This is a genomic window from Alishewanella tabrizica, from assembly GCF_014652375.1.
In the GTDB taxonomy this organism is placed as follows: domain Bacteria; phylum Pseudomonadota; class Gammaproteobacteria; order Enterobacterales; family Alteromonadaceae; genus Alishewanella; species Alishewanella tabrizica.
In genome coordinates, this window is the sequence record NZ_BMYR01000009.1 from 1 (window position 1) to 57,671 (window position 57,671).

General features: G+C 44.7%; 57 protein-coding genes (1 of these 57 running past the window's edge). 37 read left to right on the top strand and 20 right to left on the bottom strand.

Going from position 1 to position 57,671, the window contains the following annotated elements; translation table 11 throughout:
- Positions 1 to 376: 376 nt before the first annotated feature.
- Positions 377 to 910: a gamma carbonic anhydrase family protein gene (locus IE070_RS11165; RefSeq protein WP_189483279.1), complete on the top strand. Its 534-nt coding sequence runs from the start codon at positions 377 to 379 to the stop codon at positions 908 to 910.
- Here the strand turns inward: IE070_RS11165 and IE070_RS11170 are convergent.
- Both IE070_RS11170 and aroE read right to left on the bottom strand, forming a co-directional pair.
- Positions 907 to 1,143 (bottom strand): DUF1488 family protein, encoded by a 237-nt coding sequence (locus IE070_RS11170; RefSeq protein ID WP_189483280.1) that lies wholly within the window; start codon positions 1,141 to 1,143, stop codon positions 907 to 909. The two genes, IE070_RS11165 and IE070_RS11170, sit on opposite strands and share 4 nt — an antisense overlap.
- Positions 1,140 to 1,955: a shikimate dehydrogenase gene (gene aroE, locus IE070_RS11175; RefSeq protein WP_189483281.1), complete on the bottom strand. Its 816-nt coding sequence runs from the start codon at positions 1,953 to 1,955 to the stop codon at positions 1,140 to 1,142. Before aroE ends, IE070_RS11170 begins: the two co-directional genes overlap by 4 nt.
- A 28-nt stretch (positions 1,956 to 1,983) precedes the next feature.
- Between aroE and IE070_RS11180 the strand changes: the two genes are divergently transcribed.
- The gene (locus tag IE070_RS11180) at positions 1,984 to 2,406 is read left to right on the top strand and encodes a group II truncated hemoglobin (RefSeq protein WP_229797045.1); all 423 of its coding nucleotides are present in this window, start codon (positions 1,984 to 1,986) and stop codon (positions 2,404 to 2,406) included.
- Here IE070_RS11180 and hemF read toward each other — a convergent pair.
- Positions 2,403 to 3,332, bottom strand: coding sequence for an oxygen-dependent coproporphyrinogen oxidase (hemF, locus tag IE070_RS11185; protein WP_189483283.1), 930 nt, complete (start codon positions 3,330 to 3,332; stop codon positions 2,403 to 2,405). The genes IE070_RS11180 and hemF overlap by 4 nt on opposite strands.
- A gap of 310 nt (positions 3,333 to 3,642) precedes the next feature.
- Here hemF and purE point away from each other — a divergent pair, with 310 nt between their 5' ends.
- Positions 3,643 to 4,134 (top strand): 5-(carboxyamino)imidazole ribonucleotide mutase, encoded by a 492-nt coding sequence (purE, locus tag IE070_RS11190; RefSeq protein ID WP_189483284.1) that lies wholly within the window; start codon positions 3,643 to 3,645, stop codon positions 4,132 to 4,134.
- Positions 4,131 to 5,261 (top strand): 5-(carboxyamino)imidazole ribonucleotide synthase, encoded by a 1,131-nt coding sequence (locus IE070_RS11195; protein ID WP_189483285.1) that lies wholly within the window; start codon positions 4,131 to 4,133, stop codon positions 5,259 to 5,261. Before purE ends, IE070_RS11195 begins: the two co-directional genes overlap by 4 nt.
- 69 nt (positions 5,262 to 5,330) lie before the next feature.
- Here the strand turns inward: IE070_RS11195 and IE070_RS11200 are convergent, their stop codons facing one another.
- The 4 genes from IE070_RS11200 to IE070_RS11215 form a co-directional block, all read right to left on the bottom strand.
- Positions 5,331 to 5,873, bottom strand: coding sequence for a DNA topoisomerase family protein (locus IE070_RS11200; RefSeq protein ID WP_189483286.1), 543 nt, complete (start codon positions 5,871 to 5,873; stop codon positions 5,331 to 5,333).
- Between the two features lie 173 nt (positions 5,874 to 6,046).
- Entirely contained in the window at positions 6,047 to 6,520 is a 474-nt protein-coding gene (locus IE070_RS11205; protein ID WP_189483287.1) for a DUF494 family protein, read from the bottom strand.
- A gap of 2 nt (positions 6,521 to 6,522) precedes the next feature.
- The gene (dprA, locus tag IE070_RS11210) at positions 6,523 to 7,605 is read right to left on the bottom strand and encodes a DNA-processing protein DprA (RefSeq protein WP_189483288.1); all 1,083 of its coding nucleotides are present in this window, start codon (positions 7,603 to 7,605) and stop codon (positions 6,523 to 6,525) included.
- Between the two features lie 27 nt (positions 7,606 to 7,632).
- The gene (locus IE070_RS11215) at positions 7,633 to 8,751 is read right to left on the bottom strand and encodes a LysM peptidoglycan-binding domain-containing protein (RefSeq protein WP_189483289.1); all 1,119 of its coding nucleotides are present in this window, start codon (positions 8,749 to 8,751) and stop codon (positions 7,633 to 7,635) included.
- Between the two features lie 124 nt (positions 8,752 to 8,875).
- On the opposite strand from IE070_RS11215, the gene def reads away from it, so the two are divergent.
- From def to trkA, 4 genes are read left to right on the top strand one after another with little or no spacing between them, the layout of a single operon-like run.
- Positions 8,876 to 9,391, top strand: a complete 516-nt coding sequence (gene def / locus IE070_RS11220; RefSeq protein WP_189483290.1) for a peptide deformylase — start codon at positions 8,876 to 8,878, stop codon at positions 9,389 to 9,391.
- A 12-nt stretch (positions 9,392 to 9,403) separates the two neighbouring features.
- Entirely contained in the window at positions 9,404 to 10,345 is a 942-nt protein-coding gene (fmt, locus tag IE070_RS11225; protein ID WP_189483291.1) for a methionyl-tRNA formyltransferase, read from the top strand.
- Complete coding sequence (gene rsmB / locus IE070_RS11230) at positions 10,342 to 11,643, top strand: 16S rRNA (cytosine(967)-C(5))-methyltransferase RsmB (protein WP_189483451.1); 1,302 nt, start codon at positions 10,342 to 10,344, stop codon at positions 11,641 to 11,643. The genes fmt and rsmB overlap by 4 nt, the downstream gene beginning before the upstream one ends.
- Before the next feature lie 8 nt (positions 11,644 to 11,651).
- On the top strand, positions 11,652 to 13,028 hold the full coding sequence (trkA, locus tag IE070_RS11235; protein ID WP_189483292.1) for a Trk system potassium transporter TrkA: 1,377 nt from the start codon (positions 11,652 to 11,654) through the stop codon (positions 13,026 to 13,028).
- 36 nt (positions 13,029 to 13,064) lie between these two features.
- Here the strand turns inward: trkA and IE070_RS11240 are convergent, their stop codons facing one another.
- The 3 genes from IE070_RS11240 to IE070_RS11250 are packed head-to-tail and all read right to left on the bottom strand — an operon-like array spanning position 13,065 to position 17,830.
- On the bottom strand, positions 13,065 to 14,516 hold the full coding sequence (locus IE070_RS11240; protein ID WP_189483293.1) for a TrkH family potassium uptake protein: 1,452 nt from the start codon (positions 14,514 to 14,516) through the stop codon (positions 13,065 to 13,067).
- 20 nt (positions 14,517 to 14,536) lie between these two features.
- The gene (pepQ, locus tag IE070_RS11245; RefSeq protein ID WP_189483294.1) at positions 14,537 to 15,862 is read right to left on the bottom strand and encodes a Xaa-Pro dipeptidase; all 1,326 of its coding nucleotides are present in this window, start codon (positions 15,860 to 15,862) and stop codon (positions 14,537 to 14,539) included.
- A gap of 42 nt (positions 15,863 to 15,904) precedes the next feature.
- On the bottom strand, positions 15,905 to 17,830 hold the full coding sequence (locus IE070_RS11250) for a transglycosylase SLT domain-containing protein (RefSeq protein WP_189483295.1): 1,926 nt from the start codon (positions 17,828 to 17,830) through the stop codon (positions 15,905 to 15,907).
- A gap of 256 nt (positions 17,831 to 18,086) precedes the next feature.
- Between IE070_RS11250 and fadB the strand changes: the two genes are divergently transcribed.
- The 8 genes from fadB to rlmF all read left to right on the top strand — a co-directional run bounded on the left by fadB (position 18,087) and on the right by rlmF (position 26,048).
- Positions 18,087 to 20,240: a fatty acid oxidation complex subunit alpha FadB gene (gene fadB, locus IE070_RS11255; protein ID WP_189483296.1), complete on the top strand. Its 2,154-nt coding sequence runs from the start codon at positions 18,087 to 18,089 to the stop codon at positions 20,238 to 20,240.
- 18 nt (positions 20,241 to 20,258) lie between these two features.
- Entirely contained in the window at positions 20,259 to 21,422 is a 1,164-nt protein-coding gene (gene fadA / locus IE070_RS11260) for an acetyl-CoA C-acyltransferase FadA (protein WP_189483297.1), read from the top strand.
- 209 nt (positions 21,423 to 21,631) lie between these two features.
- Complete coding sequence (gene tusA / locus IE070_RS11265) at positions 21,632 to 21,880, top strand: sulfurtransferase TusA (protein WP_189483298.1); 249 nt, start codon at positions 21,632 to 21,634, stop codon at positions 21,878 to 21,880.
- 175 nt (positions 21,881 to 22,055) lie between these two features.
- Complete coding sequence (locus IE070_RS11270; RefSeq protein ID WP_189483299.1) at positions 22,056 to 22,436, top strand: BlaI/MecI/CopY family transcriptional regulator; 381 nt, start codon at positions 22,056 to 22,058, stop codon at positions 22,434 to 22,436.
- On the top strand, positions 22,429 to 23,601 hold the full coding sequence (locus IE070_RS11275; RefSeq protein ID WP_189483300.1) for a TonB family protein: 1,173 nt from the start codon (positions 22,429 to 22,431) through the stop codon (positions 23,599 to 23,601). Before IE070_RS11270 ends, IE070_RS11275 begins: the two co-directional genes overlap by 8 nt.
- Positions 23,602 to 23,673: 72 nt before the next feature.
- A complete protein-coding gene (locus IE070_RS11280; protein ID WP_189483301.1) occupies positions 23,674 to 24,123 on the top strand; it encodes a hypothetical protein in 450 nt (149 codons plus the stop codon).
- 144 nt (positions 24,124 to 24,267) lie between these two features.
- Complete coding sequence (locus tag IE070_RS11285) at positions 24,268 to 25,065, top strand: response regulator (protein ID WP_189483452.1); 798 nt, start codon at positions 24,268 to 24,270, stop codon at positions 25,063 to 25,065.
- 71 nt (positions 25,066 to 25,136) lie between these two features.
- Positions 25,137 to 26,048 carry a 23S rRNA (adenine(1618)-N(6))-methyltransferase RlmF gene (gene rlmF, locus IE070_RS11290; RefSeq protein ID WP_189483302.1) on the top strand — a complete coding sequence of 304 codons (912 nt, stop codon included), beginning with the start codon at positions 25,137 to 25,139 and terminating at the stop codon, positions 26,046 to 26,048.
- A gap of 50 nt (positions 26,049 to 26,098) precedes the next feature.
- Here rlmF and glyS read toward each other — a convergent pair whose 3' ends face one another.
- The 6 genes from glyS to dnaA form a co-directional block, all read right to left on the bottom strand.
- Positions 26,099 to 28,156: a glycine--tRNA ligase subunit beta gene (glyS, locus tag IE070_RS11295; protein ID WP_189483303.1), complete on the bottom strand. Its 2,058-nt coding sequence runs from the start codon at positions 28,154 to 28,156 to the stop codon at positions 26,099 to 26,101.
- Positions 28,156 to 29,079, bottom strand: a complete 924-nt coding sequence (gene glyQ, locus IE070_RS11300) for a glycine--tRNA ligase subunit alpha (RefSeq protein WP_189483304.1) — start codon at positions 29,077 to 29,079, stop codon at positions 28,156 to 28,158. Before glyQ ends, glyS begins: the two co-directional genes overlap by 1 nt.
- Before the next feature lie 61 nt (positions 29,080 to 29,140).
- Complete coding sequence (gene gyrB / locus IE070_RS11305) at positions 29,141 to 31,558, bottom strand: DNA topoisomerase (ATP-hydrolyzing) subunit B (RefSeq protein ID WP_189483305.1); 2,418 nt, start codon at positions 31,556 to 31,558, stop codon at positions 29,141 to 29,143.
- A 2-nt stretch (positions 31,559 to 31,560) separates the two neighbouring features.
- A complete protein-coding gene (recF, locus tag IE070_RS11310) occupies positions 31,561 to 32,661 on the bottom strand; it encodes a DNA replication/repair protein RecF (protein ID WP_189483306.1) in 1,101 nt (366 codons plus the stop codon).
- A 24-nt stretch (positions 32,662 to 32,685) separates the two neighbouring features.
- A complete protein-coding gene (dnaN, locus tag IE070_RS11315) occupies positions 32,686 to 33,789 on the bottom strand; it encodes a DNA polymerase III subunit beta (protein ID WP_189483307.1) in 1,104 nt (367 codons plus the stop codon).
- A gap of 12 nt (positions 33,790 to 33,801) precedes the next feature.
- A complete protein-coding gene (gene dnaA / locus IE070_RS11320; protein ID WP_189483308.1) occupies positions 33,802 to 35,169 on the bottom strand; it encodes a chromosomal replication initiator protein DnaA in 1,368 nt (455 codons plus the stop codon).
- 440 nt (positions 35,170 to 35,609) lie between these two features.
- Here dnaA and rpmH point away from each other — a divergent pair, with 440 nt between their 5' ends.
- From rpmH to IE070_RS16725, 6 genes are all read left to right on the top strand, one after another.
- Positions 35,610 to 35,747: a 50S ribosomal protein L34 gene (gene rpmH, locus IE070_RS11325; protein WP_008222343.1), complete on the top strand. Its 138-nt coding sequence runs from the start codon at positions 35,610 to 35,612 to the stop codon at positions 35,745 to 35,747.
- A gap of 19 nt (positions 35,748 to 35,766) precedes the next feature.
- Positions 35,767 to 36,135 carry a ribonuclease P protein component gene (rnpA, locus tag IE070_RS11330; RefSeq protein ID WP_189483309.1) on the top strand — a complete coding sequence of 123 codons (369 nt, stop codon included), beginning with the start codon at positions 35,767 to 35,769 and terminating at the stop codon, positions 36,133 to 36,135.
- A complete protein-coding gene (gene yidD / locus IE070_RS11335; protein ID WP_189483310.1) occupies positions 36,090 to 36,353 on the top strand; it encodes a membrane protein insertion efficiency factor YidD in 264 nt (87 codons plus the stop codon). Before rnpA ends, yidD begins: the two co-directional genes overlap by 46 nt.
- Before the next feature lie 3 nt (positions 36,354 to 36,356).
- Positions 36,357 to 37,997, top strand: coding sequence for a membrane protein insertase YidC (gene yidC, locus IE070_RS11340; RefSeq protein ID WP_189483311.1), 1,641 nt, complete (start codon positions 36,357 to 36,359; stop codon positions 37,995 to 37,997).
- A gap of 96 nt (positions 37,998 to 38,093) precedes the next feature.
- The gene (mnmE, locus tag IE070_RS11345) at positions 38,094 to 39,458 is read left to right on the top strand and encodes a tRNA uridine-5-carboxymethylaminomethyl(34) synthesis GTPase MnmE (RefSeq protein ID WP_189483312.1); all 1,365 of its coding nucleotides are present in this window, start codon (positions 38,094 to 38,096) and stop codon (positions 39,456 to 39,458) included.
- Positions 39,459 to 39,538: 80 nt separating this feature from the next.
- Positions 39,539 to 40,075 (top strand): prepilin-type N-terminal cleavage/methylation domain-containing protein, encoded by a 537-nt coding sequence (locus IE070_RS16725; protein WP_308428941.1) that lies wholly within the window; start codon positions 39,539 to 39,541, stop codon positions 40,073 to 40,075.
- Between the two features lie 9 nt (positions 40,076 to 40,084).
- Here IE070_RS16725 and IE070_RS11355 read toward each other — a convergent pair whose 3' ends face one another.
- The 4 genes from IE070_RS11355 to IE070_RS11370 all read right to left on the bottom strand — a co-directional run bounded on the left by IE070_RS11355 (position 40,085) and on the right by IE070_RS11370 (position 44,559).
- Positions 40,085 to 41,260, bottom strand: a complete 1,176-nt coding sequence (locus IE070_RS11355) for a YbfB/YjiJ family MFS transporter (RefSeq protein ID WP_189483314.1) — start codon at positions 41,258 to 41,260, stop codon at positions 40,085 to 40,087.
- A gap of 93 nt (positions 41,261 to 41,353) precedes the next feature.
- Positions 41,354 to 41,845, bottom strand: a complete 492-nt coding sequence (locus tag IE070_RS11360; protein ID WP_189483315.1) for a YbhB/YbcL family Raf kinase inhibitor-like protein — start codon at positions 41,843 to 41,845, stop codon at positions 41,354 to 41,356.
- Positions 41,846 to 41,964: 119 nt separating this feature from the next.
- A complete protein-coding gene (gene trxC, locus IE070_RS11365) occupies positions 41,965 to 42,387 on the bottom strand; it encodes a thioredoxin TrxC (protein ID WP_189483316.1) in 423 nt (140 codons plus the stop codon).
- 372 nt (positions 42,388 to 42,759) lie between these two features.
- Positions 42,760 to 44,559, bottom strand: coding sequence for a DEAD/DEAH box helicase (locus IE070_RS11370; protein ID WP_189483317.1), 1,800 nt, complete (start codon positions 44,557 to 44,559; stop codon positions 42,760 to 42,762).
- A 162-nt stretch (positions 44,560 to 44,721) separates the two neighbouring features.
- Here IE070_RS11370 and mioC point away from each other — a divergent pair, with 162 nt between their 5' ends.
- The 15 genes from mioC to IE070_RS11445 form a co-directional block, all read left to right on the top strand.
- Positions 44,722 to 45,159: an FMN-binding protein MioC gene (mioC, locus tag IE070_RS11375; RefSeq protein ID WP_189483318.1), complete on the top strand. Its 438-nt coding sequence runs from the start codon at positions 44,722 to 44,724 to the stop codon at positions 45,157 to 45,159.
- Between the two features lie 475 nt (positions 45,160 to 45,634).
- Positions 45,635 to 47,524, top strand: coding sequence for a tRNA uridine-5-carboxymethylaminomethyl(34) synthesis enzyme MnmG (gene mnmG, locus IE070_RS11380; protein ID WP_189483319.1), 1,890 nt, complete (start codon positions 45,635 to 45,637; stop codon positions 47,522 to 47,524).
- A gap of 9 nt (positions 47,525 to 47,533) precedes the next feature.
- The gene (rsmG, locus tag IE070_RS11385; protein WP_189483320.1) at positions 47,534 to 48,160 is read left to right on the top strand and encodes a 16S rRNA (guanine(527)-N(7))-methyltransferase RsmG; all 627 of its coding nucleotides are present in this window, start codon (positions 47,534 to 47,536) and stop codon (positions 48,158 to 48,160) included.
- Positions 48,161 to 48,177: 17 nt separating this feature from the next.
- Positions 48,178 to 48,975 carry a ParA family protein gene (locus IE070_RS11390; RefSeq protein ID WP_189483321.1) on the top strand — a complete coding sequence of 266 codons (798 nt, stop codon included), beginning with the start codon at positions 48,178 to 48,180 and terminating at the stop codon, positions 48,973 to 48,975.
- 25 nt (positions 48,976 to 49,000) lie between these two features.
- Entirely contained in the window at positions 49,001 to 49,873 is an 873-nt protein-coding gene (locus IE070_RS11395; protein WP_189483322.1) for a ParB/RepB/Spo0J family partition protein, read from the top strand.
- Between the two features lie 136 nt (positions 49,874 to 50,009).
- Positions 50,010 to 50,384, top strand: a complete 375-nt coding sequence (locus IE070_RS11400; protein WP_189483323.1) for an ATP synthase subunit I — start codon at positions 50,010 to 50,012, stop codon at positions 50,382 to 50,384.
- Positions 50,385 to 50,399: 15 nt separating this feature from the next.
- Positions 50,400 to 51,266: a F0F1 ATP synthase subunit A gene (gene atpB / locus IE070_RS11405; RefSeq protein WP_189483324.1), complete on the top strand. Its 867-nt coding sequence runs from the start codon at positions 50,400 to 50,402 to the stop codon at positions 51,264 to 51,266.
- A gap of 70 nt (positions 51,267 to 51,336) precedes the next feature.
- Entirely contained in the window at positions 51,337 to 51,576 is a 240-nt protein-coding gene (atpE, locus tag IE070_RS11410) for a F0F1 ATP synthase subunit C (RefSeq protein WP_189430424.1), read from the top strand.
- 82 nt (positions 51,577 to 51,658) lie between these two features.
- A complete protein-coding gene (gene atpF, locus IE070_RS11415; RefSeq protein ID WP_373296977.1) occupies positions 51,659 to 52,099 on the top strand; it encodes a F0F1 ATP synthase subunit B in 441 nt (146 codons plus the stop codon).
- Positions 52,100 to 52,110: 11 nt separating this feature from the next.
- Positions 52,111 to 52,644, top strand: coding sequence for a F0F1 ATP synthase subunit delta (gene atpH, locus IE070_RS11420; RefSeq protein WP_189483326.1), 534 nt, complete (start codon positions 52,111 to 52,113; stop codon positions 52,642 to 52,644).
- Between the two features lie 13 nt (positions 52,645 to 52,657).
- On the top strand, positions 52,658 to 54,199 hold the full coding sequence (gene atpA, locus IE070_RS11425; RefSeq protein ID WP_189483327.1) for a F0F1 ATP synthase subunit alpha: 1,542 nt from the start codon (positions 52,658 to 52,660) through the stop codon (positions 54,197 to 54,199).
- A gap of 53 nt (positions 54,200 to 54,252) precedes the next feature.
- Complete coding sequence (gene atpG, locus IE070_RS11430; RefSeq protein WP_189483328.1) at positions 54,253 to 55,116, top strand: F0F1 ATP synthase subunit gamma; 864 nt, start codon at positions 54,253 to 54,255, stop codon at positions 55,114 to 55,116.
- A gap of 32 nt (positions 55,117 to 55,148) precedes the next feature.
- Positions 55,149 to 56,534: a F0F1 ATP synthase subunit beta gene (gene atpD / locus IE070_RS11435; protein WP_189429126.1), complete on the top strand. Its 1,386-nt coding sequence runs from the start codon at positions 55,149 to 55,151 to the stop codon at positions 56,532 to 56,534.
- A gap of 22 nt (positions 56,535 to 56,556) precedes the next feature.
- Positions 56,557 to 56,973, top strand: coding sequence for a F0F1 ATP synthase subunit epsilon (locus IE070_RS11440; RefSeq protein ID WP_189483329.1), 417 nt, complete (start codon positions 56,557 to 56,559; stop codon positions 56,971 to 56,973).
- A gap of 191 nt (positions 56,974 to 57,164) precedes the next feature.
- Positions 57,165 to 57,671, top strand: the start of a protein-coding gene (locus IE070_RS11445) for an alpha/beta hydrolase family protein (protein ID WP_189483330.1). Its footprint extends 1,437 nt past the window's final position; 507 of the gene's 1,944 nt are visible here — the first part of the coding sequence; it begins with the start codon at positions 57,165 to 57,167; the stop codon falls past the right edge of the window.

Sequence of the window (57,671 nt, forward strand, 5' to 3'; positions counted from 1 at the left end):
CACTTCCCAGATTTTAAGTCAAGCGTGAGGAAGATTCTTTTTTAAAACTCTTCGTCACGTTCGACTATTTTTAACTTCACTTCGCTTTTCGAGGCTTTCGTTAGCACCCTGAAGCGAGGCGGCCATTTTAGTGATTTTAAACTTGCTGTCAAGCGTCTTTTTAAAGATTTTTGCAATTCGCTTTATCACTCGGTTACTGCTATGTTTCTGGTGAAGCGCAGTGCCCCGTGGCATGGCGCGCATTATAGGGCGTTTTAAAATTGACGCAAGCCTCTTTTTAATAAAAACATGGCATTTTGTGTTGTTAGCAGAAAATTTCAACGAAGTGCAGCTTTTTACCACGTTTACTGCATAATATGTCGACACTGGAGGGTATATGACGTTACGAACTTACAAAGGAATAGCACCAAAGCTAGGCACAGGCGTTTACATTGACGCTTCCAGCGTACTAGTGGGTGATATCGAATTAGCTGCAGATGTGAGTATTTGGCCTTTAGTCGCTGCCCGGGGTGATGTTAACTATATACGCATAGGCGCGCGAACGAATGTACAAGATGGTTCAGTGCTTCATTTGTCACGCCCGAGCAAAGGCAAGCCAGCAGGATCACCACTTATTATAGGTGAAGACGTTACTGTAGGTCATAAAGTGATGCTGCACGGCTGCACCCTTGGCAACAGGATCTTGATTGGTATGGGCGCTATTGTGATGGATGATGTTGTTGTAGAAGATGATGTGATCATCGGTGCGGGGAGTTTGGTGCCACCAGGTAAGAGATTAGCCAGTGGCTATTTATATGTTGGTAGCCCCGCTAAACAAGCAAGGCCTTTAACAGATCATGAACTCGCTTTTCTAAAAGAGTCAGCGTTAAACTATGTCCAACTGAAAGATGAGTATCTGGCAGAAGTTTAAAGCCAGATCTCACCAAACTCATTATAACTATCCTTAGAGATAGCCAACTCCGCTTTATCTTCCCATGTAAAGGCCTCGGCTTTTACTTGGGATAATGCTTGCTCTGGATCGTCGGTGATAACGAGAGGTATAAAGCAAGCAACTTTTAGTCCTGCTACTAGGCAACTAAAACCGATGGCCGCCTTATCTCTTGCATAGTAAAAGTCATTGTTAAATATTAGCTGCTGATTCATCGGCGGAGCTGATCCTGTAATAGGGTAAGTACGGGTTCAATATTTGGCTGCTTGCCACGCCAAATAGTAAAAGCCGCTGCCGCTTGCGCAACTAACATACCCAAGCCATCTGCCTGCACAGGTACACCATGCTCTTTACACCAGCTTAAAAATGCCGTTGGTTTAGCCCCATATAGCATGTCATACGCTAACTGACAGTGTATTAAATGCTTACTGGCAAGTGCTGGTCGCTCGTTAGTTAAACCTGACGAAGTGGCATTGATCACCAAATGATACGGCTGTTCGGGAATAGCATCTAGGCTTGCAGCAATGACTGATGCCGGAAAAGCCTTAGCAATAGCTTGCGCCTTTGCCACTGTGCGGTTTGCGATAACGATTTTAGCAACTCCTGCCTGTAATAGTGGGCCCACAACCCCGCGACTTGCGCCACCCGCGCCCAGCAGTAATATAGAGGCATTAGTCAGTTTTGCTCCAAGGCGCTCAAGATCCTGCACCAAGCCAATACCATCGGTGTTATCGCCTACTAACTTACCTTCACTACTTATATATAGCGTATTAACCGCGCCAGCTTGTTGCGCTCGCTCAGACAAAACATCGGCCAGCGCAAAAGCTTGCTCTTTAAACGGCACGGTAACATTAGCGCCTTTGCCACCTTGACTAACAAAGGTTCGCCAGCTGTCGGCAAAACTATCTACTGGTGCTAGAATAGCCTCATAGCTTAACGACTCAGCGGTTTGCAGAGCAAAGTGCTGATGTATAAAAGGAGACTTTGAGTGTCCTATCGGATTACCAAATACAGCGTAACGGTCCACAAGAATGCCTTTTAAGAAGTTAATACAGATGATTTTTAATAAAAGTACCACAAATAGCAAGGCACATCCGACACCAGAACAAACGCCTTATCAATTAATGGGGGGCGAAACAGCGGTAAGAGCCCTGGCTAATCGCTTTTACGATATTATGGAAACTGCGCCCGAAGCGAAAGCGCTTTATGCTATTCATCCTCTGCCGCTAGATACTATTCGACAAAAATTCTTTGAGTTTTTATCCGGTTGGCTAGGTGGCCCAGCCTTATTTGAAGAAAAATATGGCCATCCTAGATTACGGGCCCGCCATATGCCTTTTACCGTGAACGCACAACTGCGTGATGAATGGATGTTTTGTATGAATCAAGCGCTGGATGAAGTTGTAACAGATAAGCTGCTACGGGAAGGTATTCGCCAGTCGATTGGGCAACTGGCGAGCCATATGATTAACTGTTAATCGGCTTGCTGTAACAGCCAGTCTTGCGGCTTAAGGTAACGCTCGTATAAGAGCGCTTCAGCACTGCCCTGCTCGGGTTGATAACCATACTGCCAGCGCACCAATGGCGGCATCGACATGAGAATGGACTCGGTACGACCGCCACTTTGTAAGCCAAACAGGGTGCCACGGTCATACACCAGGTTAAACTCAACATAACGCCCACGGCGGTATAACTGAAATTGCCGCTCCCGATCACCATAAGGCGTGTCTTTACGTTTAGCTACTAAGGGTAAATACGCTTTCGTAAACGCCTCACCTACCGCACGCATTATGGCAAAGCTTTGCTCAAAACCTGGCGCATTTAAATCATCAAAAAATAACCCACCCACACCCCGGGTTTCATTTCGGTGTTTTAAATAGAAATAGTCGTCGCACCATTTTTTATAGTTCGGATAATACTCAGATCCAAAGGGCTCAACGGCATCCTTTGCCGTTTGATGCCAATGAATGACATCGTCTTCAAACGGATAAAACGGCGTTAAATCAAAGCCACCACCGAACCACCAAACTGGTGACTCCCCTTCTTTTTCGGCAATAAAAAAGCGCACATTGGCATGGGTAGTCGGTAGGTAAGGATTATGCGGATGAATAACCAACGAGACACCACAAGCATTAAAGTTACGTCCGGCAAGCTCAGGCCTATGTGCTGTGGCCGACGCTGGCATTTGTGCGCCATACACATGCGAATAATTAACACCGGCTTGTTCAAATACGTTACCTTCTGTAAGCACCCGACTGCGGCCACCACCACCTTCTGCCCGTTGCCACGCATCCTCTACAAATAAAGCGCCAGCATCAGCGAGCTCTAATTGACGACAAATTTGATCTTGTAGCGCCATCAAAAACGCCTGTACCTGCTCTAACTGTGCTGAATGTGTTGCCATCTTAACTCCTAAAACGGAACTGCCATTATCACATCGATAAAATAAGAACCCATCAAATGTAATATGGTTAATATACTGTCACTGGGAATAAACATCCTATCGAATGTAATAACAAAAGAATGTTTTACAACTAATCAGCAGCAGCTCATGCAGAAATTCAAGTCTATTTCTTGTTCTTTGCTAAACCGCTATTGCAAAATCGCTTAAAACCCTTCTTTGCCAAAGACACTAAACGTTTATTCATGACCCGATGAGCGTTATAATAACCCTTTAACCCTTCAACTTCATCAAGTTCACAAAGGAAACCACTATGCAGGTTGGTATTATCATGGGTTCAACGTCAGACTGGCCTACCATGAAACATGCAGCAGATATGCTGGACCGTTTTGGCATTGCTTATGAAACGAAAGTGGTTTCTGCTCATCGCACACCACAGTTATTGGCAGATTACGCCTCTGGTGCTGCAGAGCGTGGCTTAAAAGTGATTATTGCCGGTGCAGGTGGTGCAGCGCACTTACCCGGTATGGCAGCTGCCTTTACTAGCCTTCCGGTTTTGGGTGTACCAGTGCAATCTAAAGCATTAAAAGGCTTAGATTCACTACTCTCAATTGTGCAGATGCCCAAAGGCGTTGCGGTTGGTACATTGGCCATTGGCGATGCTGGCGCAGCGAATGCAGGCTTGCTTGCTGCGCAAATTTTAGCAACGAGCAATGCGGATTTATTAAAACAAATTGATGCGTTTCGAGCAGCACAAACTGAAATGGTCTTAAGTCAACCCGATCCGTCACAGGGTGCACTATGAATGTCTTAGTACTTGGTGCCGGACAGCTGGCTAGAATGATGGCGCTGGCCGGGGCGCCACTGAATATCAATATCAGCGCTTATGATGTAAATACCGATAATATTATTCACCCGCTAACTCAGGCTCAACTTGGCAGCGGTTTGGCGCAAGCACTCGCAGCAGCGGATGTAGTAACTGCTGAATTTGAACATATCCCTTTACCCATATTAGAGGAATGCCAGCAAAGTGGTAAGTTTTTACCCGGCGCTGCAGCCATAAAAGCGGGTGGTGATCGTCGTCTAGAAAAAGCCCTGTTAGAAAGCGCAGGCGCAGCCAGTGCGGCATACCGCATCATTAGATCAGAAGCTGATTTTAACCAGGCGATTGCTGAGCTCGGCTTACCCTTGGTGTTTAAAAGTGCTCTGGCCGGCTATGATGGTAAAGGTCAATGGCGTTTAAAAACGGCTGACGATGCCAAACAAATTTGGCAACAAATCGCGGCCTTTTTGGCAGCAGATACGAAACAGGCTATTGTCGCTGAACAGTTTATTCGCTTTGAACGCGAAGTCTCCTTAGTAGGTGCCCGCAGTAGCTCTGGGGAAATTAAGGTTTATCCTTTGACTGAGAACCATCATGTTAATGGCGTACTTAGTGTATCTTTGGCTCGACCTGTTACTCAGGCATTACAGTTACACGCTGAAAAGATGTTTACCGCAGTAGCAAATCATCTGAACTATGTTGGCGTGTTAGCAATTGAATTTTTCGAAGTACAAGGTTCTCTGCTGGTTAATGAAATTGCACCTAGAGTGCATAACTCTGGCCATTGGACACAACAAGGTGCTGACTGTTGCCAGTTTACGAATCACTTACGGGCAGTCTGCGGTTTACCTTTAGGTAGCACGGCTCTGATTCGACCTACCTTGATGATAAATATTCTAGGCGAGGACGTAGTCCCTTCATCTATCCTTACGCTGCCAGCCTTAGGATTGCATTGGTACGGAAAAACTAAAAGAGCAGGACGCAAAATGGGCCATATCAATCTTTCAGCAAATAGTAATGCAGAATTAAAAGCCTTATTTGCAAAACTGATTGATCAACTCCCCGCCTCGGCGTTTCCTGAGTTGGAACAAATGCTACAACGTATTTAACTACAATGTTCTAAAATCAAAGGGTTGAAATTGCAGTCACCACAACTGCAGTTTCAACTTAAAAAGGTTTCAAGCATTAGATTCAGAAGATTGTTTGCGTTGACACGCCTTTGCTGCGCAATAAAGTCCGGCTTTTTTTTGCATCAATAATGGATAAGCACAATATTCGCAAGTTCCTGACACCGGTAAATCGTTTAGCAAAAAAGTACAATCAGGATATTGCTCACACCCCCAGAACGTTTTCCCGTATTTACTCAGTCGTTCTGTCAGCTGACCACTCCGACATTTTGGGCAGTTAACGGTACTTGGGGATGGCGATTCGTCTTGTACAATAAAATGACAGTTAGGATAACCCGTACAGCCAATAAACATGCCATAGCGGCCGTTCTTCACCGCCAACGGCGCTGTACACTCAGGACAAGGTTCTTCTTCTAAAATTTTCACCACGCTGTTTTCATGTTGGTGTAACGCTTTGCTGTACTGGCATTCAGGGTAAGTGCTGCATCCTAAAAATGGCCCATTCTTACTTGAGCGAATAACTAAAGGGTTTTGACACAGCGGGCAAGGCTCAGTTTGCTGTGGTAAGGAAAATAAAGGGGAATGATCTGTCATAACAACTTGAGAACCTTTGCTCATGTACTTTCATCAAGAAGGTCGGGGTAAGAGAGCTTATCTGTACCCCGCCTGAGCACACCATGATGTTCTGTGTAATGTCGTTAGTTTAAGTTAGCATTTATGTGCAACGTAATAACACATGCCATAAACACGCGCGAACGATAAAAACGTTAATGTAGTGGTCCCTCAGGTTGTTCAAACAGTAAATCTTCCATCTGTGCATAGGCGTTTTCTCGCCCAGGCACATTAAACAACACCATTAAAACCACCCATTTTAAATCTTCTAAGCTAATACTGTGACTATCTAAATCCATGACCCGATCAATAACCATTTCTCGTGTTGTGGCATCAAGCACATTAATTTGCTCTAAGAACATTAAAAATCCCTGACCCTCCGTATCAATTTTGCGATACTCTTCAGCCGTTAAAATACGGATGGCATTGTTACTAACTTTTGATAAGTAAGGTTTAGTCTGATTCTCTTGTAACGCAGATAAGCGATCGAGCCATTTTAAAGCACGAAAAATATCATCATCATGAAAACCCGCTTTACTGAGCTCTTTAGTCAGATCGGCATGGTTAACATACACATCAGCTTCGTTATGAAGGTAATTTTCGAATAGATAAACGAGGATATCAAACATAATCAGGTACTCCCCACTTTAATGTAACCACCGGGTACAACTGCGATCTTACCAAGTAATTCTAACTCAAGTAAGATAATGGAAACGTCTGTCACTGTCATGCCTACCCGCTCAGCTAGTACATCAACTGATATAGGTATGTCTTCTACGTTATCCAACAACTGTTGGGTGCACAAGTCTAATGTTAAATTTATTTCGTTGTTGCCCTTCATGCCGTTATCAGCAAACAACGCGCGCTCTTCTAATATATCGGCGATACCGGTAACAAGTTTAGCGCCTTGTTGAATAAGATGATGGCAACCACTCGCCTGAGTGTTGTAAAAAGACCCTGGTACCGCAAATACTTCCCGGTTGTATTCAGCAGCTAAATTTGCACTAATTAACGAACCACTCTTTATGGTCGCTTCTACGACTAAGGTGCCAATACTCAAACCAACCACAATACGATTACGCTGAGGAAAATATTCTGCCCGTGCGCGAACATCTGGAAAATACTCTGATATCAAGGCGCCAGTCTGTGCAATATCAGCGGCTAAACGCTTGTTACTGGTTGGATAAATTTGCCTTAAACCATGCCCCAATACCGCCAATGTTTTGCCGCCTGCATGTAAGGCTCCCAAATGACACTCACTATCAATACCCTGCGCCATACCGCTGGTAACTATCATGCCATTTTGAGTGAGTTCTGCTGCCAACTGTCGGGCTACTTTGCGACCAGTAGGAGTGGGCAAACGGCTCCCCACCATTGCGATTTGTGGCAAAGCCAGTAAGGTTGGATCCCCTTTTATAAACAACACCAGAGGCGGTTGGCGAGTTTCCTTTAGTAAAGGAGGATAATATTGATGATCAAAGCAGATAAGATGATGGTCTGTTGCTTCAGCTTGCCAAGCCAGGGCTTGCTCTACCCACACTTGGGCTTCATAGCTCAGCCCATGTGCTTGTCGTTGTGTTAAGCCGATTTGTTGCAAGGTACTCGCTGGAAGCGATACTAACTCAGCCAAACTCATCTGCTCACTTAGCTTACGGTACCGCTGACCTCTGAGGCCTACACTCGCTAAAGCGAGCCAGTTGTGCAAATGGTCCATCGCACACTAGCTCCTCTTAGTTAACTATTACAAATTACCGATCTGATCACCTACTCGAACCGGACGTGACGTCTGTGTAACGATGGCAAAACTGACATTATCTGAAACTTTAAACACCATTAACTCACCTACTTTCTCACGTGGCATTGCAAGTGCTTCGCCACCAAAATCCCGCAAGACTTTTTGCAGCTTCGTGGCGTCTTCTAAATAAACAGGGCCCTCGCGGCCATCGACGACGGTAGGGGATGAGCGATAAATACCAAGCATATGACCTGCAGCTAACTGCGCCTGACCACGGTTAAGAACAACAATGTCCATTTTTGCAAATTCACGAAGATCTGACGTCGCCGCAATAATTTGTCCATCAACAGGCTGCTCGGGTTTTGTCATAACAAAATAAGCAGGCAGCGCCTGATTATCATAAGCAGGTATCACTTTATCGCCTTGGCGTATTTCTCGTGTTACTGAAAGCACGTTTAACGAAGCTGGCACCAAGGCCGTGGTGTCCGTTTTGGCCGAGCCTGCGCGAAAGGCACGCGTGCTGGCAATCAGTTTTGTTTCATAGCCCAACACCTCGCCGTTTTCAGGATTAACATAAGGACTGCCTTGGCGATAAATGGCATAACTTGCCCCTGCAACTAATTCAGCATTCACGTATAAGGTATGCGTATCTGCTGCACTTTTGGATGCCGTATTACTACCTAAAATATACGGTAACGCATCAATTTGCTCTTGGGATAACGCCTGTTCATACGTTAAAAAAGGCCGAATAATACCCAAAGGTAACGTGGCAATTGCATCAGGGTTTTTATGTGTCATCCTGCTTTGTGGTGATAAACGAACGGCAGGTTTATTATTTATTACATTTGTCGTTAAACGTGGGCGCCCCTCGCTGTCGTATGTTAAATACAATACATCACCAGGAAAAATTAAATGTGGATTAGCCACTTGTGGGTTGGCCTGCCATAATTGCGGCCATAACCATGGCTCACTTAAATACAATCCAGAAATATCCCAAAGGGTATCACCAGGCTTCACCACATAGGTAGCTGGCGCGCCAGGCCTGAGTTTTAACACATCGGCAAAAACGGCTGTAACAAAACAACTTATTAAGGCTGCCACGACCAAGGTTATTTTTTTTAGCATGCCTGCGTCCTTTAATCCTATACTTTTCGTAATTATTACATACTAAGCTGTTATTGCCGCGCAATAATGGCTAAAATTAAAACATACCACAGTGGATTAATTAAAGCATAATTTTGTAGGTGTTATGGCCGTTTTAAAAGTATTACATTATCCTGATGATCGCTTGCGTACCATCGCAAAACCTGTCGCTGAAGTGACACCCGAAATTCAACAACTGGTTAACGATATGCTTGATACCATGTATGATGAAAATGGTATTGGTTTAGCAGCAACACAGGTCAACGTACATTTACGTGTGGTGGTGATCGATCTGTCAGAAGAGCGAAACGCTCCATTGGTGTTTATTAACCCTGAAATCATCGCACACGATGGTGAGACTAGCTATGAAGAAGGGTGTTTATCAGTACCTCAAAACTACGCTTCTGTTTCACGGGCAAAGCATGTCACGGTAAAAGCACAAGACAAACACGGTAAATGGTTTGAATTAGAGGCAGATGGCTTATTGGCTATCTGTTTACAACACGAGCTAGACCATTTAATTGGCAAACTTTTCATCGATTACTTGTCACCTTTAAAACGTGATCGCATCCGTAAAAAGCTTGAAAAAGAAGCTAAACTTGCCGAGCGCCACGCGCTGTAAACAGGATATAACGTGACACAACCTTTACGTATTATTTTTGCCGGTACGCCGGACTTTGCTGCCAGTCATTTACAGGCTTTGCTTGATCGCGGTTATGATGTTATCGCTGTTTATACTCAACCAGACAGACCGGCGGGACGCGGCCAAAAGCTTCAGCCCAGCCCAGTAAAACAGCTTGCTCAAGCTCATGATATTCCAGTATATCAACCAAAGTCTCTTAAAAAACAACCTGCACAATTAGCGTTAGCTGCATTGCAAGCCGATTTAATGATTGTTGTCGCATACGGCCTAATCTTACCAAAAGTGGTCTTAGAAACACCGAGATTGGGCTGTATCAATGTGCATGGTTCTCTCTTGCCACGTTGGCGTGGTGCCGCGCCTATCCAAAGAGCCATTTGGGCTGGTGATCACGAAACCGGCATCACGATTATGCAAATGGACGAAGGCCTAGATACCGGTGCCATGTTAAGTCACGTTCGTTGCGCAATTACGGCAGAAGATACCAGTGCGTCACTTTATCAAAAGCTCGCAACCTTAGGGCCTAACGCACTTTTAACAGCTTTAGCGCAACTCCCGGTTTTGCAAACCAATGCGCAACCACAAGACGATCAATACGCCAACTATGCTGAAAAGCTCCATAAAGACGAGGCACGTTTAAACTTTGCCCGCTCTGCAGCAGCACTAGAACGTGAAATTCGCGCATTTAATCCTTGGCCAATCAGCTATATTGAACTGCCGCAAGGTATGGTGAAAGTGTGGCATGCACATGTTATTGAAGAACAACACGCGGTATCTGGACAAGTTGTGAAAACTGACAAAACGGGTATTTATATAAGCTGCGCCCAAGGTGTATTAATGATCACTCAACTTCAACCTCCAGGTAAAAAACCCATGTCAGCAGCTGACTTTCTGAATGGACGAGCTGAGTGGCTGAAACCTGGGCAGCAATTATGAGCGCGCAATTACGCGCACTTGCCGCGGAAACCTGTTTCTTAGTAATCGATCAAGGTAAGTCTCTTTCGGAAGCCTTACCTAAAGCTCAGCAAAAATTAGCATCCGCCCCTGATAAAGCGTTATTACAAGAAATCTGCTTTGGTGTGATGCGCACGTTGCCGCAGCTCGAAACGGTTTGCCAGCACTTAATGAGTAAACCCTTGATTAAACAACTGCGACCACTGCAGTTTTTAATTTATGTTGGTATCTATCAATTAAAATTTATGCGCATTCCTGACCATGCAGCTATCAGCGAAACCGTTGAAGCCGCACGCAGTTTAAAAGGCCAAAGCCTAACCAAACTGATCAATGGTGTGTTACGAAATGTGCAGCGACAACCGGCATTATTTGATTTTGCATCCGCTAGCCTTGCTGTGCAATACAATCATCCCGGCTGGATCATTGACGCGATAAAACAAGCCTATCCTGAACAATGGCAAACGATATTACAAGCCAATCAACATAAGGCTCCACTCTGGCTACGCGTTAATCAACAACAGATTTCTCCGGCTGCTTTTATGGCAGAACTGACCGCGGCAGACATCGCTCATAGCCAACCTCTTAGCTATTTACCCGTGGCGATTAAACTGGAGCAAGCACGAGACGTGACGCTATTGCCTGGTTACGCTGAAGGATGGTTCTCGGTACAGGATGGCGCAGCCCAGCATGCCGCCCTACTCCTCGACTCGCAACCCGGTGATGTAGTCCTAGATGCTTGCTGTGCCCCTGGTGGTAAAACCTGTCATATCCTAGAGCTAACACCAGACATTACCCTAACCGCGCTGGATCGTGATGAAAAACGCTTAGCGCGTGTACACGATAATTTAGCCCGTTTATCGTTACAAGCACGTGTTGTGGCTGCTGACGTTCTTGATACCGCCAACTGGTGGCAGGGCGAGCAATTTGATCGCATTTTACTTGATGTTCCCTGCTCGGCCACCGGCGTTATTCGCCGCCATCCTGATATTCGTTGGTTACGTAAAAAATCGGATATCACACCGCTGGTGACGTTACAGTCCGAAATTTTACTGCATGCATGGTCGTTACTTAAACCAGGTGGCACCTTGTTATACGCCACATGCAGTATTTTACCTTCGGAAAACAGTGAGCAAATTCAAGCTTTTTTATCGCAACAACCGGATGCTATCTTACACCCTATATCGATAGCGAATAACGCGACGACGTGGCAAATTTTACCTGGTGAGCAAGATTTAGATGGTTTTTTCTTTGCCGTTTTGCATAAAAAAATCACGACGTAAGGCAGACTATGAAAATCATTATCCTGGGTGCAGGGCAAGTTGGTGCAACGCTAGCAGAGAACCTGGTAGGCGAGCAAAACGATATCACTATCGTTGATACTAACTTAGATAAACTTCGCGCACTGCAAGACAGATTCGACTTACAAGTGGTGTATGGGCACGGTTCCCATCCTGACATTTTACGCAAAGCTGGCGCTGAAGATGCCGATATGATCGTGGCCGTTACCAACAGCGACGAAGTCAATATCGTGGCGTGTCAGGTCGCCTACAGCATGTTCAACACGCCCTTAAAAATTGCCCGAATTCGAACTAACCAATATTTAAAATATCGTGACGAGCTCTTCCATAAAGACGATATGCCAGTTGATCACTTTATTGCCCCAGAAGCCTTAGTAACCAACTATATCCGCCGTTTAATCGATTATCCAGGCGCACTGCAAGTGGTGGAATTTGCCGAAGGTAAAGTCAGCTTGGTGGCAGTACGAGCTTACTACGGTGGCTTATTAGTTGGCCACGCTTTATCAGCGCTTAAAGAACACATGCCGCATATCGAAACACGCGTAGCCGCGATTTATCGCCGTGGTACAGCTATTAAACCTCTCGGCACCACCATTATTGAAGCTGATGACGAAGTTTTCTTTGTCGCCGCCACTAAGCATATTCGTGCCGTTATGAGCGAACTACAAAAACTGGAACGCAGTTATCGCCGCATTATGATCGCAGGAGGGGGTAATGTTGGGTTTGGATTAGCTCGGGCTCTTGAGAAAACACACAGCGTAAAATTGATTGAGCGCAGTAAAGAACGTGCAGAATTTTTATCCAGTGGCCTAGATAATACTGTCGTTTATGTCGGGGATGCGTCCGATCCTGAATTGCTTGAGGAAGAAAATATCGAGCAAATTGATGTATTCATTGCCGTTACGAATGATGACGAAGCCAATATTATGTCGGCAATGCTTGCGAAAAGGATGGGCGCCCAAAAAACGATGGTGCTGATTAAACGTGGCGCCTACGTTGATTTACTGCAAGGAGGCGAAGTGGATATTGCAGTTTCACCGCAACAAGCTACCATTTCCGCACTTCTCACGCATATTCGACGTGGTGATATTGTTAACGTCTATTCACTACGCCGAGGCGCTGCTGAAGCTATTGAAGCCATTGCACATGGTGATAGCAGCACAAGCAAGGTGGTGGGTAAAACGATTGGCCAAATAAAATTACCGCCAGGCACAACCATTGGCGCCATTGTCCGCGGCGATGAGGTATTAATTGCTCACGACAATACGCTGATTGCTACAGATGATCATATTATCTTATTTATGGTTGATAAAAAGCACATTGTGGAAGTGGAAAAACTTTTTCAGGTCAGCGCTATCTTTATCTAAGCGCCTTCATGCAAAGATTAACACACGCCTGTGACGTTAATCTTTCCAAAAGGCTGGGGTAAATAGCACCAACAACGTAAAAATCTCTAAACGACCAAACACCATCGCCACAATTAAAATCCATTTGCTGGCATCAGGAATATTGCCAAAGTGCGCAGCAACCTCCCCCAATCCTGGTCCTAAGTTATTTAAACATGCCGCCGTTGCCGAAAAGGCAGTAATATTATCTAGCCCGGTAAAAATCAATGCCAACATAATCACCACAAATACCAGAGCATAAGCAGCAAAAAACCCCCATACCGCTTGCACAATCCGATCTTCAACGGGGCGACGACCTAATTTAATGGCATAAACAGCGCGCGGATGCACTAAACGGTTTAATTCACGCGTGCCTTGTTTAAAGAGTAACAGTACTCGAACCACCTTCATACCGCCCCCCGTAGAGCCTGCGCATCCCCCAATAAAACTAGAGAAAAGTAACAAAATAGGTAAGAACAATGGCCAATTAGCAAAACTGTCTGTGGCGAAACCGGCTGTAGTAGAGATAGAAACCGCCTGAAACACCGCATGGTTCAGCGCCGTTAAGCCGTGCTCATAAACATGCGTATGCAGTAACACAAAAACACATATCAAGATCAGAGCGGCTTGAATCCCTAAGAAGGTTTTAAACTCAGGATCACGTAAGTAAGTACTTACACTCTTACCGCGAATAGCTGCGAAATGCAGTGGAAAATTAATCGCACTGATCAATAAAAACACGACACAAATGAGATTAATGGTCGCACTGTTAAAATGCCCAATACTGGCATCATAGGTAGAGAATCCACCAATCGCAACGGTAGAAAACGCATGGCAAATGGCATCGAAAATAGACATGCCAGCCAAATAAAACGCTAAAGCACATAAAATGGTTATGGCTAAATAAATATACCAAAGGTGCTTTGCAGTATCAGCGATACGCGGTGTCATTTTATTATCTTTGACCGGCCCCGGCGTTTCAGCACGGTACAGCTGCATCCCCCCCACCCCTAACAGAGGTAAAATGGCTACCGCTAATACAATGATCCCCATACCGCCTAGCCACTGTAGCTGTTGCCGATAATACAAAATGGCTTTTGGTAATAATTCGATGCCCGTTAACACCGTGGCACCCGTGGTCGTTAAGCCTGAAAAGGCTTCAAACATCGCAGAAGCCAGTGACATATTAGGCCGTTCGGCTAACACAAATGGGATGCCACCCACCGCACCCAATACCGTCCAAAACAAGACGACAATTAAAAAACCATCGCGTACTTTTAGCTCGTCACGGTACTTTCGATTGGGATACCAAATAAGAAAACCCATCGCTAAGCACAGTAAAAAAGACAGAATAAAAGGAACGCCAGCGCCATCTTTATACCAATAGGCCACCAAAGCAGGTGGTACCATGGTGATGCTGAAAATCGCAATCAGCATCCCCAATATACGAATAATAGAGCGATATTGCATAGCGTCCTTTACATTGCCAGTTACGGCAATAGCAGCTCGCGGGTCATGTTTTCATTGCGCTCACGATGCACAATGATGTTATCTTCAATGCGGATCCCCCCAAAACAGCGGAATGCATCAACTTTTTGCCAGTTTATCAGCTTTGACGCCATAGTTTGTTTTAAATCTGCTAATAAGCTATCAATAAAATAAAGGCCGGGCTCAATAGTAAATACCATGGAAGGTTCAATCAAACGGGTACAGCGCAAAAATGGATGCTGTTCTGGTGCTGCGACGTGTGTGCCTCGCTCATCCGCCATAAAACCGCCCACATCATGGACTTGTAGGCCCAAATGATGCCCAACGCCATGCGGGAAAAAAGTACTGCTGGTGCCACTTTCGATAATGTTATCCACACTGCCGTGTACAAAGTTAAAATCAATCAATACCTGCGCTAATAACCGGTGTGTTAAAAATTGTAACTCGGTGTATTTGATTCCAGGTTTAATGGCAGCTACAACCTGTAAATGAACATCATTAACTGCGTTAATCAGTGCGCCAAACTCGTCTGAGCGCTGAAAACTATAGGTTCGTGTAATGTCGGCAGCATACCCGTTAAATTCCGCACCGGCATCAATTAAAAACGAACGATGTTGTGTTGGCTTCTTTCGTTCTAACGCGGTGTAATGCAATATGGCTGCATGTTCGTTTAAGCCAATAATATTCCCATAAGGCACTTCATTTTCTGTTTGCCCTACGGCTGCCAGATAAGCTAATTGGATGTCAAACTCGCTGCCTCCAGCATAAAATGTCTCAGCTGCGGCACGGTGCCCCGCCACAGCCATGCTATTGGCAATTCGCATACACGCATGCTCATAAGCAGTTTTATAAGCCCGATAATAATGTAAATAGCTCATCACGGGCTCAGGGTTAATATGCACAAACCCTAGCGCTTTGGCGACTTCTAGATATTCACCAAGGTAAGCTAAACGAGCCTTATCGTATGGCAAAAGCGTTTCAACCATGTTGGCTTTTTCTAATAGCTGAATATCAAAGTATTCCGCCCAATAATCATTAGGCTCGTCTGGAACCTTATGCCAAAAATCTTTTGGCCGATAAAAAATCAACTTAGGTTTATTTATACCATCGACTAACAACCAGCAATGTGGATTATCAATAACGGGCAACCAGGCTTTAAAATGCGGATTCGCTTTAAATGGATAATCCATATCATCTAAAAACTTGCGTTTAGCTTGCCCAGAATGAATGACGAGCGCATCCAAATTCTCACGCGCCAACACATTACGAGTACGCTGTTGCAGCTCAGTAATATGTTCCTTGTACAGTTGCTGATAAGTGAGGTTCATAAATACCTTATTTGTTGCTGTTAAGGGATATCGATAATAACACTATTTATCTTCTGTCCCAATCTGCATCCCTAAGAGAGGCCGAAACACATCTATGGGCTCATTTAAACGAATAGCGTAAATTTGCTGATACGCCATCACCGCTTTCACATATTCACGCGTTTCTCGATAAGGAATGGTTTCAACCCAAACATCAACGGGTAAAAGCTGACCTTGAGGGATCCATTGTCTTACCCGACCATGTCCTGCGTTATAGGAAGCTGTTGCTGTAATAATGTTGCCATTATTGCGGCGCATCAGATAATTCAAATATTCTGTCCCATAATCAATATTGGTGACCGGATGATATAACGTTGATAACGATACGCGTTTTTTTGCAATGTAATGGGCTGTATCGGGCATAATTTGCATTAACCCGCGTGCTCCTACGGGTGAGTTCGCGTCTGGCATAAAGGAACTCTCGCGCCGAGCAATAGCCATTGCCCAACTGGAATCGACTTTAGCTTTTTTAGCGAAACGTTGAATGTCTTCTTGATATGCGAGTGGAAAGCGTAGCTCAACATCGTCCCAAAAACCTGCATCCGCCAACGTAAAAATAGCACGTTCATGCCATTCTAGCTTTCCAGCCAATTTAGCGGCAGCTAACTTTTCCGGCTCTGTTACCGAACGCTGTAAAAAATTCCACTCACGTCGCGCTTCGGTCATTCGTCCTAACGCACGCCATTCTTGCGCGCGTTGCACCGCGGGATGTTTTGCAATGCGTGCCACATCCTCATCGGTTACAGGTACTGCTTGATGAGCCAAGTTTGGAGGTAAGCCTAATTTAGCCGCAGCCATAAATCCATAAAAATGGCGTCGCTGTGCCACCTCCTGAAAAATAGGTTGCGCCTCGCCAGACTTCCCTTGCTCTTCTAACGCCCGAGCTAACCAATAACGCCAATTCACATCGTTAGCCAAGTTATCTGGGAAGCGCTCAATAACCTGCTGCACTTTAGGCCAGTTCAGTGTTTTTAGCGCATGACCCACTTGCCATTGTGCCAAACTACTATCTAACGATTCTGCAGGCAATTTACTCATCCACTCATCGGTACGACTATCGCCTTTACTGGCTAAAGCTATAGCAAATTGCCGTTGCACATCGATACGCTGCGCAGCAGTAAAGTATGGATCACTGGTAAATGCTGCCCAAACCTGTAACGCCTGATCGGGTGAGCGCCAAATAAGTCGCTTCAAACCATAAGCTAAGACATCGCGTTCAATAACATGTTTACCTGGAAAAAACTTGGGTTTAGCAATCACGGCAGGATTTGTTCTAACGTGTTGCCACATGTCGGCTAAATACTGTTTATCAGTCGGTAATAACGTTCGAAGATAACGAATCAACCCGACGTCTCCCCCTTCTGCAGACAATTGTATCCGTCTAAGTACGATATCTGCTGAGAACGGCTGTACTTGCCGCCATTGACTAAACAGTGAATCACATTGCTTAGGCTGCGATTTCCCCACCGTCCACAATGCCGCGACGTCTCGCCAAATAGCCTCAGCGTCCTTAGGTTGAGCCTTTAAACGCTGCTGCAACGCGACACAATTTAACGCCGCATCCGTACTGCCAGGAAAAAAGCTGAGAAAACGCTCCGCGTGTTGTGCATTTGCAAGGCTCAATAGCCAAGGGCGTCGCAGCGGCCAATCCAATGGCGATCCTTGATGGCTAGCCAAAAACGATTCTATTGCAGTGTGTTCAGATAGCCTGCGTTGCAGCCACCGTTGCTCAATATAGGGCGCTAAGGGATAACCTTGTAATTGTTCTAGCCACAGTTCAACTTGAACAGGCGCTGCCGAACCAATTTGTCGCTCTACTTGCACAAAGAGTTTGCGCTGTTCTTCCAACGTCTCGGTCGCCGTTAATGCATGCACAATTCCACTTACACCGCACAAAATGGCACAACACAAATTAATTAGCCGCTTCACAAACATCACTCCAGAGACAGGCACAATCAGTAATATGATTAGGGATCTTTTATAATATTGAACAGTGTACTACAGTTTATGGCCCAGTGTTTTTTGCTCGTAGACATAAGATGAATGGGGTATCAAACTATATCAATTCAAACACCCGTTTAAATAACTATTGATATTTTTAGTAAAGCACGACACACTGGGAAAGATACCCTCATCGTACCAGTTGCGAATAACCCTAAAGCAAACGCGACCAAGGAGCATATTTATGATTCACCAGAGTAACAGCATTCAGGTTGAGTATATTGAACCTGGTATTGCCCAGTTTACGTTTAACGCTCAAGGTTCGGTCAATAAATTTGATCAAGAAACCTTAAGCGACTGTTTAGCCGCACTCACCAAACTACACGCCGATCCGGCCTTAAAAGGCGTACTTTTTGTTAGCGGCAAAGACAATTTTATTGTTGGTGCCGACATCACCGAATTCCTAACAACATTTGAGCGGCCTGAAGCTGAATTGATCCCTTGGATTAAAACGGCTTCTGATATTTTTGATTACTGTGAAGATCTCCCAGTACCTACCGTGGTCGCAATTAAAGGCTTTGCACTGGGTGGCGGCTGTGAGTGGACACTGGCTTGTGATTACCGCGTTGCCGATACTACGACGCGCATTGGTTTACCTGAAGTAAAACTGGGTTTAATGCCAGGCTTTGGTGGTACGGTGCGCTTACCACGTATCATTGGTGCGGATAACGCCATGGAATGGATCACCACCGGTAAAGATCGTGGTGCAGAACAAGCACAAAAAGAAGGCCTGATTGACGCCGTTGTTGCGCCAGAAAAACTGCAAGCCGCAGGCCTAAGCATGCTGCAAGACGCGATAGCCGGTAAATTAAACTGGCAGAAAAAGCGTGCGGTAAAATTACAGCCGCTAAAACTGAATAAAACTGAAGCCACCATGAGCTTTAGCACTGCTAAAGGTATGGTGTTTGCTACTGCGGGTAAACATTACCCAGCACCGATGGTTGCGGTACAAACCATTGAAGCCGCTGCAACACTGGATCGCGCAGGCGCGATTGCCCTAGAAAACGCCGGCTTTGCGAAATTGGCAAAAACCGATGCGGCGACCGCACAAATTGGCCTGTTTTTAAATGATCAGGTGATTAAAGGCAAAGCGAAAAAAGCCGCTAAAACTGCCACTAAAGCGGTGAAAAAGGCCGCCGTACTGGGCGCAGGTATTATGGGCGGCGGTATTGCTTATCAATCAGCCTTTAAAGGCGTGCCGGTGGTGATGAAAGACATCGCAGACAAAGCGCTTGAACTTGGCATGGGCGAAGCCACTAAGCTATTAGCCAAGCAGGTTGAGCGGAAAAAGCTGGATGCGGTGGGTATGGCGAAAGTCATTGCCTCTATTACCCCAACGCTCAGTAACGAACAAGTTGCCGGCGTTGATATCGTCGTTGAAGCGGTAGTAGAAAATCCGAAAATCAAAGGTGCCGTGTTAAAAGAAGTGGAAGGCCTGATCGCCGAAGACGCTATTTTAACCTCTAATACCTCAACGATTTCAATAGACCAATTAGCCGCGAACTTAAGCCGGCCACAAAACTTCTGTGGTATGCATTTCTTTAATCCGGTGCACCGTATGCCATTGGTAGAAGTCATTCGTGGTAAAGATACCAGCGATGAAACCGTAGCAGCCGTAGTGGCTTACGCAGCGAAAATGGGTAAATCGCCCATCGTAGTTAACGATTGCCCTGGGTTCTTTGTAAACCGAGTACTGTTCCCCTACTTTGCTGGCTTTAGCAAATTGGTGCTGGATGGCGCCGATTTTGCTCAAGTCGATAAAGTGATGGAAAAGCAATTCGGTTGGCCGATGGGCCCAGCCTACTTGCTGGATGTAGTAGGTTTAGATACCGCTTATCACTGTACTGACGTTATGGCAGCTGGCTTCCCTACGCGGATGGCTAAGCTGGAAAAAGATCCGGTAGCGGCGATGTTTAATGCTAATCGTTATGGTCAGAAAAACGGTTTAGGTTTCTATGCCTACAGCAAAGATGCCAAAGGTAAGCCGAAAAAAGATATCGATGCCGCGAGCTTAGAACTGTTAGCCGGTATTGCTGCCACTAAACAAGACTTTAGCGCCGACGAGATTATTGCCCGAGTAATGGTGCCAATGATTAATGAAACCATTCGCTGTTTGGAAGAAGGCATAGTCGCCAGTGCGGCTGAAGCCGATATGGGCTTGGTATACGGTTTAGGTTTCCCTCCGTTCCGCGGTGGCCCATTGCGTTATGCTGACACCCTTGGCCTGGCTAACTTTGTGGCATTGGCAGATAAATACGCGCACTTAGGCGAGATTTATCAGGTAACAGACAACACCCGCGCTATGGCTGCTAATGGCCAGCGTTTCTTCCCGGTTTAAGCGCAGGAGCACAGTATTATGAAAAACGCCGTAATTGTAGATTGTATTCGTACCCCAATGGGCCGTTCAAAGGCCGGTATGTACCGTAATGTGCGCGCCGAGCAGTTATCCGCGCATGTTATGGCTTCGTTAGTGGCGCGTAACCCCGCGCTTAACCCAAGTGATATCGACGATATTATTTGGGGTTGTGTGCAGCAAACCTTAGAACAAGGTTTTAACGTTGCGCGTAATGCCGCCTTGTTAGCCGGTATTCCACATTCTGTGCCCGCTGTGACGGTTAACCGCCTCTGTGGTTCATCCATGCAAGCTTTACACGACGCGGTACGCGCCATTCAAACCGGCATGGGCGAGGTGTATTTAATTGGTGGTGTTGAGCACATGGGCCATGTACCAATGAATCATGGTGTAGATTTTCACCCAGGCTTATCCACCTCTGTTGCCAAAGCAGCCGGTATGATGGGCTTAACGGCGGAATTGCTGGGTAAATTACACGGTATTAGCCGCCAGCAACAAGATGAATTTGGTGCCCGTTCACACCGTTTAGCGCAAGAAGCTTCGGTACAAGGCCGCTTTAAAAACGAAATTATTCCTACCGAAGGCCATGATGCTGACGGCGTGCTGCGGGTATTCGATTACGATGAAGTGATTCGTCCGGAAACTACCGTAGAAGCATTAAGCCAACTGCGCCCGGTATTTGACCCTGCCAATGGTACGGTAACGGCAGGTACCTCTTCAGCCCTGTCGGATGGTGCCTCTGGTATGCTGGTAATGAGCGAAGAGAAAGCCAAAGCACTTGGCTTACCAATTCGTGCTTATGTTCGCGGTATGGGCGTTGCGGGTTGTGATCCATCTATTATGGGTTATGGCCCAGTCCCGGCCTCGAAGAAAGCATTACAGATGGCCGGTATTACCGTAGCCGATCTGGATTTTGCTGAACTTAACGAAGCCTTTGCTGCACAAGCCTTACCAGTCATGAAAGACTTAGGTTTGCTAGAAGTTGCTGACCAGAAAGTAAACCTGAACGGTGGCGCTATTGCCTTAGGTCACCCACTAGGTTGTTCTGGCTCACGCATTAGCACCACGCTGATTAACGTGATGGAAGATAAAGGCGGTAAATTTGGCTTAGCCACTATGTGTATTGGCTTAGGTCAAGGTATTGCTACCGTATTTGAGCGCCCGTAAGCTGGCGATACCCTCAATAATCACTTAAAATAAGGGCCATTTTACGGCCCTTTTGTTTATCTTTTTTGTCTTTCCCCTTTGCCTTTAACAGTGCACAGGGTTTGGTTGCGTTCGTGAACGGGTTCGCCTACGCGCATCTTGAAAGCCATTGGCAATAAAACTCAGTAGTCAGCTAACACCAAGCCTAGCAGTACAGTATCGGAGTAAAGATGGAATCCTTATTTAGCAGTGCCAACCACACCCTTGATGCCTTAGGGCTGCGCTGCCCAGAACCGGTGATGATGGTACGTTTGCAAATTCGCAAAATGCAGGCTGGTGAAACCCTACTGATCATTGCTGATGATCCTGCCACCACCCGCGATATCCCCGCGTTTTGCCGTTTTATGGACCATGAACTGCTGGCTAGCGATACCAGCGCCCTGCCATTTAAGTACTTAGTTAAAAAATCAGCCTGCTAGTTGGACGTTACACATAATCGCACTGTCATTATTAATGGTTAGCTATTAGTGGTTTCAGTTTATCACTATAGGTGACCTATCAATCCGTTAAAAAATAAACTCCTTTTTCCTTGTAAAAATTGATTACATCTGTAATTCTTTATGGATTACAGATGTAATCACTAGGGGTTTTTTAATGATTGAAATCAGTGACGCCGAACTCAGCATTATGCATTGTATTTGGCAACATCATCCATGCACCGCTGCACAAGTGATTGAGCAATTACAGCATAAAGCATGGCATGAAAAAACCATCAAAACTCTACTAAACAGACTTATCAGCAAAGGAGCACTGAGTTATCAAAAGCAAGGTAAAGCCTATATTTATTCCCCTTGTATTGAGCAGCATGCCTACCAACAACAAGCCAGTAGCAGCTTTATCAAAAAGCTATTTGCTGGTCGACTCACGCCTTTAGTAGCAAGTTTTAGCCAACAACATACTGTGAGTGCAGATGATCTGGCAGCCCTCAAACAATTGGTTGCAAAACTAGAGCAAGAGGGTAAAAATCATGATTAACTGGCTCTGGCAAAGTACATTATGGCTTTCTACCTTTTCTGTAATTTTATTACTTAGCCATCCGATCTTGCTGCGGTACTTAGGCGCTAGAGCAACCTACTCGCTTTGGTTACTGTTACCCTGTGCCCTACTACTACCATTACTACCTTCCTTACCAAGTAATCGTAGCACGCTGGTCATGCAGCAATTGTTAATATCCCCTGAGACACTTAGCAATATTGCTGGCAAGGGCAATACTATCTTCCCCATTTTAGTCATGTGGCTGGTAGGATTTTGCTGTGTTGTAGCTTGGTGTTTATTTAGCTATATGGCGTTAATCCGGCAACTACAATCCGCACACTCTTTTAAGATAGGTAAACTGCGTTGCTATCGGCAACATAACACTGGTCCCGCTATTTTTGGGTTTCTTCGCCCTTCCGTGCTTATCCCCAGTGATTTTAAACAACGCTTTACAAAGAAAGAGCGCCACTTAATCCTGCAGCATGAGCGGGCACATTGGCAAGCAGGTGACCTGCATATCAATTTATTCGCGCTGCTGTTATTAGCCGTATTTTGGTATTCGCCAATGAGCTGGCTGGCCTATCGTCGTTTTCGAGCAGATCAAGAACTGGCCTGCGACGCCAGAGTATTACAACACCAAACGCCTACCGTTTTAGTTTGCTATGCCAACGCGCTGCTGGCAGCAATGCAGTCTGTTTCATCTGCAGCACAGACAAACCTCTTATCACCACATTATGGAGCGACAAAGCATATGACTGAACGCCTAAACAACTTAACAAGACAAAAGGGTTTGCATAAACAACCTCTAATCTTGAGTTTGTCGATAATGATACTCTTAGCAATGTCTTTACAGCCGTCTACCGCGACCCAAACAGCAAATTCAGCTACCCTTACTGAAGAAATGGTAACTCCTATTGTCAGAATAGCGCCTCGCTACCCTGCCAGTGCCGCGCAACAAGGCATTACTGGCTGGGTACAATTAGGCTATACACTAGATAGTAATGGCATGGTAGAACAACCCAAAGTGCTTGCGGCTCACCCAGAGGGGGTCTTTAATGAAGAAGCGTTAAGAGCGGTAAGTAAGTGGCGATATTCTCCCGAACATGCAGGGAAAAGCATTACTGTAGAGCTGAAATTTGCGCTGGACAACACGACGAATAAATAATTCTACAAAGCGTAGGCTCAACCCTACGCTTTTTGGTTGACCGCGAGGAAAAGTTGCCTTATTGTAAATTTATTGAAACGTATTAATGTGCTTGGCGCCATGCTTTGGTTATTTATTAAAGAATCTATTCCGTTACAATTTTTGGTTACCGCTTTAGTCGGTATTATTTTTTGGCTGCTCGGTTGGTCAGCTATCGCAATTATGGCGTTCGTATTTACGCTGGAACTGCTGTTTTTTAAAGCGAATACAAACGTAGCTGACGACGTGGTCTTTAGTAAAGATATTTTTAATTTAATAAAAAAAGAAGGCGATCAATTACGGGTAGGTATGGAGGTTGGCTCCATTAAGAATATTAAGCTTATCAAACTATGGCAGCAAGATGAGCATGGTCATATTGCCTTGACATTAAATGCGCACAGTTCTGTGCGCTATAAGTTCCCAAACAACCAATATCACCCTTTATTAGACTGGTTTAAAGCCAATTTACCTGAAGTAGAACTGGTCACTGCTTACCGCTTTTAAAGCGACCTTATCCTGCTGCTTGCCTAATTTAGAGTAACATTGACAAATCTATATTTGGCTGATTATGTCTATATTACTACTGAAAAACACCTATAAAAGTCGTTTCAGTATATAATTTTTAAAAGCTCTAATTAACGGACCGCTATTATGCAACTTTCTGCTGTTGACTTACATATTATGCTCGTAGAACCCTCTGATGTTCAAAGAAAAATCATCAAAAAGAAACTTGCTGAAGAGAATGTCACGCAAATCATTGAAGCTACCAACCTGCAACAGGCTAAGCTGTTAATTACGCAACAAAAACCGGATGCTATTGCCTGCGCCTTACATTTTAGTGATGGCACCGGAGAGCAATTATTGCAGTATCTAAAAGCCAACAGAGAGACGGCTGACATTCCTTTTATGTTGGTTTCAAGCGAGAGTCGGAAAAATCATTTAGAAGCCTTTAAGCAATCAGGGGTTGTCGCTATCTTACCTAAACCCTTTGATGTCATGCAGCTTGGCCGAGCTTTAAACGCAGCGGTTGATTTGCTTAGCCCAGCCGAGTTAGAGTTAACGCTATTTGATGTTCATGATGTACGTGTGTTAATTGTCGATGATAGCCGCTTGGCCAGAAACCATATCAAACGTGTACTGATGAATCTCGGCATGCAGCACCTGACTGAAGCGGAAGACGGTAAGCAAGCCATCGCTATTCTGCAACAGCAGATGTTTGATTTGGTGGTAACAGACTATAATATGCCAGAAGTAAATGGTCAGGAACTGACTGAATTTATTCGTGAACATAGTACGCTATCGCATATTCCAGTACTAATGGTTACCAGTGAAGCAAATGATACCCACCTTTCTAATATTGCGCAAAGTGGCGTTAATGCGTTATGCGATAAGCCTTTCGAGCCACAAGCCGTTAAACAGTTACTCTATAAACTGTTAGATCACTAGGTATTATTCCTTAAAGGGATAGCTTATCTTTAAGCTATCCACCTTCAGCTCATTTAAGAATCAGGCTAGCAATGCAAAATAAAGCACACGGCTTACACCCTCGAAATCCGCATCATGGCCGTTACAACCTACCCTTACTCTGTCAACATTATCCTGCGTTAAGCCACTACATTGTGCTTACTCCGGGTAATGAGCAAAGTATCGACTTCAGCCAAGCTGCCGCTGTGCAAGCCTTAAATGCCGCCTTGCTTGCCAGCTATTATCAAATAAAGTTTTGGCAGCTACCTGACGGCTATCTTTGTCCTCCCATTCCGGGGCGGGCGGACTATTTGCACTATGCCGCCGATCTGCTAACAGAGTTACATAACAGTGCTGATCAGGTCCCTCAGGGGAAACATATTAGGATGCTAGATATTGGCTGTGGCGCAAATTGTATCTATCCCATTTTGGCCACTCGCAGCTTTGGGTGGCAGGTGGTCGGTAGCGAGGTGGATCCGCAAGCACTGGCTATTGCTCAAACCATTGTTAATGCTAATCCCGCTTTAAAAGGGCTAGTTAAACTGCGTCAACAACAGGATGCTAAACAGATCTTTAACGGCATTATTTTAACTAATGATTATTTCGACCTGATCGTTTGCAATCCGCCTTTTTATGGCTCAGCGGCAGAAGCACAAGAGGTTAATCAACAAAAGTGGCAAAAGCTAGGTAAGACTAACCAAGGGCGGAACTTTGCTGGCAGCAATAGTGAGCTTTGGTGCGACGGTGGCGAGCTGGCCTTTATTAGTAACATGATTGTGGAAAGCCAGACCTATGCCAAGCAAGTGGGCTGGTTTAGCAGCTTAGTCTCCCAGCAGAAGCATCATAAGCAACTTGTTGCCCTGTTAAAGCAACAAGCTAAACATTACGGCAAAATTGACATTAGGCAAATCAACATGCAGCAAGGCCAGAAAAGCAGCTTAATGCTTGCTTGGCGCTTCTGTTAATCCAAAATAAAAAGCCAGCACGTGGCTGGCTTTATCGGATGCTAGTACGCCTACTGCAACACGGAAATATCCGCTACTTGTAAGAATAAATCACGTAACTGCTTCAGCAAAGCAAGACGGTTAGCCCGCACAGCTAAGTCATCAGCATTTACCATCACCTGATCAAAGAAGCTGTCGATCACCTCACGTAACGCTGCAAGGTGCGCTAACGCTTCGCTATAGTCTGCTACGTTAGCCTGATATGCCTGCTCTGCCGTAATGGCTGTGTAAAGCGCTTTTTCAGCAGCATCTTGCAGCAAAGTAGCGCTCACCGTACTCGCAATCTCACCTTCAACCTTTGCCAAGATATTAGCTACCCGCTTATTGGCTGCAGCCAATGCCGTGGCAGCTTCTAGCTTACGGAACGCCGCCACAGCTTTTACTCTGCGATCAAAATCCGCTGGATTAGTGGGACGACGTGCCAATACGGCTTGGATAACATCGACACTGTAACCTTCATCCTGATACCAAGCACGGAAGCGACCTAACATAAAGTCGAGTACTTCATCAGCGACCTTAGTATTACTGAGCTTGTCAGCAAAGGTTTGCTGGCTAAAAGCAATCAGTTCCACTAAATCGAGTGGCAACTGCTTTTCAACCATAATGCGTAAAGCACCAATAGCAGCTCGGCGCAGTGCAAACGGATCTTTATCGCCTTTTGGAATTTGACCAATACCGAAAATGCCAACCAGCGAATCCAATTTATCAGCAATCGCGACCGCTGCGCCTTCTAAACGACTGGGTAATTCGTCGCCAGCAAAGCGTGGCATATATTGCTCGTTTAACGCCAAGGCCACGGCTTCAGCTTCGCCGTCTAAACGTGCGTAATGCATACCCATAATGCCCTGCACTTCTGGGAATTCACCCACCATATTGGTCATTAAATCGGTTTTTGACAGCAAACCCGCGCGCGCGGCAGCCTGTTCATCGGCGCCAATTTTACTGGCGATAAAGCCTGCTACCTGACTAATGCGCTCAGATTTCTCCGCCAAAGTGCCTAACTGCTGCTGGAATAATACGGTTTTTAAGCTGTCTAAACGCTCAACCAATTTTACTTTACGGTCGGTATTAAAGAAAAACTGCGCATCCGCCAAACGCGGCCGCACCACTTTTTCATTACCAGAGATAATTTGTTGTGGATCTTTACTGCTGATATTCGCCACAAAGATAAACTTATTCATCAGTTTGCCAGCACTATCTAACAGCGGAAAGTATTTTTGATTATCTTTCATGGTTGAAATTAGCGGTTCAGCAGGGACTTGCAGGAAGCTTTCTTCAAAGCTACCGACTAACACCGCAGGCCACTCGACTAACGAGGTGACTTCTTCTAACAGTGCATCGTCAGGCTTAACCTGTGCCCCTAAACTTGCTGCAGTAGCCGCAACCTGTTCAGCAATATAAGCCTTACGCTTAGCAAAATCTGCAATAACATAAGCTTGTTCCAATGTTGGCAAGTACGCATCAGCATTCTTAACGCTAACCAAAGCGGGTGCATGGAAACGGTGTCCGTGCGTCTGATTACCGCTGTTACGACCTAAAATTGTGGCTGGAACAACCGTTTCACCATAGAGCATAATGATAGTATGCACCGGCCGGATAAATTCCGCATCGGAGTTACCCCAGCGCATTGGCTTAGCAATGGGGAGCTTGCTTAGTGCTTGGCTAACAATTTCCGGCAACAAAGCAACGGTAGCTTGACCTTGTTGTTGTTGACGACACAATAACCAAGCACCTTTATCCGTTTCTAAGCGCTCAGCTTGGTCAACGGTGATGCCACAACCTGCTGCCCAACCTTGTGCGGCTTTGGTTGGCTGACCTGCCGCATCAAAAGCGGCACTGATTGCTGGGCCACGCTTTTCGACAACTTTGTCGGCTTGGGTTGCGGCAAGCTGATTGATTCTTACAGCTAAACGACGCGGCGCGGCATACCAGCTTACCGTGGCATGGCTTAACTCGTGTTTTGCTAGCTCTGCCGCTAAATTATCAGCCAGTGCTGTTGCCAGGGTTTTTAATGCTTTTGGTGGTAACTCTTCGGTACCGATTTCTACCAGAAAATCCTGTGCACTCATTAGTTAGCCTCCGACTGCGCTGGCTTAATTTTACAAAGCGGGAAACCCAGTTTTTCGCGGGCATCATAGTAAGCCTGTGCACAGGCTTTTGCTAAGGTGCGAACGCGCAGAATATAGCGCTGGCGCTCTGTAACGGAAATAGCATGACGGGCATCTAACAGGTTAAACGCATGCGAGGCTTTCATCACTTTTTCGTACGCGGGTAAGGCTAAGCCTTGCTCAATCAGATACTGGCTTTCTTTTTCACACTGATCAAAGTAGGTAAAAAGTGCGGCTACATCGGCGTGTTCAAAGTTATAGGTAGACTGCTCTACTTCATTTTGATGAAACACGTCGCCGTAGGTGACACGGCCTAAAGGCCCATCGGTCCACACCAGATCATAGATAGAATCGACACCCTGAATATACATGGCCAGACGCTCTAAACCATAGGTAATTTCACCGGTAACGGGACGGCACTCTAAGCCACCGACTTGCTGGAAATAAGTGAACTGGGTGACTTCCATACCGTTTAACCACACTTCCCAGCCTAAACCCCAAGCGCCCAGTGTTGGTGATTCCCAGTTATCTTCTACAAAACGAATATCATGTACTAAGGTATCTAAGCCAAGCTCCTGTAACGAGCCCAAATATAATTCCTGAATATTGTCAGGTGAAGGCTTTAAGATGACCTGAAATTGATAATAATGCTGTAAGCGATTAGGATTTTCGCCATAACGACCATCTGTAGGACGACGGCAAGGCTGTACATAAGCCACATTAGTTGGCTCTGGCCCTAACGAACGTAAAAAGGTCATAGGATGGAAAGTACCGGCACCGACTTCTAAGTCCAGAGGCTGCACGATAACGCAGCCTTGACGTGCCCAGTAATCTTGCAGGGCTAGGATGAGTCCCTGAAAGGTTTTGATATCGTATTTATGCATGCGTTGCTAACTCACTAAAATAACTGAGGGGCTTAAAAGCCCCTACGGTGTTTAACTTTGCTTATACGTCCAAGTTAGCTACGTATAAAGCATTTTCTTCAATAAAGGCTCGCCGTGGCTCTACATGATCACCCATCAGTGTCGCGAACAGTAAATCGGCACCGATAGCATCTTCAATCGTTACCTGTAACATCCGGCGATTTTGTGGATCCATGGTGGTTTCCCACAGCTGATCCGGGTTCATTTCACCTAGCCCTTTATAGCGCTGGATATACAAACCACGTTTTGATTCAGCCATCAGCCAGTCCAGTGCTTCACGGAAATTGGCTACCGGCTTCACTTTCTCGCCACGACGGATGTAACCACCTTCTTCAATCAAATCACGAATTTCATCACCCAAAGACGTTAAACTTAGGTAATCACGCGACGTGATAAAGTCATGGTGCAATAAGTATTCGTTATCAATACCATGCTGGCGAATGATGACTTTAGGTTGAAACAGTTGGCGCTCACGATCTTCTACCACATCGTACTTATAGATAGAGCCATCGCCTTCTTTTTCATCCAATCGCTTAGCCAGGGTTTTAACCCATTCCGCTACGGCTGTCTGATCTTTCATTGTCTCGGTGGTTAAGCCCGCAATATAAATCAGTTCAGTTAACAGGTTCTGTGGGATCTTGCGGCTTAAACGTTGGATAACGGCAGTAACTTTATGATATTGACGTACAATTTTTTCTAACGCTTCACCGCCAATGCCTGGCGCACTGTCATTAACGTGTAGGTAAGCTTCGTCTAAGGCCAGTGTAGTTAAGTATTCAACTAACGAAGGTTCATCCTTAATATACTGCTCTTGCTTGCCTTTCTTCACTTTGAATAACGGCGGCTGCGCAATATAGATATAGCCACGTTCAATCAACTCTGGCATTTGCCGATAGAAAAAGGTTAGTAGCAACGTACGAATATGCGAACCGTCGACGTCAGCATCCGTCATTAAGACTATGCTGTGATAACGGGTTTTATCCGGATTATACTCTTCGCGGCCTATACCACAGCCTAGCGCAGTAATTAACGTACCCACTTCTTGCGAAGATAACATCTTGTCGAAACGGGCTTTTTCTACGTTTAGAATTTTACCCTTTAATGGCAAAATCGCTTGGTTTTTGCGGTTACGGCCCTGTTTCGCTGAGCCGCCCGCAGAGTCACCCTCTACAATGTACAGTTCAGATAACGCAGGATCTTTTTCTTGGCAATCGGCTAATTTACCTGGTAAACCGGCAATGTCTAACGCACCTTTGCGACGGGTCATTTCACGGGCTTTTCTTGCAGCTTCACGGGCACGCGCTGCATCAACAATTTTGCCTACAATAATTTTGGCATCACTGGGGCTTTCAAGTAGATATTCGTTCAGACGCTCGTGCATCACACTTTCTACTGCAGATTTCACTTCACTAGAAACTAACTTATCTTTAGTTTGTGAGCTGAATTTTGGGTCTGGTACTTTAACACTCACAACAGCAGTCAGACCTTCACGGGCATCGTCACCGGTTGCCGACACCTTCATTTTTTTAGCATACCCTTCTTGCTCAATATAGGTATTGAGCACGCGCGTTAACGCTGAACGGAAACCGGCTAAGTGGGTTCCACCATCACGCTGTGGAATATTATTAGTAAAGCAAAACACATTCTCTTGATAGGAATCGTTCCACTGCATCGCTACTTCAACAGATATGCCATCATCACGTTGATCACTAAAATAAAATGCTTTCGGGTGAATACTGGTCTTACTGCGATTTAAATACTGAACGAAGGCTTCGATGCCTCCTTCATATTTAAAGTGATCAGTTTTATCAGTTCGTTCGTCGTTTAAAATAATGCTGACGCCGGAGTTAAGGAATGATAACTCCCGCAGTCGCTTCGCTAAAATATCGTAGTGATAATTGATATCTGAGAAAATGGTCGGACTTGGCCAAAAACGAATAGCCGTGCCGGTCCCTTCTGTTTCACCAATGATGGCTAAAGGTGCTTGCGGAACACCTAAATGATAAATTTGGCTATGCACTTTGCCTTTACGACGAATAGTCAGCTCAAGCTTATCAGATAACGCATTTACTACCGATACACCTACGCCGTGTAAACCGCCTGAAACTTTATAAGAGTTATCATCGAATTTACCGCCAGCATGGAGTACAGTCATGATAACTTCTGCAGCAGACACGCCCTCTTCATGCATATCCGTGGGTACGCCGCGACCATTATCGCGCACAGACACCGAACCATCGCTGTGAATAGTTACCCAAATGTCGGTACAGTAACCTGCTAATGTTTCATCGATAGAATTATCGACGACTTCAAACACCATATGGTGTAACCCCGTACCATCGTCAGTGTCACCGATGTACATACCCGGTCTTTTGCGAACGGCATCCAGACCTTTTAATACTTTAATACTTGAGGAATCGTAATTATGCTCTTCGGCCATCTTTATCTGTCCGTGCTCGTTATCTGACCGTGTTCCACGTGAAACATTTGCCGGCGGTTAGCCGGTATAAAAGGTGAAACCTGATCAGCATTAATTGCAGTTATAAAAACCTGAGAATTAATATTGGTTAAATAATCAAAAACCGTTTGGGTTGATGTGGCATCTAACTCAGAAGCCAAATCATCAATGAGTAACAGTGGGTGTTTCTTACCACTATTACCTATCACATTATTCTGTGCGACCTTAAGTGCAAATAATAACACTTTTAGCTGCCCACGGGATAATACTTCTTCAACAGTTAGTGCAGCTTTACGTAGTTTTAAATCGGCTTTCTGAGGGCCGTAAAGGGTAAACCCTTGACGAAGATCTTGTTGAAAACTTTGCTCAAGCAGTTGCAACAGTTCGGCAGGTTGCTGTACTTTTTCAGGCCATCCCGCTTGTAATTGTAACGAGATATCGTTTAGTAAATCATTAGCACAGGTAAGATGGGCAAAGGCATCAACTAACTTTGCAATATAGTTTTCTCTAAGCTGCTGTAATTGCCATGCTAATGCCACAAATTGCTGATCCCAGTATTCAAACTGCTGATCATACCGCTTAAATTGCTTTAATAAGGCATTCCGTTGTTTCAGTACTCGACTGAATTGTTGCCATACAGGAAAAAAATCGGGTTCCACGTGGAACACACCCATATCAAAAAACTGACGTCGTTCTTTGGGCCCACCAAAAAACAACCGAAAACTGTCAGGTGTTAATAGCTGAACGGGTAATAAAGCAGCAAAATCAGCAAGCTTACACTGACTGGATCCATTAAGACGCAGCAACAGATCGGCCTGAACATCGCGTTGCAACCCTAAACTGTAGGTTTGCTCACTATGACTAACCTTACCATGTAATACAAAAGCGGTTTGCTCATGCTGAATAAGGCGTTGATGTTTACTTGTTCGAAAGGAGCGGCCATGCGCCAAGTAGTAAATAGCTTCTAATAAGCTGGTTTTTCCACTGCCGTTTTCGCCGCAGATGAGATTAAAGGCATCATTCGCCTGAAACTGCAGCTCAGCAAAGTTACGGAAATGCTTTACCTGCAGCGACACTAACGACATCGGTTCAACAACACAGAAAACGCATTACAATCGCATAGGCATGACAACGTAAGCGGCGCCATCATTACCGACTCCTTCTAACAGCGCACTCGAGTTGCCATCATTTAAATGCAAGATAACTAAATCAGTATTTAGACTGTTTAATACATCTAATAAATAACCGACATTAAAACCAATCTCTAAATTATCGCCTTGATACTCAACCTCAATCACCTCTTCCGCTTGTTCATGCTCAGGGTTATTGGCAACAATTTGAAGTTCCGATGCGCTTAAAGTAAAACGCACGCCACGATATTTTTCATTAGATAAAATAGATGCTCGCGTACACGCATCTTTAAGTACGGCACGATGGGCAGTAACTAGTTTAGTGCTATTTCGCGGCAATACACGGCGATAATCAGGAAAACGACCATCAATTAATTTACTGCTAAAACTAAAGCTGCTGTCGCTTAGACGAATATGGTTTTGTCCTAAACTCAAACTAATAAGTTGATCATCATTGGCTAGCAAACGCATAATCTCTAATACGCCTTTACGAGGTATAATAATTTGCTTTTGCTGACCAACAACGGCAGGTAATGATAAGGTGCTCATCGCTAGACGATGACCATCGGTAGCCACAGCAGTTAAAGTGCCATTATCTACTTCAAATAACAGACCATTTAGATAATAGCGTACATCTTGGTTTGCCATAGAGAACGCAGTATCATCTAACAACTTACGTAACTGCTGACGGCTTAAACTTAACTCAACCTCACCTTGCCAACTTTCTAAATTGGGATATTCGGCAGCATTAAGCGTCGATAAGGTAAACTTCGTTTTACCGCATGCTAAAATACAACTCTCGCCTTGCAAATGCACAGCTATATCACTGTTTTCAGGAAGGCTTCGACAAATATCTAAAAGCTTCTTTGCTGGCACCGTGATCCGTCCAGGTGTATGCACCTGAAGTTGTGATGTACTGGCCACTAATTCCACTTCAAGATCAGTACCGGTCAGTGACAAACTGTCTGCAGCGACCTCCAACAGGACATTCGATAAAATAGGTAAGTTATGCCGTCTCTCAATAGCACCTGAAACCATTTGTAACGGTTTAAGTAAAGCATCACGGTTAATCACAAATTGCATAAAAAAACCCTGTTAAGACGACAAAGTACGAATAAGATTTTGGAAATCTTCTTTGATTTCATGTGTTTCTTCTTTTAGCGATTCGATCTTACGACAAGCATGTAACACAGTAGTATGATCTCGACCACCAAAAGCATCACCAATTTCTGGCAAACTATGATTGGTTAACTCTTTTGCCAAGGCCATTGCCATTTGTCTTGGCCTTGCCACTGAACGAGAACGACGTTTCGATAATAAATCGGCAACGCGAATTTTATAATATTCAGCAACAGTCTTTTGAATATTCTCAATAGTGACTAGCTTGTCTTGTAACGCCAAAAGATCACGTAGAGCTTCACGCACAAAATCAATGGTAATAGGTCGACCAGTGAAATTGGCATTTGCAATAACCCGATTTAGCGCACCTTCTAATTCTCGTACGTTAGAACGTAAGCGCTTAGCAACAAAAAACGCCACCTCTTCGGGTAAGCGGATCTGATTTTCCTGCGCCTTACGCATCAGGATCGCCACGCGTGTTTCTAGCTCCGGCGGCTCGATCGCAATGGTTAAGCCCCAACCAAAACGCGATTTCAAACGATCTTCAACACCATCAATTTCTTTAGGATAACGATCGCTGGTCAAAATGATCTGTTGATTACCTTCTAACAAGGCGTTAAAGGTATGAAAAAACTCTTCTTGTGAACGTTCTTTGTTAGCAAAAAACTGAATATCATCAATTAATAACGCATCTACAGAACGATAATAGCGCTTAAACTCTTCTATCGCATTGTTTTGTAAAGCTTTTACCATATCCTGTACAAAGCGTTCAGAGTGCATATAGATCACTTTGGCATCAGGCTTTTTAGCTAAAATACCATTACCAACTGCATGCAGCAGGTGTGTTTTACCTAAGCCGGTACCGCCATAGATAAAAAGCGGGTTATAAGCCGTACCCGGATTATCCGCAACTTGTGAAGCCGCTGCACGAGCAAGTTGGTTAGACTTACCTTCAACAAAGTTAGTAAAGGTATAATTAGCACGCACATTGGAACGTACAATGGTCTTAGGGGCCGGCTCCGGCACTTCAGGCGCAACAGCCTGAACTTGTGCCTGACGAGTAGGAAAAGGTGTATTGGGCGCTGCTTTAACCGTTTGCTGACTACTGCCAACATCGAAGCGCAATCGTGGTGCATTATCACCACAGTAATCTCGGATCAACTCCAGGATCCGGTTTAAATATTTTTCGCGCACCCAGTCCAATACAAAGCGATTTGGCGCATAAAGCGTCAACGCATCTGCTGAGCTGTCGGCCTGAAGCGGCCGGATCCACATACTAAAATGTTGTGCGGGAAGTTCAGCCTGCAACGCTTGCAGACAATTTTGCCAAACGGACTGGTACACCGAATCTCCTGGAGCCTGAGTTATAAGTGAAAGAAAAGGCTGGTGTAAAATGCCAGAGGGGCATTATCGTACTATCTTATCCACAACATCAATATTGACTTTTTAAAAAAATTTAAAAACCGGGCGAATTTAAACTAACTTGTTGATTAAAAACACGAAATTAACGTTATTCTATTTAAGAATACTGAACTGAAAATACCCATTATTCTGGCTTTAAAAGTAAGTAACCCACAATTTATCCGCAGAAGATCTGTAAAGCTGTGGAAAACTCCTAAAATTATACAGGCATCCCGCCTGAGGATCGTAATTAAAGCAAGGATCGCATTGACTTTAGAGCCCGAAGTACTTAAAATTCGCGCTCATTTTTGTCAGCTGCGTTTTGGTGTATTTGCTAAAACACAGGTAACCTTAGTAAATATTTCGACCGGACGGATGAAATCATGAGTAAAAGAACCTTTCAACCCAGCGTTTTAAAACGCAAACGTAACCACGGTTTCCGTGCCCGTATGGCCACTAAAAACGGCCGTCAGGTATTAGCACGTCGTCGTGCTAAAGGCCGCAAACGTTTAACAGCCTAAGCTGGTTGTTACACGCTGCGTGGTCAGCTTCAGATTCGGCAGGGAGTTACGGCTGTTAACTCCCAGTCAGTTTGATAACGTATTTCAAAACCCGTTTCGGGTTGCATCTCCCCTGTTTACCATTCTGGCAAAACCCAATCAGTTAACGCATCCACGAATTGGCCTTACTATCGCCAAAAAACGTGTTAAATTAGCCGTGCATCGCAATCGTATCAAACGTTGTGTGCGTGACAACTTTCGTTTGCATCAGCATCAGCTTCCCGGTGTGGATCTGGTACTTATGGTTAAAGGGGATATAAGCAATACCCCAAATGATGAATTACTGAAACAGTTGGAACGGCTATGGCAAAAGATCGCTCGGCAGTACATCGCAGTATCGTCTGGCTAATGCTTGGCTTAGTCCGTGGCTATCAGCTTATAATAAGCCCATTATTGGGGCCACGCTGTCGTTTCCACCCTACTTGCTCAAATTATGCTATTGAGGCCATTGGTCGCTTTGGTGCAGCAAAAGGGGCTTGGCTCGCTGGTAAACGCATATTAAGATGTCACCCGTTTCACCCCGGTGGTGAAGATCCCGTTCCTGAAAAGCATAATGAGAAAAGCTAACCCATGGATTCACAACGCAGTTTTCTAATAATTGCCCTGGCAATCGTCAGTTTTTTCCTCTGGCAGGAATGGCAAAAAGATTATGGTCCGCAACCCGCTGTGGCGACGGCTCAAGTTTCTACAAATGCAGCAAGCACCGCTGACGGCAGTATGGCTTCGTTACAATTAGAAAGCCCAGAAAATACTGTTGCTCAAGCAGCCGCTGCAGTAAGCCAACGAGTGAAAGTCATCACTGATACGCTAGAACTTGAAATTGATACCCGCGGGGGTGATATTGTTGGTTTAACACTACCACAATATGCGCTTACCAAAGACAGCACTGATTCTTATGTGTTAATGCGACAATTGGCGGGTTTTGAATATGTTGCACAATCAGGCTTAATTGCTAGAGACGGACCTGATCGCGTTGAACGTCCTTTGTACCAAGCAGCAAACACAGAATATCGCTTGGGTAGTGAAGGCACTCTAACGGTACCATTGACCATGGAGTTCAACGGCCTGCAAATTGAAAAACGGTTTATTTTTACCGAAGGCAAATATGATGTACGGGTAGAATATCACTTATTAAACAACAGCACGGATATTAAAACCGTTCAGCCGTTCCATCACTTGCGCCAAAATATTGATAATGGTGAAAGTGGTAGCATGTTTATGCCTATTTACCGAGGTGCCGCTTTTGGTAGCAGTGAAGAACGCTATAAAAAGTATGACTTTAGTGATATGCAAAAGAACAATCTTAATGTTAGTACCCAAGCTGGTTGGGTAGCGATGTTAGAACATTATTTTGTTACCGCTTGGATCCCTGATCAACAAGCGAATAATCAGTTGTATAGCCGTATTACTGGCGGTAATAAAGGCGTTATTGGTACGTTAGGGCCAGTGGTCGATATCGATCCGGGTCAAAGTACGTTAATCAGTGCCACGTTTTATGCCGGCCCCAAAATTCAAGATCAACTCGCTGAATTGGCTAATGGATTAGATCTTACCGTAGATTACGGTTTCTTATGGTTTATCTCGCAATTACTGTTTTGGTTATTAACCAAAATACAGCTATTCGTGTCAAACTGGGGCTTAGCGATTATCTGTATCACGATCATTGTTAAAGGGATCATGTTCCCGTTAACCAAGATCCAATACGAATCTATGGCAAAAATGCGTAACTTAAAGCCGAAAATTGAAGAATTACAGGCACGTTATAAAGATGATCGCCAGAAGATGGGCCCAGCGATGATGGAGCTCTATCGCAAAGAAAAAGTAAACCCGATGGGCGGCTGTTTACCGATGTTAATTCAGATGCCAATTTTCTTAGCACTGTACTGGGTGTTTGTAGAAAGCGTCGAGTTACGTCATGCGCCATTTATGTTGTGGATCACCGATTTATCGGCACAAGACCCCTACTACGTTTTACCCGTATTATTTGGTATCAGTATGTTCTTAATGCAGAAACTAACGCCTATGCAGGTTACTGATCCATTACAGCAAAAACTGATGATGTGGATGCCGGTCGCCTTCTCGGTGTTCTTCCTGTGGTTCCCAAGTGGTCTGGTATTGTACTGGTTTGTCAGTAATTTGATTTCCTTGGCACAGATGCTCTATATCTATCGTGGTATGGAGAAAAAGGGCTTACACACCCGTAAAGCCTGATACGCTATTTACAATAGATAAATAGCCACAACTAAGCCTGTTTGCCCTGCGCAGCAGGCTTTTTGCTTAAAAAGCTTTTACCTGATTGAGGTTGATATGTTTAGTACCGATACCATCGCCGCGTTAGCAACTGCCCCCGGCCGCGCCGGTGTTGGGATTATTCGTATTTCTGGCCCAGCAACCAAAACCGTAGCGCAAGCTCTATTAAACAAAGTTCCCAAACCACGTTACGCTGAATACCTGCCTTTTTATACTGCTGAAAAACAAATACTCGATCAGGGTATCGCCTTGTACTTCCCCGGTCCTAATTCTTTTACCGGTGAAGATATTCTCGAGCTGCAAGGTCATGGTGGTCCGGTATTACTGGATATGTTACTAAAGCAAGTATTGGCACAACCTAATGTCCGTATTGCCCGCCCGGGAGAATTTTCAGAACGCGCATTTTTAAACGATAAACTCGACTTAGCCCAAGCTGAAGCCATTGCCGATTTAATTGATGCCAGTAGCGAACAAGCCGCCCGTAGCGCCATGCAATCACTACAAGGCGAATTTTCAAAGCGTATTCATGAATTGGTCGAAAAAGTCATTCATTTACGCATGTATGTAGAAGCCGCCATTGATTTCCCCGATGAAGAAATTGATTTTCTATCCGACGGTAAAGTGGCGGCCGATTTAGCCGACATTATTGCGTATCTCGCCACGGTAAAAAAACAAGCGACCCAAGGTAGTATTCTACGTGAAGGCATGAAAGTGGTTATTGCCGGGCGGCCTAATGCCGGAAAGTCTAGCTTACTGAACGCCCTAGCCGGCCGTGAAGCCGCTATTGTTACCGATATTGCTGGAACCACCCGCGATGTATTACGTGAACATATTCATATTGATGGTATGCCGCTGCATATTATCGATACTGCGGGACTACGTGAGGCCACCGACCAAGTAGAGCAAATAGGTATTGAGCGCGCTTGGCAAGAGATAGCACAAGCTGATCGCGTGTTATTTATGGTTGATGGCACTACCACCGACGCAACCGATCCACATGCCATCTGGCCTGATTTTATCGATCGCCTACCCGCCAGTTTAGGCGTTACGGTTATTCGTAATAAGGCTGATTTAACCGGCGAGCCCATGACTCCCGATCTTAGTGGGACGACTCCTGTCTATCGCATCTCGGCAAAAACCGGCGCAGGTATTGAAGCATTGCGCGAGCATTTAAAACAATGTATTGGTTTTGATGCCAGCACTGAAGGTAGCTTTCTGGCCCGTCGTCGTCATCTTGATGCGTTGGACCGCGCCGCAGAACACCTGTGTATTGGCCAAGAGCAACTTCACAGTTATATTGCAGGCGAAATCTTGGCTGAAGAGCTGCGACTTACCCAGCAACACCTTAATGAAATTACAGGTGAGTTTAGTTCTGATGATTTACTTGGCAAAATTTTTAGTTCGTTTTGTATCGGTAAATAACCCAATAGGATGTAATATTCGTTTGCTAAGAATGATGATTAAGTATTAATTGCAATAACAAAAAAATGGGACATGCGTCAGTGTCTAAGCAGCTTATTATTGTAGATACAGAATTTTTACCAACTAAATTAAGTAAAAGTACTGCGCAAAATGGCTTTACGTTAATCGAGTTAATTATCGTAATTGTCATTTTAGGGGTATTGGCAGTCACGGCAGTGCCACGTTTTTTTAATTTTAGCAGTGATGCTAAAAAGTCAGTTTTGTTTGGAATCAAAAGCTCGTTAGACACAGCCTCCTCATTAACCTACCTCGCTTGTCAGCTTGATCAAAACTGTAATCCCTCTTTACCCTCAGATGGTACTGTTAGTACCAGAGTCTGTATTGATAAACCATGCCAACCAGGTGAGTTTATTTCAACACACTATGGTTACCCTAATGCCTCAAATGCAGGCATTGTTAGAACGGTAGATAGAGAGGGTATTTTTAACAATAGCGGGGGAACGTCTTTAAGTTTTTACCTTGATGAGACGTCCAACCTAAACTGCAGAATCCGTTACATTCGCGCTGCAGGCCCTGGCGAAAAACCTACTATTAGTGTTTTTTCATCAGACTGTTGAAAAGCAAATTTACGATAACCTAGCTAATGTCTGATCGGTACGTTTTAACCAATAAAGTAACAGGGCAGCCAGCGCAACAAAGCCCGCGGCCAACAGTAAACCGAATTGATAAGAACCGGTCGCTTTGGCAAGGGAACCCGTAATAGCCGGTGCAATAACTTGGGCTAAGCCATAAGCTAGCGTTAATTTTCCCATTAACCGCGCTGGCTTGGTTGGATATAAGCGACCCGCCATGGTGAGCACTAAGCTAACCACCCCGATAAAGGTCGCCCCAAACAATACAGCACTAAACAATACTGGCCAAAGTCCAGGCACAATCAGCGGCAAAACAATAGCAAAGGTTTGTAATAGCAGCGCCAGAATAATCGCATTTAAAAACCCAGACCGCCTGACCAGCAAATCCCATAATAATACTGCTGGCGCCGCCGCCAAACCCAGCAACACAAAGGCGAGATTACCGCTGCCAGCAAGACCCGGTAGCCGTTCAACGATGGTAACAATAAATGTTGCCGTGACAACATAGCCATAACCGGCGCCAAAATAACTAAATAGCATCAGGCGGATAAAACGCCTACCTGGCTCAGGCAGCTTAATGGTGTGTTGCTGGCTGCTACTGCTCAACACTGGGCGCGGTAACCAACGCCAGGCCGGCAAAGCTAGCGCTATACTAAGCAAGGCCAACAAAACCCACTGCTGTCGCCAGTCAAAATTCAACCATAGCATCAATTCTACTGCCGACGCGGCCAGGGCAATCCCCAGCCCCAGCCCAGCAAAATGTACCCCGAGCTCGGCCCTAAGGTTTTGTTGTAATAACCAGTGCAGAATCAAGCCAGAGGCAATCAGCATCGATCCCGCACTACTTAATCCAGCCAAATAGCGCCAAAAAGCCCAGAGCCAAATATTTTCGGTAAGCGCCATACCAAGGGTGCTGACAATAGCTATTAGTAAGCCTAAGCGATATAGATAGTCTTTTAGGGCCAATGAGTTCAAGCTGACAGCCAGCAAGGCACCCGTCATATAACCAAGATAATTAATAGCTGCCAGATAGCCGCCACTGGCGTCATCCAGAATAGTTTGCTGCTGCATCAGCGGCAGTAATGGCGTATAGGCGAAACGAGCCACCCCAAGACAGAGTAACTGACTGAAAAAGCCAGCCAGTAAAACTTTCAAACGTAATGACAGCAAAAGCGAGTCGCTTAGTTCCTAGTACACAGGAACTAAGCTTAGGTGATCAAGGCGGTGGTGGCTATGCGCTGATAGTCTAAGTACGGTATCAAATCAACGGGCATAGGTCGCAGTGAGGGTCGCCTTACCTAATGCCATCGCGTTTAACATAAAGCCCACTACTGCAGCGCTAGCGCCATCGGGAGCAGGTAATGTCTCTTCAGGTAGCGCCCATACTGTAAACTGATAACGATGCATGCCATGGCCTTCTGGTGGGCAAGTACCACCAAATGCTTTATTGCCATAATCATTAGTAAACGTGCGGCTACCTGGAGGTAAACTGCCCTTGCCTGCTCCTTCAGCTAACCCAGTTGCAGCCAACGGAATATCCGTAACCAGCCAATGCCAAAAACCGGAACACGTCGGTGCATCAGGATCAAATACGGTTACCGCAAAACTTTTTGTTCCTGCTGGGGCGTTTTGCCAGTTTAATTCAGGCGAAATATTCTGACCATTACAACCAAACCCGTCAAACTCCTGCATTTTAGCCATAAAATGCCCTTCTTTTAGGCTTGGACTAGTTAACACAAAACGTTCAGAACCCATAAAAAAACTCCGACATAATTAATTATTAAATTACCTTACGCTGCACAAGACAACAGATCAAGACACCTGTCAAAAGTTGTGTTTTAACATAAAAATCTCACCATAGTTAGACAAGATTGTTACGCGATCTGATTTAACCATTGATAAAATTGTGTTTTAGGTAGAGACCCAGCCTGTTGCATCACAATCTTGCCCTGTTTAATGACCATTAATGTTGGAATTGAACGGATAGCAAAACGCGCAGCGAGACGTTGCTGCTGCTCAGTGTCTATTTTGCCAAAACGAAATCGCGGTTCAAGCTCTGCCGCTGCTTGATTAAAGATCGGCGCAAAATTGCGACAAGGCCCACACCAACTCGCCCAAAAATCAATGACTAAGGGTAATTCGGCTTTTTCAGCATGCGCTGCAAAATTTGCATCAGTAAGATCTAATGGGGTCGCCATAAATAACGGTTTTTTACATATCCCGCACTTTGCAGTAGTCGCTTCACGCGCGGGCGGTAACCTATTTAAAGCAGCACAATGTGGGCAAGCAACAATCATCTGGCTACTCCTATACGTTAAGTTACTTATGATCTATGGCACAATTACCAAGTTTAAAGGGGTTCGCACGCTTTTTTAACCAGCCATCGTTTTGTGTTAAGCAAAGTATAAATGACGATACTAAATTTTCATCTTAAGACGCAAGTGCGTTAGCTTGTGCATCTAATACTGATACTGATACTGATACTGATACTGATACTGATACTGATACTGATACTGATACTGATACTGATACTGATAACCAATTTATTTAGAAGTAAACTATTAAAACAACCGCTATTACGAAATAAAACGCAAAAAAAAGCCCCAGTGAGCTGAGGCTTTTAAAAACATTGTAAAAACTAGATCAATGTCATGATGGTTTAAGCAGCATTAATCGCGCGGTTTGCGCGGTGCACGAGGCGCAGCACCCGGTCGCGGACCAGGACCTGAGCTAGGTGCAGATGAACGGCGTTCACCCACTGGCGCAGCTCCGGTATCTACCGTAATATTCAGCTTTTGCTTACGCACATATACTTTCTTCAGATGCTGGAAAATCTCGTTCGGGATAGTCGCAGGCAACTCTACGGTACTAAAATGATCGAATAACTTGATGTTACCGATAAATTGGCTGTCGATATTGGCTTCATTGGCGATAGCACCAACGATATCACCGGCACGAACACCGTGTTCTTTACCCACTTCAATACGATAAGTATTGTAGTCACCTTGCATTTCACGACGTTGACGCGGGCCACGTTCTGCACGATCACCTGTTGGACGTTCACCACGCTCTGGACGATCACGGCGCTCACTAGGACGATCACTGCGTTCGCTGCGCTCGGCACGGGCATGCGGCTGGCGCAACTCGGGGAACTGTTTAGCCACATTTAACGGTTGATCTTTTTGCGCCAAATACAACAAGGCAGCAGCCAAATCGGCATCCGTAGTTTCTAACTTTTCACGCCAATCGGTAATTAAGGTTTCAAAAAAGCTTAAATTTTGCGTTTCAATAGTTTGTGCTAGTTGCTCACGGAACGACTCGATACGACGCTGCTCAATCACCTGGCCCGTTGGCAAACTCATTTGCTCAATCGGTTGCTTAGTCGCATGTTCAATAGTACGCAGTAAACGGCGCTCACGCGGTGATACGAATAAAATGGCTTTACCTTCACGACCCGCACGGCCAGTACGACCGATACGGTGAACATAGGCTTCACTATCATAAGGAATATCATAGTTAACCACTAAGCTGATACGCTCAACGTCTAAACCACGAGCCGCAACATCGGTAGCTACAATAATATCAAGCTGGCTCGCCTTCATACGACGAATAGTTTGCTCACGGTGTGCCTGGTTCATATCGCCATTTAAACAGGCAACGGCATAACCACGGGCACCCAATTTCTCAGCGATTTCTTCAGTGGCACTTTTCGTGCGCACAAACACGATGCTGGCATCGTATTCTTCGCCTTCTAAGACGCGGGTAAGTGCATCCAACTTCTGATTGCCATCTAACATCACATAACGTTGCGTAATGCGCTCAACGGTACTGGTTTTAGAAGCAATTTTTATTTCTTCAGCATTTTTTAAATGCTTCTGGGCAATGGCACGGATCGGTGCAGGCATAGTGGCAGAAAACATGGCAACCTGACGACCCGGTGGCGTGGCATCCATAATGGTTTGCACATCATCAATAAAGCCCATGCGTAGCATTTCATCGGCTTCATCTAACACGATAGCACGCAATTTATCGAGCTTTAACGTGCCACGCTCTAAGTGATCAAGGATACGTCCTGGCGTACCAACAATGACCTGAGAACCACGCTTTAATGACTTAAGCTGATTGGTATAGCTTTGACCACCGTATAACGGCAGTACGTGAAAAGCTGGCATATAGCGAGCATAAGCCTGAAAGGCTTCGGCAACTTGGATCGCCAGCTCACGAGTTGGTGCCAAAACTAAGATTTGTGGATCGTTTTGGGCAGGATCAAGCCGTGCTAATAAAGGCAGCGCGAAAGCACCCGTTTTACCGGTACCGGTTTGCGCCTGGCCTAATACATCTTCGCCAGCTAATAGTTTAGGGATTGCAGCAGCCTGAATAGGCGACGGCGTTTCATAGCCAAGTTCAGTAACAGCACGAACAATAGCTTCAGGCAGCATTAGCTGGGAAAATGACACAGTGTCAGACATACGTTGTTTAAACCTCAATAACACGCAGGCGCAGTGGTAGTGCAATTGTCGCTTTTACTTTGCCTGCAAAGCAGTAAAAACGCGAAATCGAATAAGTATCGATAGCCTTATTCAATTTTATTCCAGTAGTATAGCCAATCATTTAACAAGCGAGAGGCAAATATGATCGAAATCCTCGTCGGCAGCCAAATGGGCGCAGCGGAATATGTGGCAGAACAAGTTGCTGAAGCACTGGTACAAGCGGGTTATGAAGTTAACATTCATCTGAAACCCAAACTCAATCAGCTAAACCAAAAAAATTTCTGGTTAGTGATTACATCCACCTATGGCGCAGGAGATCTGCCTGATAATATTCAACCCTTTGCGGATCAATTAGCACAAGATCGTAGCTATATTAACACACTTTCTTTCGCCGTGATCACTTTAGGTGACTCCAGCTACGATACTTTTTGCTATGCAGGTAAAAAAATAGCGGCTTTACTAGAAGAAAAAGGCGCAAAACCCCTTCTACCAGAGTTAGAGATCGACGTGCTCGCCGCCGACTTACCAGAGGATCTTGCCTTAGCCTGGCTACCTAAACTTATACACAGCTTATCCTGATCTTGAAGGGGATAACATTAAACCGGATCCTAAGCACGGATCCGGCAAACCCCGACGGTACAATGCATAGCGGATCTTATGATCCCGTTATCCTCACGTTACTCACAATATATGATCTAAACTAAAGCAACTGTTGATAAGTATGCCTTAATACAGTTATTAAGCTGTATTTATCCAATTTATAAAAATATTATTTCGGTCTTCTGTGCATAAGTAGGGATCTTACACACGGGTTCAATGACAACTGATCCAAGCTTGATCACAGGATCTGATCGATACTAATCGATTGATCCTATGCCAGAAAAACCGGTTATCCACCCAAAAACCCTTGCTTAATAGAAGTAATAACAGAAAAGATCTTAAAAAGATCCTATATATATTATACGGGATCCTGATCCGACATAGGCATTTCACTAAAGACCAGATCAAGCTACAATAGGCACCCTAGTTAACTTGGTAAAGGATCGAGGCAACCATGCTGTTTCAAGAAATATTTGATGTGATCGTAGTAGGTGGCGGACATGCAGGCACAGAAGCAGCATTGGCATCAGCTCGTGCAGGCCAAAATACTTTATTACTCACACACAATATTGAAACACTGGGTCAAATGTCTTGTAATCCTGCTATTGGCGGTATTGGCAAAGGCCACCTGGTAAAAGAAATCGATGCGCTTGGTGGCGCGATGGCCATAGCAGCAGACAAAGGCGGCATTCAATTCCGTACCTTGAATAGTTCTAAAGGACCTGCAGTGCGTGCAACACGCGCTCAAGCTGATCGTCAGTTATACCGTGCAGCAATAAGACAGATCCTAGAAAACCAGCCAAACCTCAAAATATTTCAACAAGCATGTGATGATCTGATCGTAGAACAAGATCAAGTAAAAGGCGTTATCACACAAATGGGTTTAAAATTTCGCAGTAAAAGCGTTGTTTTAACCGTTGGAACTTTTTTAGGTGGCCAGATCCATATTGGTTTAGAACAATTTTCAGGAGGTAGAGCCGGAGATCCACCGTCCATCGCCTTAGCAAAACGCTTACGTGAATTACCTTTCAGAGTAGATCGCTTAAAAACAGGAACGCCACCTCGCATCGATGCCAGAACAGTAGACTTCACGGTCATGCAAGCACAACCAGGTGATACGCCAACACCCGTATTCTCATTTCTTGGCAAGCAAAGTGATCACCCTATACAGATCCCATGTTATATCACCTACACCAATGAACAAACGCATGATGTTATTCGTAATAATTTAGACAGATCTCCTATGTACACAGGGGTAATTGAAGGCATAGGGCCACGCTATTGTCCATCAATTGAAGACAAAGTTATGCGCTTTGCTGATAAAGATAAACACCAAATCTTTATCGAACCAGAAGGCTTAACAACACACGAACTCTACCCAAATGGGATCTCGACCAGCTTACCTTTTGATGTGCAATTAAGCATAGTTCGATCAATCAAAGGCATGGAAAACGCCTATATTACTCGTCCTGGTTATGCCATTGAGTATGATTTTTTTGATCCAAGAGATCTAAAAGCCACACTAGAAACCAAATTTATTAAAGGGTTATTCTTTGCAGGCCAGATCAATGGTACTACAGGCTATGAAGAAGCCGGTGCTCAAGGCTTATTAGCCGGCTTAAATGCAGCATTATATGCTCAAGACTTAGAAGGCTGGTCACCAAGTCGTGACCAAGCTTACTTAGGTGTATTAGTCGATGATCTTACGACGCTAGGTACCAAAGAGCCCTATCGTATGTTTACTAGCCGCGCTGAATATCGCTTAATGCTGCGTGAAGATAACGCTGATGCCCGATTAACAGCTAAAGGCCGTGAGTTTGGTTTAGTTGACGATATTCGCTGGGCAGCATTTAACGAAAAAATGGAACACATTGAACTAGAACGGCAACGTTTACGGCAGAGTTGGATCCATCCGCAACATACTGCGCTTAGCCAAGTCAATTTGTTACTTAAAACGCCTTTGACACGTGAAGCAAGTTTGGAAGAATTGATCCGCCGTCCAGAAATGACTTACCAGCAATTATTGCAAATTAGCGATCTAGGCCCAGGCTTGGCTGATCCTATCGCGGCTGAGCAAGTGGAAATTCAAATAAAATATGAAGGCTATATCAATCGTCAACAAGACGAAATCGCTAAACAACAGCGTAATGAGACAACAAAATTGCCACAAGGTTTTGATTATAAACAAGTAAAAGGGCTTTCTAACGAAGTAGTAGTAAAACTTAACCAAACTCAACCCGAAACAGTTGGTCAAGCATCTAGGATCTCAGGAATAACACCAGCAGCAATATCATTACTGTTGGTCTATCTAAAGAAACAAGGTTTACTCCGTAAGAGCGCTTAAAGGATCTTTATGCAAAGCTTAGTTGATCGTTTACGTAATTTAATTGCGAAAACATCTTTAGAATTAACAGAACACCAATTACAACAATGTATTGCTTATGTTTTGTTACTAGATAAATGGAACAGTGCTTACAATTTAACCTCTGTGCGTGATCCGCAGGAAATGCTAATAAAGCATGTGTTAGATAGCTTAGTTGTTGCACCCCATTTGCAAGGAAACAACTTTATAGATGTGGGCACAGGACCTGGGTTACCTGGAATCTTGCTAGCAATTTATTATCCTGATAAACACTTTACATTGTTAGACAGCCTTGGCAAAAGGATCCGTTTTTTAAATCAGGTAAAATTACAATTACAATTACAAAATGTGACGCCTTTACAGGCACGTGTAGAAGAGCACCATCTCGAGAACGGCTATGATGGCGTAATAAGTCGAGCTTTTGCCTCTCTTAATGATATGCTTAACTGGTGTAAGCACTTACCCTCGGCAAACGGCCAGTTTTTCGCCATGAAGGGTGCTGCAGTGCAAGAAGAAATTGCAGCTTTACCGGATTTTGTTAAAGTAACAGCTATTAAAAATTTACAGGTACCAGAGCTGGATGCGCAACGTCATCTAGTGATATTGGCAAACGTTTAACCAACAAGAGGGATCCCGTGGGCAAAGTCATCGCAATAGCTAACCAAAAAGGCGGCGTGGGTAAAACAACCACAGCGGTGAATTTGGCTGCTTCTATGGCAGCAACTAAACGTAAAGTGCTATTAATAGATCTCGATCCTCAAGGCAACGCTACAATGGGCAGTGGCGTTGATAAATACGAACTGGCTGCCAGTGCTTATGAGCTTTTAATCGATGAAAAACCGCTCTCAGACGTTGTTGTGAAAGAAACAACGGGTGGATATCATTTAATCGGCGCTAATTCAGATGTCACCGCTGCAGAAGTCCGTTTAATGGATGTTTTTGCGCGAGAATTGCGTTTGCGTACTGCCTTGAAAGCTTACAAAAGCAGCTACGATTATATTTTTATTGATTGCCCACCTTCACTAAACATGCTAACGGTAAATGCCATGGCTGCAGCTGACAGTGTACTGGTACCTATGCAATGCGAATATTTTGCGTTAGAAGGCCTAACCGCGTTAGTCGATACGATCAATAAACTCGCCGCTGTTATTAACGCAGATCTGAAAATTGAAGGGATTTTACGAACCATGTATGATCCTCGCAATCGTCTAGCTAACGATGTTTCTGAGCAATTAAAACAACATTTTGGAGACAAAGTGTATCGTGCTGTTATTCCAAGAAACGTTCGTTTAGCAGAAGCCCCTAGTTTCGGTAGCCCTGTGATGTATTACGATAAAAGCTCAACAGGGGCAAAAGCCTATTTAGCATTAGCAGGTGAAATACTGCGCCGATCAGAAAAAAAAGCCAGTAGCGCACCCTCCGTTGCTCTCTAACGGTTCATAAGGAATTTAAACTCGCATGTCTTTAAAAAAACGCGGTCTAGGAAGAGGACTCGATGCATTACTTACGTCGAGTAAACCGGCAAGCGCCGTTGTTGCAATGCCCGTATCAGAGCTACAAGTATTGCCCGTAGAATTTTTACGGCCGGGTAAATATCAACCACGTAAAGATATGTCGCAAGATGCCCTGGAAGATCTGGCTAACTCAATAAAAGCACAAGGTGTGATCCAGCCTATAGTGGTAAGAACCTTAGGCGAAAACCAATACGAAATTATCGCAGGGGAACGTCGCTGGCGCGCCGCACAATTAGCCCAATTAGCCGAAATACCCTGTTTAATTAAGAATGTACCCGATGAAGCTGCTGTCGCTATTGCCTTAATTGAAAACATTCAGCGTGAAGATCTAAATGCAATGGAAGAAGCCATTGCGTTACAACGCTTACTGTCAGAATTTGAGTTAACACATCAACAAGTTGCTGACGCTGTCGGCAAATCACGCGCATCCGTAAGTAATTTATTACGCCTTAACCAGTTGAATGACGATGTAAAATTATTACTAGAACACGGCGATATAGAAATGGGACATGCTCGTGCGCTACTGGCTTTAGAAGGTAACACGCAATCAGATGCAGCGCGCTTAGTGGCAGCTAAGCAAATGACGGTAAGAGATACGGAAAATCTGGTCAGAAAGATTTTAGAGCCAGCGCCAACACCAGAGCCCAAAGTAAAAGACCCAGATGTTTCTGCGTTAGAACAACGCTTAGCTGAGCATTTTGCTGCTCAAGTACATATTGATTACAACAAAAAGGGCAAAGGCAGTTTAGTCATAAACTACAGTAGCCTGAACGAACTGGATGGTATTTTAGACAAATTAAAGTTAGGCGAAATCTAAGCGGAGAATTCTGTTTTCGAATCAGCTACAAGACTATAGTTGCAACCGCTTTTTGTTGCAAAAGAGGGCAAGTTAAGTATACTTGCGGCTGCTTTTTTGCCTAAGTTTGCCGGCATGAATTGTAACTGGAGATGTAATGCAACCAAATCCGCGACAGGTAAGAATTTCAGCTTATAAACTGGTCGCTTTTCAGGTTGTTGTGGCAGCATTAACTGCCCTGTATTTTGTTATTACCAGTGATGAATTAGCAGCAAAGTCTGCGTTTAAAGGTGGACTTATAGCCGCTGTACCAAATTTTGTGTTTGCGTTGATCGCTTTTTGGACCTTGGGTCGTGGCAGCGTAGAACAAGCGAAGACGGCGATGATGCGCGGTCATTCGTTGAAAATAATTTTGACCATAGTGTTGTTCGCAGTGGTTATGCAACAGGAAATCGCAGCAGGCCCTCTGATGCTCGGTTTTATCCTGACGCTACTGGCACAATGGTCAACAGCAATTTTCTTTAAACATTGATTATTGGGATGAAACATGGCTGCAGGTGAATTAACCGTATCAAGTCATATTCAGCACCACCTTACTAATGCAAAAATGTGTACTGTCGATGGCAGTGTCGCATTTAATAAAGCATGTAGTGAGGCGGGGTTCTGGGTATTGCACATCGACTCCTTAGCTTGGTCTATTGGCTTAGGTATTCTTTTTTTATGGCTCTTCCGCAAAGCGGCGGTAAAAGCCAGTTCTGATCAACTTGCTGTTCCGGGCAAATTTCAGTGTTTCGTTGAAATACTTATTGAGTTTGTTGAAAGCAATGTCAAAAGTACCTTCCATGGTAAGAGTAAACTGATTGCGCCTCTGGCATTGACTATATTTGTCTGGGTTTTCTTAATGAATCTGATGGATTTAGTGCCGGTTGATGTACTCCCTGCTTTAGCAGGCTGGATTGGCGCAACGTTCTTTGGTATGGACTCAAAAGACGTCTATATGAAGATTGTACCAACAACCGATATCAATACCACTGTGGCGTTAGCCTTAGGCGTGTTTGTATTGATGATCGGGTACTCAATTAAAATCAAAGGCGTAGTAGGTTTTATCAAAGAATTAACCTTACACCCTTTCCATACCAAAAACGTCTTTGTGCAGGCGCTATTAGTGCCATTCAACTTATTACTTGAAGTGTTAGCGTTAATCACTAAACCGTTCTCGCTAGCACTACGATTGTACGGAAACCTGTATGCGGGTGAGATGATTTTTATTCTTATCGGTATTATTGGCTTGTTACAATTGCCTCTGCACTTTATATGGGCAGTATTCCATATTCTGGTTATTGTGCTGCAGGCCTTCGTGTTTATGATGCTGACCATTGTTTACCTGAGCATGGCTAGCGCAGACAATCATTAATTTTTTGCTTTATTTTTAACTTAACTTTAACTTTAAACTATCGGAGTAAAACATGGAAAATATCTTAACTATGCCAGAAGCAGTCGTAGAAGCGGTAAAACTGATCGCTGTTGCCCTGTTAATTGGTTTTGGTGCTATCGGTACTGCATTAGGCTTCGCCAACATGGGTGGTAAGTTCTTAGAGTCTTGTGCTCGTCAGCCAGAATTAGCGCCATCATTACAAGTTAAAATGTTCATCTTAGCAGGTCTGATCGATGCGATTTCTATGATCGCGGTTGGTATTGCAATGTACATCCTGTTCGTTAGTTAATTCTCTGACGTTTAGCTAAACCAAGAACTAACTTAACTAAGGAGGAGCGGACGTGAATCTGACTCTGACTATAATTGGACAGATGATTGCATTTGCAGTCTTCGTGCTGTTCTGTATGAAGTACATATGGCCACCGCTGATGAACGCGATTGAAGCGCGTCAAAAGAAAATCGCGGACGGCTTATCGGCCTCAGACAGAGCTGAAAAAGACCTGGCGTTAGCGCAGGACAAAGCTAAAGATCAGCTGAAAGATGCCAAAGTGCAAGCTGCTGAAATCATTGACCAAGCGCGTAAGCGTGAAGCTAAGTTGATTGACGAAGCCGTTGCGAAAGCCAATGCCGAACGTGAGGTTATTTTGGCACATGCGAAAGCCGAGGTTGAAGCTGAGCGTAACCGTTTACGTGAAGATTTACGCAAACAAGTTGCTGCTCTTGCGGTTGCCGGTGCAGAGAAAATTTTGCAACGCTCAATTGACGAAGCTGCGCACGCAGACATTCTGGAAAAATTGGTACAAGAACTGTAAGAGGATGAGCTATGTCTGATTTGACGAATATCGCTCGTCCATATGCTAAAGCTGCCTTTGATTTTGCTGTAGAGCAAAATGCCCTGGCTACTTGGCTAGAGATGTTAGTGTTTGCTGCCGAGGTTGCGAAAAACGACCAGGTAGCAGCGCTACTTCGAACTACAGGTATTGCTGAAGAGCAAGCCAACCTTTTTATCCAGGTATGTGGTGAGCAACTTAATGCACATGGCCAAAACTTTATTAAAGTGATGGCAGAAAATCACCGCTTGTTGGCGTTACCTGATGTGTTAGCGACCTTTGTTGAACATAAAGCAGAGTATGAAAAAGAAATTACAGTTGATGTAACTTCGGCTTCGGTACTCAATGCTGCACAACAAGACAAGTTAATTGCTGCACTCTCGAAACGCTTACAACGCAAGGTTAAATTGAACTGTAGCGTGAATCCTAACGTGGTTGGCGGTGTGCTGATCCGTGCAGGTGACATGGTAATTGATGGCTCGGTCCGCGGTAAGCTGGATCGTTTAGCAACTGCGCTGCAGTCGTAATGGGGAACAGAGAATGCAACTGAATTCCACAGAAATATCTGAACTGATCAAAAGTCGTATTGCTCAGTTTGACGTGGTCAGTGAAGCTCGTAACGAAGGGACTATCGTTCAGGTAACTGACGGTATCATTCGGATCAATGGCCTAGCAGACTGTATGCAAGGCGAAATGATTGAGCTTCCTGGCAGCCGTTATGCAATCGCACTGAACTTAGAGCGTAACTCAGTAGGTGCGGTAGTAATGGGTCCTTATGCGGACTTAACGGAAGGCACCAAAGTTAAAAGTACTGGCCGTATCCTTGAAGTACCAGTAGGCCCAGGCCTGTTAGGTCGTGTGGTTAACACCCTAGGTGCACCTATTGATGGTAAAGGCCCAGTAGAAGCAGCCGGTTTTGAGCCTGTTGAAAAAATTGCACCAGGTGTAATCGATCGTCAATCAGTCGATCAACCGATGCAAACTGGTTATAAATCTGTTGATGCGATGATTCCAATCGGCCGCGGCCAACGTGAATTATTAATCGGTGACCGTCAGACCGGTAAAACGGCACTGGCCATTGACGCTATCATCAACCAGAAAGGTACAGGTGTTAAGTGCGTATACGTAGCAATTGGCCAAAAAGCCTCTACTATTGCTAACGTAGTACGTAAACTGGAAGAGCACGGCGCGTTGGCACACACTATTGTGGTTGTAGCCTCAGCTTCTGAAGCCGCTGCACTGCAGTTCTTAGCCCCGTACTCTGGTTGTACTATGGGTGAATACTTCCGTGACAACGGTGAAGATGCGCTGATCGTATACGATGATTTGTCTAAGCAAGCTGTTGCTTACCGTCAAATCTCATTACTGTTACGTCGTCCACCAGGTCGTGAAGCTTACCCAGGTGACGTATTCTATCTTCACTCACGTTTGTTAGAGCGTGCATCTCGTGTTAATGCTGATTATGTTGAGCGTTACACCAAAGGTGCGGTAACAGGTAAAACCGGTTCGTTAACCGCTTTACCAATTATCGAAACGCAAGCGGGTGACGTATCAGCATTCGTACCAACCAACGTAATTTCAATTACCGATGGTCAGATCTTCTTAGAAACTGACTTATTTAACGCCGGTATTCGTCCAGCGGTTAACGCCGGTATTTCGGTATCACGCGTTGGTGGTGCAGCACAAACGAAAATCATCAAAAAGCTAGGTGGTGGTATCCGTTTAGCTTTAGCACAGTACTCAGAATTAGCCGCGTTCGCGCAGTTTGCTTCTGACTTAGACGATGCGACCCGCGCCCAGTTAGAGCACGGTCAAAAAGTTACTGAGCTGATGAAACAGTTACAATACAGCCCAATGTCAGTAGCCGAGATGGGTATTTCTATCTTCGCTATTGAAAAAGGTTTTATGAAAGATGTAGACGTAGCCAAAATCTTAGATTTTGAAGCCGGCTTAATCTCTTTTATGAAGTCTGAGCATGCTGAGCTGATGACTGAGATCGACAAAACCGGTAACTACAACGATAAAATTGAGTCTACATTTAAAGCCGCTATTGAGAAATTCAAAGCAACGCAGACTTGGTAAGCAATGTGGGCAGCTAAGCTGCCCCATTCGTTGAATTAATCGGAGATACAGTCATGGCCGGTGGTAAAGAGATAAAAAGTAAGATTGGGAGTATTAATAATACTCGCAAGATCACCAGTGCTATGGAAAAAGTTGCGGTCAGTAAAATGCGCAAAGCGCAAGACCGCGTGGCTGCAACTCGCCCATACGCTGAAGGTATGCGCAAAGTGATTGGTAACGTTGCCAATGGTAACCTGGAATACCGCCATCCGTATTTAGCGGATCGTGAGGTAAAGCGGGTTGGCTATATTGTCATCTCTACTGATCGTGGTCTTTGTGGTGGCCTGAATACCAACGAATTTAAAAAAATCGCCGTTGATCTTAAGCGTTGGAAAGACCAAGGTATTAGCGCTGAGTTTGCCGTTATAGGTAACAAAGCAACAGCCTTCTTTAAACGTTTTGGTGGTAAAGTTGTTGCTGCCCAGGCAGGTTCAGGTGATGTACCCAAGTTGGCCAATGTGATTGGTTCGGTGCAAGTCATGCTAAAAGCATTCGACGAAGGCCGGATTGACCGCTTATTTCTGGTGTACAACAAATTTGTTAACACCATGAAACAAGAGCCAGTGATCGATCAATTGCTACCTTTGCCTAAAACAGACCTCGCGAAGCGTGAGCACAGCTGGGACTATATATACGAGCCAGATCCACAACCCATTTTGGATATGCTACTAACTCGTTATATGGAATCACAAGTTTACCAAGGTGTTGTTGAGAATTTAGCCAGTGAACAAGCTGCCCGTATGGTAGCGATGAAAGCGGCTACCGACAACGCGGGTAACCTAATGGATGACCTGAAGCTGGTTTACAACAAAGCACGTCAAGCCGCTATTACCCAAGAATTGAGCGAAATTGTCGCGGGTGCAGCAGCGGTAGGCTAAGGTATTAAGTTTTGCAAAATTGAGGAAACATCATGAGTCAAGGTAAGGTCGTCCAAATCATTGGCGCCGTTGTGGATATCGATTTTCCACAAGATGCGGTACCTGGTATCTATGACGCGTTAAACGTTACCGACGGCGATCTGGCTGGTTTGGTGCTGGAAGTACAGCAGCAGCTGGGTGGCGGTACAGTACGTGCTATCGCAATGGGCACCACCGACGGTTTACGTCGTGGTACCTTAGTTGGAAATTCTGGTAAAGCTATTCAGGTACCTGTTGGTAAAGCGACCTTAGGTCGTATTATGGACGTATTAGGTAACCCAATTGATGAAGCTGGTCCTATCGGTGAAGAAGAGCGCTGGTCAATCCACCGTGCTGCCCCTTCATACGAAGATCAAGCTGCATCAAATGCCCTGTTAGAAACCGGTATTAAAGTAATCGACTTAGTTTGTCCGTTTGCTAAAGGTGGTAAAGTTGGTCTGTTCGGTGGTGCCGGTGTTGGTAAAACCGTAAACATGATGGAACTGATCCGTAACATCGCCATCGAGCACAGCGGTTACTCAGTATTCGCCGGTGTAGGTGAGCGTACTCGTGAAGGTAACGACTTCTATCACGAAATGAAAGACTCTAACGTACTGGATAAAGTATCGTTAGTATACGGTCAGATGAATGAGCCGCCAGGTAACCGTTTACGCGTTGCGTTAACCGGCTTAACCATGGCTGAAAAGTTCCGTGATGAAGGCCGTGACGTACTGTTCTTCGTTGATAACATCTATCGTTACACGCTGGCCGGTACAGAAGTATCAGCTCTGTTAGGCCGTATGCCATCAGCAGTAGGTTATCAGCCAACGCTGGCCGAAGAGATGGGTGTACTGCAAGAGCGTATTACCTCAACTAAGACTGGTTCAATTACGTCAATCCAGGCCGTTTACGTTCCTGCGGATGACTTAACGGATCCATCTCCAGCTACGACCTTCTCGCACTTAGATGCAACGGTAGTACTGAGCCGTAATATCGCTTCTTTAGGTATTTACCCAGCAATCGATCCACTGGATTCTACCTCTCGTCAGTTAGATCCTCAGGTTATCGGTAAAGAGCACTACGAAGTAGCACGTGGCGTACAAACAGTACTGCAGCGTTATAAAGAGCTGAAAGATATTATCGCCATTTTGGGTATGGATGAACTGTCTGATGAAGACCGTACTACTGTATACCGTGCGCGTAAAATCCAGCGCTTCTTGTCGCAGCCGTTCTTCGTTGCTGAAGTATTTACCGGTTCACCAGGTAAATACGTACCGCTGAAAGAAACGATCCGTGGCTTTAAAGGCATTTTGGCGGGTGAGTACGATCATATGCCAGAACAAGCGTTTTACATGGTTGGTTCTATCGACGAAGCGATCGAAAAAGCGAAGAAACTATAAGTTCAGGCTTTAGGAGAGCGACATGGCGATGACAGTGCAACTGGATGTAGTAAGTGCCGAAGAAAAAATTTTCTCAGGCCTTGTTGAATCCGTGCAGGTCACAGGCAGTGAGGGTGAGTTAGGGTTTTTACCTTTTCACGCCCCGTTACTGACCACCCTGAAACCTGGCATGGTCCGTATCGTAAAACAGTTTGGTGAAGAGCATTTAATTTATGTGGCTGGGGGTGTTATTGAAGTACAACCAGACGCAATTACAGTGCTATCAGATGTTGCGGTACGTGGCGAAGACTTAGATGAGCAAGCTGCTTTAGACGCCCAAAAACAGGCAGAAGAAGCGATGCAGCATGCCAGCGCTGACTTTAATTACGCCGAAGCTGCTGCACAATTGGCTGAAGCCATTGCCCAGCTGCGTATTATTCAGAAAATGCGCAAGAAGTAAGTTTACGTATGCAAAAAAGCCACCTTCGGGTGGCTTTTTTTATTGTAAAATACGCCAGTTGTACCTTATATAAACAAAAATACTGGCAAAAAATTAAAATCAATTTACCTTTTTTCACAGCTTGTTTCCTTATTAAAAGCGCTTTATATTAATTTAGTTACCACCATAATAAAAATCACAGGATAAAACCTATGCGCTTATTTTTAAGTATTTTAATTCTGTTATGCCAGTTTAGCGTAGCGGCTCAGAATTTAACGTTAGAAGATTACGCAAGGCATTCACAATTTTTAGAAATAAAAATTTCTCCTTCCAGTAAATACCTGGCGGCTACCACACGCGGTGAAGAAGGTAATATTTATCTTCAAGTTATTGATATTAAAACTAATCAGGTATTAAGCGTTCGGCACTTTACAGGTAAAGATTCGATTGGAAGCATCGACTGGGCCAATGCAGAGCGGTTATTAATTACCTTGGTACGCGATATAGGTTCTTTAGAAGTACCGGTTAGCACGGGTGAAATTTTTGCTATGAACGCAGATGGCTCAAATGCACGCATGTTAACAGGGTATCGTGCCGACTTTGAGAAAGATGCTGCCGTAGTGATTAACAGTCTGCCAGACGATGAGAATTTTGTCTTAATTGTAACCTCAACACCAAATCGTGTAGGTTCTTTTAGTTTAATTAAACGTCTTAATATT

Bases quoted from the DNA above. Each gene is read 5' to 3' on its own strand.
- IE070_RS11165 (WP_189483279.1), top strand. From the start codon at position 377: ATGACGTTACGAACTTACAAAGGAATAGCACCAAAGCTAGGCACAGGC.
- IE070_RS11170 (WP_189483280.1), bottom strand. From the start codon at position 1,143: ATGAATCAGCAGCTAATATTTAACAATGACTTTTACTATGCAAGAGAT.
- IE070_RS11180 (WP_229797045.1), top strand. From the start codon at position 1,984: ATGATTTTTAATAAAAGTACCACAAATAGCAAGGCACATCCGACACCA.
- hemF (WP_189483283.1), bottom strand. From the start codon at position 3,332: ATGGCAACACATTCAGCACAGTTAGAGCAGGTACAGGCGTTTTTGATG.
- purE (WP_189483284.1), top strand. From the start codon at position 3,643: ATGCAGGTTGGTATTATCATGGGTTCAACGTCAGACTGGCCTACCATG.
- IE070_RS11195 (WP_189483285.1), top strand. From the start codon at position 4,131: ATGAATGTCTTAGTACTTGGTGCCGGACAGCTGGCTAGAATGATGGCG.
- IE070_RS11200 (WP_189483286.1), bottom strand. From the start codon at position 5,873: ATGACAGATCATTCCCCTTTATTTTCCTTACCACAGCAAACTGAGCCT.
- IE070_RS11205 (WP_189483287.1), bottom strand. From the start codon at position 6,520: ATGTTTGATATCCTCGTTTATCTATTCGAAAATTACCTTCATAACGAA.
- dprA (WP_189483288.1), bottom strand. From the start codon at position 7,605: ATGGACCATTTGCACAACTGGCTCGCTTTAGCGAGTGTAGGCCTCAGA.
- IE070_RS11215 (WP_189483289.1), bottom strand. From the start codon at position 8,751: ATGCTAAAAAAAATAACCTTGGTCGTGGCAGCCTTAATAAGTTGTTTT.
- def (WP_189483290.1), top strand. From the start codon at position 8,876: ATGGCCGTTTTAAAAGTATTACATTATCCTGATGATCGCTTGCGTACC.
- rsmB (WP_189483451.1), top strand. From the start codon at position 10,342: ATGAGCGCGCAATTACGCGCACTTGCCGCGGAAACCTGTTTCTTAGTA.
- trkA (WP_189483292.1), top strand. From the start codon at position 11,652: ATGAAAATCATTATCCTGGGTGCAGGGCAAGTTGGTGCAACGCTAGCA.
- IE070_RS11240 (WP_189483293.1), bottom strand. From the start codon at position 14,516: ATGCAATATCGCTCTATTATTCGTATATTGGGGATGCTGATTGCGATT.
- pepQ (WP_189483294.1), bottom strand. From the start codon at position 15,862: ATGAACCTCACTTATCAGCAACTGTACAAGGAACATATTACTGAGCTG.
- fadB (WP_189483296.1), top strand. From the start codon at position 18,087: ATGATTCACCAGAGTAACAGCATTCAGGTTGAGTATATTGAACCTGGT.
- fadA (WP_189483297.1), top strand. From the start codon at position 20,259: ATGAAAAACGCCGTAATTGTAGATTGTATTCGTACCCCAATGGGCCGT.
- tusA (WP_189483298.1), top strand. From the start codon at position 21,632: ATGGAATCCTTATTTAGCAGTGCCAACCACACCCTTGATGCCTTAGGG.
- IE070_RS11270 (WP_189483299.1), top strand. From the start codon at position 22,056: ATGATTGAAATCAGTGACGCCGAACTCAGCATTATGCATTGTATTTGG.
- IE070_RS11275 (WP_189483300.1), top strand. From the start codon at position 22,429: ATGATTAACTGGCTCTGGCAAAGTACATTATGGCTTTCTACCTTTTCT.
- rlmF (WP_189483302.1), top strand. From the start codon at position 25,137: ATGCAAAATAAAGCACACGGCTTACACCCTCGAAATCCGCATCATGGC.
- glyS (WP_189483303.1), bottom strand. From the start codon at position 28,156: ATGAGTGCACAGGATTTTCTGGTAGAAATCGGTACCGAAGAGTTACCA.
- glyQ (WP_189483304.1), bottom strand. From the start codon at position 29,079: ATGCATAAATACGATATCAAAACCTTTCAGGGACTCATCCTAGCCCTG.
- gyrB (WP_189483305.1), bottom strand. From the start codon at position 31,558: ATGGCCGAAGAGCATAATTACGATTCCTCAAGTATTAAAGTATTAAAA.
- recF (WP_189483306.1), bottom strand. From the start codon at position 32,661: ATGTCGTTAGTGTCGCTGCAGGTAAAGCATTTCCGTAACTTTGCTGAG.
- dnaN (WP_189483307.1), bottom strand. From the start codon at position 33,789: ATGCAATTTGTGATTAACCGTGATGCTTTACTTAAACCGTTACAAATG.
- rpmH (WP_008222343.1), top strand. From the start codon at position 35,610: ATGAGTAAAAGAACCTTTCAACCCAGCGTTTTAAAACGCAAACGTAAC.
- yidD (WP_189483310.1), top strand. From the start codon at position 36,090: ATGGCAAAAGATCGCTCGGCAGTACATCGCAGTATCGTCTGGCTAATG.
- yidC (WP_189483311.1), top strand. From the start codon at position 36,357: ATGGATTCACAACGCAGTTTTCTAATAATTGCCCTGGCAATCGTCAGT.
- mnmE (WP_189483312.1), top strand. From the start codon at position 38,094: ATGTTTAGTACCGATACCATCGCCGCGTTAGCAACTGCCCCCGGCCGC.
- IE070_RS11360 (WP_189483315.1), bottom strand. From the start codon at position 41,845: ATGGGTTCTGAACGTTTTGTGTTAACTAGTCCAAGCCTAAAAGAAGGG.
- trxC (WP_189483316.1), bottom strand. From the start codon at position 42,387: ATGATTGTTGCTTGCCCACATTGTGCTGCTTTAAATAGGTTACCGCCC.
- IE070_RS11370 (WP_189483317.1), bottom strand. From the start codon at position 44,559: ATGTCTGACACTGTGTCATTTTCCCAGCTAATGCTGCCTGAAGCTATT.
- mioC (WP_189483318.1), top strand. From the start codon at position 44,722: ATGATCGAAATCCTCGTCGGCAGCCAAATGGGCGCAGCGGAATATGTG.
- mnmG (WP_189483319.1), top strand. From the start codon at position 45,635: ATGCTGTTTCAAGAAATATTTGATGTGATCGTAGTAGGTGGCGGACAT.
- rsmG (WP_189483320.1), top strand. From the start codon at position 47,534: ATGCAAAGCTTAGTTGATCGTTTACGTAATTTAATTGCGAAAACATCT.
- IE070_RS11395 (WP_189483322.1), top strand. From the start codon at position 49,001: ATGTCTTTAAAAAAACGCGGTCTAGGAAGAGGACTCGATGCATTACTT.
- IE070_RS11400 (WP_189483323.1), top strand. From the start codon at position 50,010: ATGCAACCAAATCCGCGACAGGTAAGAATTTCAGCTTATAAACTGGTC.
- atpB (WP_189483324.1), top strand. From the start codon at position 50,400: ATGGCTGCAGGTGAATTAACCGTATCAAGTCATATTCAGCACCACCTT.
- atpE (WP_189430424.1), top strand. From the start codon at position 51,337: ATGCCAGAAGCAGTCGTAGAAGCGGTAAAACTGATCGCTGTTGCCCTG.
- atpF (WP_373296977.1), top strand. From the start codon at position 51,659: ATGATTGCATTTGCAGTCTTCGTGCTGTTCTGTATGAAGTACATATGG.
- atpH (WP_189483326.1), top strand. From the start codon at position 52,111: ATGTCTGATTTGACGAATATCGCTCGTCCATATGCTAAAGCTGCCTTT.
- atpA (WP_189483327.1), top strand. From the start codon at position 52,658: ATGCAACTGAATTCCACAGAAATATCTGAACTGATCAAAAGTCGTATT.
- atpG (WP_189483328.1), top strand. From the start codon at position 54,253: ATGGCCGGTGGTAAAGAGATAAAAAGTAAGATTGGGAGTATTAATAAT.
- atpD (WP_189429126.1), top strand. From the start codon at position 55,149: ATGAGTCAAGGTAAGGTCGTCCAAATCATTGGCGCCGTTGTGGATATC.
- IE070_RS11440 (WP_189483329.1), top strand. From the start codon at position 56,557: ATGGCGATGACAGTGCAACTGGATGTAGTAAGTGCCGAAGAAAAAATT.